This is a genomic window from Nocardioides sp. NPDC006273 (assembly GCF_040613495.1).
Classification (GTDB): Bacteria; Actinomycetota; Actinomycetes; order Propionibacteriales; family Nocardioidaceae; genus Nocardioides.
The window spans coordinates 1-41,226 of the sequence record NZ_JBEXSD010000058.1 but is presented as its reverse complement, the minus strand read 5'-3'; the positions used below and the strand labels follow the sequence as shown (position 1 = coordinate 41,226).

At 68.6% G+C, this 41,226-nt stretch carries 38 protein-coding genes; 21 read left to right on the top strand and 17 right to left on the bottom strand.

Annotation, left to right across the window (positions count from 1 at the left end; translation table 11 throughout):
- The first annotated feature begins 188 nt into the window (after nt 1-188).
- The gene (locus tag ABZZ22_RS21745) at nt 189-1,391 is read left to right on the top strand and encodes an MFS transporter (RefSeq protein ID WP_354935740.1); all 1,203 of its coding nucleotides are present in this window, start codon (nt 189-191) and stop codon (nt 1,389-1,391) included.
- 48 nt (nt 1,392-1,439) lie between these two features.
- On the opposite strand, the gene ggpS is transcribed toward ABZZ22_RS21745, so the two are convergent.
- Nucleotides 1,440-3,695: a glucosylglycerol-phosphate synthase gene (gene ggpS / locus ABZZ22_RS21740; protein WP_354935737.1), complete on the bottom strand. Its 2,256-nt coding sequence runs from the start codon at nt 3,693-3,695 to the stop codon at nt 1,440-1,442.
- A gap of 467 nt (nt 3,696-4,162) precedes the next feature.
- Between ggpS and trpS the strand changes: the two genes are divergently transcribed.
- From trpS to ABZZ22_RS21720, 4 genes are read left to right on the top strand one after another with little or no spacing between them, the layout of a single operon-like run.
- Entirely contained in the window at nt 4,163-5,212 is a 1,050-nt protein-coding gene (gene trpS, locus ABZZ22_RS21735) for a tryptophan--tRNA ligase (protein WP_354935734.1), read from the top strand.
- A gap of 12 nt (nt 5,213-5,224) precedes the next feature.
- A complete protein-coding gene (locus ABZZ22_RS21730; protein WP_354935731.1) occupies nt 5,225-5,749 on the top strand; it encodes a 2'-5' RNA ligase family protein in 525 nt (174 codons plus the stop codon).
- A gap of 49 nt (nt 5,750-5,798) precedes the next feature.
- A complete protein-coding gene (locus ABZZ22_RS21725; RefSeq protein WP_354935728.1) occupies nt 5,799-6,701 on the top strand; it encodes a YihY/virulence factor BrkB family protein in 903 nt (300 codons plus the stop codon).
- The gene (locus ABZZ22_RS21720) at nt 6,682-6,906 is read left to right on the top strand and encodes an SCO4848 family membrane protein (protein ID WP_292653253.1); all 225 of its coding nucleotides are present in this window, start codon (nt 6,682-6,684) and stop codon (nt 6,904-6,906) included. The genes ABZZ22_RS21725 and ABZZ22_RS21720 overlap by 20 nt, the downstream gene beginning before the upstream one ends.
- Before the next feature lie 8 nt (nt 6,907-6,914).
- Here ABZZ22_RS21720 and ABZZ22_RS21715 read toward each other — a convergent pair whose 3' ends face one another.
- On the bottom strand, nt 6,915-7,370 hold the full coding sequence (locus tag ABZZ22_RS21715) for a MarR family transcriptional regulator (protein ID WP_354935725.1): 456 nt from the start codon (nt 7,368-7,370) through the stop codon (nt 6,915-6,917).
- Nucleotides 7,371-7,424: 54 nt separating this feature from the next.
- Between ABZZ22_RS21715 and ABZZ22_RS21710 the strand changes: the two genes are divergently transcribed.
- Both ABZZ22_RS21710 and ABZZ22_RS21705 read left to right on the top strand, forming a co-directional pair.
- Nucleotides 7,425-7,841 carry an organic hydroperoxide resistance protein gene (locus ABZZ22_RS21710; RefSeq protein ID WP_354935722.1) on the top strand — a complete coding sequence of 139 codons (417 nt, stop codon included), beginning with the start codon at nt 7,425-7,427 and terminating at the stop codon, nt 7,839-7,841.
- Nucleotides 7,842-8,297: 456 nt separating this feature from the next.
- Nucleotides 8,298-9,044 carry a hypothetical protein gene (locus ABZZ22_RS21705; protein WP_354935719.1) on the top strand — a complete coding sequence of 249 codons (747 nt, stop codon included), beginning with the start codon at nt 8,298-8,300 and terminating at the stop codon, nt 9,042-9,044.
- Nucleotides 9,045-9,176: 132 nt separating this feature from the next.
- Here the strand turns inward: ABZZ22_RS21705 and ABZZ22_RS21700 are convergent, their stop codons facing one another.
- The 4 genes from ABZZ22_RS21700 to ABZZ22_RS21685 form a co-directional block, all read right to left on the bottom strand.
- Complete coding sequence (locus tag ABZZ22_RS21700; RefSeq protein WP_354935716.1) at nt 9,177-9,917, bottom strand: succinate dehydrogenase/fumarate reductase iron-sulfur subunit; 741 nt, start codon at nt 9,915-9,917, stop codon at nt 9,177-9,179.
- Nucleotides 9,917-11,971, bottom strand: coding sequence for a fumarate reductase/succinate dehydrogenase flavoprotein subunit (locus ABZZ22_RS21695; protein ID WP_354935713.1), 2,055 nt, complete (start codon nt 11,969-11,971; stop codon nt 9,917-9,919). Before ABZZ22_RS21695 ends, ABZZ22_RS21700 begins: the two co-directional genes overlap by 1 nt.
- A gap of 13 nt (nt 11,972-11,984) precedes the next feature.
- A complete protein-coding gene (locus ABZZ22_RS21690) occupies nt 11,985-12,704 on the bottom strand; it encodes a succinate dehydrogenase cytochrome b subunit (RefSeq protein ID WP_354935710.1) in 720 nt (239 codons plus the stop codon).
- Nucleotides 12,705-12,812: 108 nt separating this feature from the next.
- Nucleotides 12,813-13,916, bottom strand: coding sequence for a glycosyltransferase (locus tag ABZZ22_RS21685; protein ID WP_354935707.1), 1,104 nt, complete (start codon nt 13,914-13,916; stop codon nt 12,813-12,815).
- A 135-nt stretch (nt 13,917-14,051) separates the two neighbouring features.
- Between ABZZ22_RS21685 and ABZZ22_RS21680 the strand changes: the two genes are divergently transcribed.
- From ABZZ22_RS21680 to ABZZ22_RS21645, 8 genes are all read left to right on the top strand, one after another.
- Nucleotides 14,052-15,641: a sulfatase-like hydrolase/transferase gene (locus ABZZ22_RS21680; RefSeq protein ID WP_354935704.1), complete on the top strand. Its 1,590-nt coding sequence runs from the start codon at nt 14,052-14,054 to the stop codon at nt 15,639-15,641.
- Between the two features lie 179 nt (nt 15,642-15,820).
- Complete coding sequence (locus ABZZ22_RS21675; protein WP_354935701.1) at nt 15,821-17,596, top strand: methylmalonyl-CoA mutase family protein; 1,776 nt, start codon at nt 15,821-15,823, stop codon at nt 17,594-17,596.
- Nucleotides 17,593-19,803 (top strand): methylmalonyl-CoA mutase, encoded by a 2,211-nt coding sequence (gene scpA, locus ABZZ22_RS21670; protein WP_354935698.1) that lies wholly within the window; start codon nt 17,593-17,595, stop codon nt 19,801-19,803. The genes ABZZ22_RS21675 and scpA overlap by 4 nt, the downstream gene beginning before the upstream one ends.
- Before the next feature lie 52 nt (nt 19,804-19,855).
- The gene (locus ABZZ22_RS21665; RefSeq protein WP_354935695.1) at nt 19,856-21,553 is read left to right on the top strand and encodes a serine/threonine-protein kinase; all 1,698 of its coding nucleotides are present in this window, start codon (nt 19,856-19,858) and stop codon (nt 21,551-21,553) included.
- A 47-nt stretch (nt 21,554-21,600) separates the two neighbouring features.
- The gene (locus ABZZ22_RS21660) at nt 21,601-21,858 is read left to right on the top strand and encodes a hypothetical protein (RefSeq protein ID WP_354935692.1); all 258 of its coding nucleotides are present in this window, start codon (nt 21,601-21,603) and stop codon (nt 21,856-21,858) included.
- Nucleotides 21,855-22,232 carry a PIN domain-containing protein gene (locus tag ABZZ22_RS21655; RefSeq protein WP_354935688.1) on the top strand — a complete coding sequence of 126 codons (378 nt, stop codon included), beginning with the start codon at nt 21,855-21,857 and terminating at the stop codon, nt 22,230-22,232. The genes ABZZ22_RS21660 and ABZZ22_RS21655 overlap by 4 nt, the downstream gene beginning before the upstream one ends.
- Nucleotides 22,233-22,307: 75 nt before the next feature.
- Entirely contained in the window at nt 22,308-23,288 is a 981-nt protein-coding gene (gene meaB, locus ABZZ22_RS21650; RefSeq protein ID WP_354935685.1) for a methylmalonyl Co-A mutase-associated GTPase MeaB, read from the top strand.
- Between the two features lie 12 nt (nt 23,289-23,300).
- Nucleotides 23,301-24,503 (top strand): amidohydrolase, encoded by a 1,203-nt coding sequence (locus ABZZ22_RS21645; RefSeq protein ID WP_354935682.1) that lies wholly within the window; start codon nt 23,301-23,303, stop codon nt 24,501-24,503.
- 74 nt (nt 24,504-24,577) lie between these two features.
- Here the strand turns inward: ABZZ22_RS21645 and ABZZ22_RS21640 are convergent, their stop codons facing one another.
- The 4 genes from ABZZ22_RS21640 to ABZZ22_RS21625 form a co-directional block, all read right to left on the bottom strand.
- The gene (locus ABZZ22_RS21640) at nt 24,578-25,861 is read right to left on the bottom strand and encodes an ABC transporter permease (protein WP_354935680.1); all 1,284 of its coding nucleotides are present in this window, start codon (nt 25,859-25,861) and stop codon (nt 24,578-24,580) included.
- 5 nt (nt 25,862-25,866) lie between these two features.
- Entirely contained in the window at nt 25,867-27,141 is a 1,275-nt protein-coding gene (locus ABZZ22_RS21635) for an ABC transporter permease (protein WP_354935678.1), read from the bottom strand.
- The gene (locus ABZZ22_RS21630) at nt 27,138-28,652 is read right to left on the bottom strand and encodes an ABC transporter ATP-binding protein (protein WP_354935675.1); all 1,515 of its coding nucleotides are present in this window, start codon (nt 28,650-28,652) and stop codon (nt 27,138-27,140) included. The genes ABZZ22_RS21635 and ABZZ22_RS21630 overlap by 4 nt, the downstream gene beginning before the upstream one ends.
- 113 nt (nt 28,653-28,765) lie before the next feature.
- Entirely contained in the window at nt 28,766-29,854 is a 1,089-nt protein-coding gene (locus ABZZ22_RS21625; RefSeq protein WP_354935672.1) for a BMP family ABC transporter substrate-binding protein, read from the bottom strand.
- 180 nt (nt 29,855-30,034) lie between these two features.
- On the opposite strand from ABZZ22_RS21625, the gene ABZZ22_RS21620 reads away from it, so the two are divergent.
- From ABZZ22_RS21620 to ABZZ22_RS21610, 3 genes are all read left to right on the top strand, one after another.
- Nucleotides 30,035-30,448: a cytidine deaminase gene (locus ABZZ22_RS21620; protein WP_354935668.1), complete on the top strand. Its 414-nt coding sequence runs from the start codon at nt 30,035-30,037 to the stop codon at nt 30,446-30,448.
- Nucleotides 30,449-30,524: 76 nt separating this feature from the next.
- On the top strand, nt 30,525-31,808 hold the full coding sequence (locus ABZZ22_RS21615; RefSeq protein ID WP_354935665.1) for a thymidine phosphorylase: 1,284 nt from the start codon (nt 30,525-30,527) through the stop codon (nt 31,806-31,808).
- A 183-nt stretch (nt 31,809-31,991) separates the two neighbouring features.
- Nucleotides 31,992-33,035 (top strand): S66 peptidase family protein, encoded by a 1,044-nt coding sequence (locus tag ABZZ22_RS21610; RefSeq protein WP_354935662.1) that lies wholly within the window; start codon nt 31,992-31,994, stop codon nt 33,033-33,035.
- 4 nt (nt 33,036-33,039) lie between these two features.
- Here the strand turns inward: ABZZ22_RS21610 and ABZZ22_RS21605 are convergent, their stop codons facing one another.
- The gene (locus ABZZ22_RS21605; RefSeq protein WP_354935659.1) at nt 33,040-33,495 is read right to left on the bottom strand and encodes a MaoC family dehydratase; all 456 of its coding nucleotides are present in this window, start codon (nt 33,493-33,495) and stop codon (nt 33,040-33,042) included.
- Between the two features lie 36 nt (nt 33,496-33,531).
- Here ABZZ22_RS21605 and ABZZ22_RS21600 point away from each other — a divergent pair, with 36 nt between their 5' ends.
- Nucleotides 33,532-34,611 carry an adenosine deaminase gene (locus tag ABZZ22_RS21600; RefSeq protein ID WP_354935656.1) on the top strand — a complete coding sequence of 360 codons (1,080 nt, stop codon included), beginning with the start codon at nt 33,532-33,534 and terminating at the stop codon, nt 34,609-34,611.
- On the opposite strand, the gene ABZZ22_RS21595 is transcribed toward ABZZ22_RS21600, so the two are convergent.
- Both ABZZ22_RS21595 and deoC read right to left on the bottom strand, forming a co-directional pair.
- Nucleotides 34,586-35,197 (bottom strand): ATP-binding protein, encoded by a 612-nt coding sequence (locus ABZZ22_RS21595; RefSeq protein ID WP_354935653.1) that lies wholly within the window; start codon nt 35,195-35,197, stop codon nt 34,586-34,588. The two genes, ABZZ22_RS21600 and ABZZ22_RS21595, sit on opposite strands and share 26 nt — an antisense overlap.
- Before the next feature lie 30 nt (nt 35,198-35,227).
- Complete coding sequence (gene deoC, locus ABZZ22_RS21590) at nt 35,228-35,899, bottom strand: deoxyribose-phosphate aldolase (protein ID WP_354935650.1); 672 nt, start codon at nt 35,897-35,899, stop codon at nt 35,228-35,230.
- A 90-nt stretch (nt 35,900-35,989) separates the two neighbouring features.
- Between deoC and ABZZ22_RS21585 the strand changes: the two genes are divergently transcribed.
- Nucleotides 35,990-36,556, top strand: coding sequence for a hypothetical protein (locus tag ABZZ22_RS21585; protein ID WP_354935647.1), 567 nt, complete (start codon nt 35,990-35,992; stop codon nt 36,554-36,556).
- 18 nt (nt 36,557-36,574) lie between these two features.
- Here the strand turns inward: ABZZ22_RS21585 and ABZZ22_RS21580 are convergent, their stop codons facing one another.
- Genes ABZZ22_RS21580 through ABZZ22_RS21570 form a run of 3 tightly spaced genes read right to left on the bottom strand, consistent with a single transcriptional unit; the run spans nt 36,575 to nt 39,561 of the window.
- Nucleotides 36,575-38,227 (bottom strand): phospho-sugar mutase, encoded by a 1,653-nt coding sequence (locus ABZZ22_RS21580; protein WP_354935644.1) that lies wholly within the window; start codon nt 38,225-38,227, stop codon nt 36,575-36,577.
- A 34-nt stretch (nt 38,228-38,261) separates the two neighbouring features.
- Nucleotides 38,262-39,059, bottom strand: coding sequence for a purine-nucleoside phosphorylase (locus ABZZ22_RS21575; protein ID WP_354935641.1), 798 nt, complete (start codon nt 39,057-39,059; stop codon nt 38,262-38,264).
- 49 nt (nt 39,060-39,108) lie between these two features.
- The gene (locus tag ABZZ22_RS21570) at nt 39,109-39,561 is read right to left on the bottom strand and encodes a gamma-glutamylcyclotransferase family protein (RefSeq protein ID WP_179656164.1); all 453 of its coding nucleotides are present in this window, start codon (nt 39,559-39,561) and stop codon (nt 39,109-39,111) included.
- Between the two features lie 73 nt (nt 39,562-39,634).
- Here ABZZ22_RS21570 and lpdA point away from each other — a divergent pair, with 73 nt between their 5' ends.
- Nucleotides 39,635-41,035 (top strand): dihydrolipoyl dehydrogenase, encoded by a 1,401-nt coding sequence (lpdA, locus tag ABZZ22_RS21565; protein ID WP_354935638.1) that lies wholly within the window; start codon nt 39,635-39,637, stop codon nt 41,033-41,035.
- Between the two features lie 91 nt (nt 41,036-41,126).
- Here the strand turns inward: lpdA and ABZZ22_RS21560 are convergent.
- On the bottom strand, nt 41,127-41,226 hold a 100-nt coding region (locus ABZZ22_RS21560; RefSeq protein WP_354935743.1), incomplete at its 5' end, for an integrase core domain-containing protein.

Genomic DNA, 41,226 nt, shown 5'->3' with positions numbered 1-41,226 from the left:
CACCACCGATGGCGGAGACCACACGGAGCCCGATGAGCACCTCGACGTTCGGAGCGAAGCCGGCCAGCAGACTGGTCAGCGCGAAGATCACCAAGTGCCCACTCGGCCGACCGGAGTGACGCCTCGACATGGACGTGGATCACATCGGTTCGAGGAATAGCCCCTGAACCGGCCATGGTTAAACAGTGGTGACCGACCTCGCTCCCGCCCTGGCCGCCGCGAAGCCGGTGACCCCAGCCCGATTCACGATCGCGATGCTCGCGCTGGCGATGGGTGGGTTCGCGATCGGCACGACCGAGTTCGTCACCATGGGCGTCCTGCCCGAGATCGCCGAGGGCGTCGGTGTCGGCACCTCCACGGCCGGCCACCTGATCAGCGCCTACGCGGTCGGGGTGGTGGTCGGCGTACCGATCCTCTCGTTCTTCGTCGCTCACCTTCCGCGCAAGGGGCTGCTGCTGTCGCTGATGGCGGCGTACGCGCTTTTCAACGTGCTCAGCGCCGCCGCCGTCGACTACCAGATGCTTCTGGTCGCTAGGTTCCTCGACGGCCTGCCGCACGGCGCCTACTTCGGCGTCGCCACCATCGTCGCGACATCCATGGCCGCCCCGAAGCACCGAGGCCGAGCGGTCGCCCTGGTCATGCTCGGGCTCTCGGTCGCCAACGTGATCGGTGTCCCGTTCGCGACCTGGCTCGGACAGACCGCCGGCTGGCGAGCACCGTACGCAGCCGCAGCAGGCCTCGCGCTGCTGACTGTGGTCCTGGTGCAGCTCTCGGTGCCCCACTTCCCAGGCGACCCGAACGCGACCGGCCGCAGCGAGGCGACCCGGTTCTTCACGAACAAGCAGGTCTGGCTGACTATGCTCGCCGGCGCGATCGGGTTCGGCGGAATGTTCGCGGCCTACTCCTACATCGCCCCGATCGTCACCGGCACGGCCGGGCTGGCGCCGGGTGCGGTGCCGTGGTTCGTCTTCGCCTTCGGCGTTGGCATGGTCGTCGGCACCTGGGTCGCGGGCGAGCTGGCGCGCTGGTCGGTGCTGGGTTCACTGCTCCTCAGCAGCCTCGGCATGGTGGCGGTGCTGACGCTCTTCTGGCTGGTCGCTCCGGCCGGGTGGTGGCTTGCGCCGGTCGCCTTCCTGACCACGGCGATCGCCTCGGTGCTGGTGATCAACCTGCAGGTGCGCCTGATGGACGTCGCCGACGATGCGGTGACCCTCGGCGCCGCGATGAACCACGCGAGCCTCAACATCGCCAACGCGCTCGGCGCCTTCGCCGGCGGGGTGGCGCTCGACGTCTGGAGTGCCCGCGAGGCTCCGCTGGTCGGCGCCGGCCTGGCCGTCGCCGGCCTGCTGGTGCTGCTGTGGAGCACCCGCATCCACCGGCGCCGAGTGTGAAGAAGTGCCGAGTCGGCGCGTTAGAACGCGCCGACTCGGCGAAATCTTCTAGAGCTCGACCTCGTCACCAGGAGCGGTGGCGGTGGCCGCCTCGACCGCTGCGAGGAACCCGTCGGCCCAGGCCTTGGAGTCGTGGTGGCGAACGGTGTCCCACAGTCCCCGCATCCGGTCCTTGGCCTCAGCGTCGTCCATGTCGACGGCCTGCAGGAAGACCCGGACCATGTCGGAGACGTCGTGGGGGTTGGTCAGCACCGCGCCGCGCAGCTCGGCGGCCGCCCCGGCGAACTCCGAGAGCACCAGCCTGCCGCTCGTGCCGAGGAGGCCGTGGACGGAGACGTACTCCTTCGCGACCAGGTTCAGACCGTCGCGCAGCGGCGTGATCCACATGATGTCGGCGTTGGCGTAGTAGGCCAGCAGCTCCTCGAACGGGATCGGCCGGAAGAAGAAGTGCACCGGCATCCAGCCCATCCGCGAGAACTGGCCGTTGATCCGCCCGACGGCCTGCTCGATCTGGTTCTGCAGCGTCTTGTAGACGGTCATCTCACCGGCCGCAGGCACGCAGACCAGCACCAGGGACAGCTCGCCCAGCAACGACGGGTCCTCGAGCAGCGCCCGTTCGAAGGCCTCGAGCTGCTGGAGCACGCCCTTGGTGTAGTCGAGCCGGGAGACCGCTAGCGCGATCCGCTGCCCCTCGAACTCGCCCTTGACCCGCGCGACCGCGGTCTGCACCGCCGAGGAGGCCAGGGTCTCCTCGATCCGCCCGGTGTCGACGCTGACCGGGTTGGCGCCCAAATGCACCCGACGTCCACCGACGTCGATGACCGACGGCATGACGTCGAGGCCCAGCGCGAAGCCGTACGTCCGGAAGCGGGGAGCACAGTCCTCCGTCTCGATCACCTCGACCGGAGCCACGCCGCGGGCCACGTCGACGAAGTTCTCGACCTGGCGGGGGATGTGGAACGAGATGTAGTCGCACTGCAGCAGCGAGCCGATGATCTCGCGGCGCCACGGCACCACGTTGAACACGTCCGCTCCGGGGAAGTGGGTGTGGTGCAGGAAGGCGATCTTCACGTCCGGCCGCATCTCGCGCAGGTAGGCCGGCACCATCCACAGGTTGTAGTCGTGGATCCAGACGATGCCTCCGTACGCAACTTCGGCCGCCGCCTGCTCGGCGAAGGCCCGGTTCACCCGGCAGTAGACCTTCCAGTCCTCCTCCTTGAACTTCGCGCGCTCCCAGAAGGTGTGCAGCAGCGGCCAGAACGCCTCTTTGGAGAAGCGCTTGTAGAAGACGTCGACGTCCTTCTTCGACAGGGGCAGCCGGGAGGCCACCAGGCCGGGATAGAGCTTGGGGTCGACCACTGTGTGGGTGGCGAACTTCTCGCGCTTGGGGTCGTCGATCGACCAGGCGACCCAGGATCCGGTGCGCTCGGTGAAGAAGGACAACAGCGTAGGGATGATGCCGTTGGGCGACTTCGGTCGCCGGCGCTTGACCTCCCCGTCCTCGATGACCTCGTCATAGGGGAGGCGGTGGTAGACCATGACGAGGTCGGACTTCCCCGGGTCGTCGGCGTCGTTCTCCGGGTCGTACATGTGCTCGTCGTCGAGCAGGTTGAAATGACTGATCGCCTGCAGGATCCCGCCGGTGCCGGGGGCGGTGGCGTGGAACGTACGCTCCTTGCTGCGGGTGGCCTCCAGCAGCAGGTCCTCGGCCTCGCCGACGCAGACCCCCGGGAACCCGATGTCGTACATCGCCAGGTCGTTGAGGGTGTCGCCCGCGACCAGGACGCGGTCCTTGGGGATGCCGAGGTGCTCGACGAGCTTCGTGACGGTGTGTCCCTTGTTGATCCCACCGGGGAGCACGTCGAGGTAGTGGCTGGCGGAGTAGAGCAGGTCGCAACCGATCTGCGCGACCAGCGGCGCGAGGTCGTCGGTGACCGCCTCGGGGTCGCAGAAGTACGAGACCCGGCGGTCCTGGGGCACGTTCTGGCGCACCAGTCCGGGGCGGTCGCCGATCTTCTCGAGCACGGTGAGCTCGCCGGGCCACTTGCTGGCGATCTCCTGCTGGATGGGCTCGACGGCGAGCAGGTCGTGGCCGGTCACGATGGTGGCCCCGACGTCGCAGATGATGAAGTCGGGCGTCGGGATGGTCGGGTCGGCCAGCAGCGGCAGCACCGACTCCAGTCCACGACCGGTGACGAAAGACAGAAGTACGTCCTCGCGGCGGCTCAACGTTTGATACAGCTTGACCTTCGCTTCGGGGTCGCCGGCTAGGAAGGTTCCATCCAGATCGGTCGCAAGCAGCATGCGTGCATTGGCAGCGGACGTGGGGTTCACAAGTCTCCTCGAGGGTCGCCTGGCCTCGAGGCCGATTCGGCAGCTGGCCCGAGGCTGCGGACCCCCTTGGAGGATCCGCGGGTCGACCCACCACGTTAACAGGAGAGGATGTCAGCCCGGGAACGGGGATTTGACGGTCCATCGAATCCTCGTTGAGTAGAGCCTCTCAAGAGGTCCACAAACTCGTAAAAATTGGCTGCATCTGTTCGATAACCCCACCGAGGATCTGTCGTTGATGGGTCATGCGGATCCTGCCCGCGGCCTCCAAGACTGCGGGCGACCATGGTCCTCGACGTTGATCACGGGGGGCGCCGAGGCCCATGGCCGGCACGCAGATCAGTGCCGCGGGCAGGATCCACAGTTCGTACAGTTCGGTCCTCGATACACTTCCTCCCACCATTTCGAGCCTTTCGGCGGGTGGCTGACAGAATGCGCACATGACCGGCAGCACCGCTCCTACGACCAGGCCCAGGGTCCTCTCCGGCATCCAGCCGACCGCGGACTCCTACCACCTCGGCAACTATCTCGGCGCGGTCCGGCAGTGGGTGAGCCTGCAGGAGGAGCACGAGCCGTTCTTCTTCATCGCCGACCTGCACGCGATCACCGTCGAGCAGGACCCGAAGGTGCTCCGGGAGCGTACGCGGCGGGCCGCCGCCCAGCTCCTGGCCGCCGGTGTCGACCCGGAGCGGTCCGCCGTCTTCGTCCAGTCCCACATTCCCGAGCACGCCCAGCTCGGCTGGGTGATGCAGTGCATCACCTCCTTCGGCGAAGCCCGGCGGATGACCCAGTTCAAGGACAAGTCCGCCAAGGGCGGTGAAGGCTCCGCCTCAGTCGGCCTCTTCTCCTACCCCATGCTGATGGCCGCCGACATCCTGCTCTACCGCCCGGCGTACGTCCCTGTCGGTGAGGACCAGCGCCAGCACCTCGAGCTGACCCGAGACCTCGCGCAGCGGTTCAACAGCCGCTACAAGAAGACGTTCCGGCTTCCCGAGCCCTACATCCTCAAAGAGGTCGCGAAGATCTACGACCTCCAGGACCCGGCGATCAAGATGTCCAAGTCGGCCTCGAGCCCGAACGGCCTGATCGACATGCTCGACGACCCGAAGGCCTCGGCGAAGAAGATCCGCTCCGCGGTCACCGACTCGGAGATGGAGATCCGCTTCGACGAGGAGGCCAAGCCGGGTGTCTCCAACCTGCTCCGGATCTACTCCGCGCTGACCGGCTCCGACATCGAGACCCTGGTCGGCAAGTACGCCGGCAAGGGCTACGGCGACCTCAAGAAGGATCTCGCCGAGGTCGTCGTCGACTACGTCACGCCGTTCCGGGAGAAGACGCATCAGATCCTCGAGGACCGGGCCTATCTCGACGGCATCCTGGAGCAGGGTGCGGAGAAGGCGGGCGTGGTCGCCCGCAAGACTCTGGCCGACGTCTACGAGCGGGTTGGTCTTGTGGCCCCCGCTCTGCCCCACGACCGGCCCCTCGGCTAGTAAGGTCGGCGCATGCGCACCATCGGTGTTGCCATCGCTATCCCGGAGCCATGGGCAAGCCAGCTCCAGGACTACCGGACGTCTCTCGGGGACGCCACGGCGACCATGATCCCGACGCACATCACGCTCGTGCCACCGACGGAGATCCACGACGATCTCCTGCCGGACGTCGAGAGCCACCTCGAGTCCGCGGCCTCGCGGGTCGCGCCGTTCGGAGTGCACCTGCGCGGCACCGGCACCTTCCGGCCGGTCTCGCCGGTGGTGTTCGTCGCCGTGGTGCAGGGCATCTCGGGTTGTGAGCAGCTGGCCAACACCGTCCGGCAGGGGCCGCTCGATCAGAAGCTCACGTTTCCCTATCACCCGCATGTCACGATCGCTCACGACCTTCCCGACGCTAGCCTCGACAAGGCTTTCGGTGAGCTGGCCGACTTCGAGTGCGAGTGGACGGTCGAGGAGTTCCACCTCTACGTGCACGACGACACGGATGGCTGGCGCCCGACTCGGGAGTTCGCACTGAGAGCAGCACTTACCGGCTGAGGCGGGCCACTTCCGCCCACGATCAACGGATGGGACCTCGGGGGTACTCATGGAGAAGATCAAGGCGAAGATCGCCGAGCTGCGCGAGCGCTTCCCGGCGCTGGACCGGGTGCTGCGTACGCAGGAGCACTACGGGGAGGTCGGCGCGGCCCAGCAGGCCGGGGCCATGACCTACTTCGGCTTCCTGTCGACCTTTCCGATCCTCGCGCTCGCGTTCTTCGCCGTGGGTCAGATCGCGAAGGTGTACGCCGGCGCCGAGAGCGACCTGATCGATGCGATCGACCAGGTGCTGCCCGGGCTGGTCGGCGACGCCCCGGGGCAGCTGAAGATCGCCGACATCGAGAGCGCTGCCGGCACCGTCGGGATCATCGGTGTCATCGGTCTGCTCTACGCCGGTCTCGGCTTCGTCGACGGCCTGCGCAAGGCGCTCGAGGCGGTCTTCGTGGTGCCCGACGAGGAGCAGCCGGGCTTCCTGGCCGCCAAGGCCCGTGACCTGGTCGCGCTGGTCGTGCTGGGCCTGATCCTGCTGGTCGCGGTCGCGGCCACCGGCCTGATCCGTACCTTCTCGGTCAACGTCTTGGAATGGATCGGCCTCGATGAGGGCTTCGGCTGGCTGATCGTGCTGCTCACCCTGGTCCTCGGTCTGGCGGCCAACACCCTGCTCTTCTTCTCGATGTTCCACCTCGCGCCGCAGAAGGACACCCCGAAGCGAGCCCTGTGGGCGGGGGCGCTGCTCGGCGCGATCGGCTTCGAGATCCTCAAGCAGGCCTCGACCATCCTGCTGACGGCCACCCAGGGGCAGCCGGCCTTCCAGGCCTTCGGCATCGCCCTCATCCTCGTCGTCTGGATCCACTACACCTCGATGGTGATCCTCTACGCCGCCTGCTACGCCTACGTAGGGGCGGCTCCCGCCGACGTGAGAGAGTCGGACCATGAAGCTCGAGAAGACTGACGGCGCGCTCCTCCTGGTGATCGGGATCTGGACGATCGCGATCTGGACCAACTTCGGCCGCAACCTCGTCAAGACCGCCAAGGACCCGGAGCAGACCCGTCCCAAGCCCTACTACATCGCTCACGCGGTGCTCGTGGCGGTCGACGTCCTCCTCGGTGGCCTGCTGATCAAACTGGGCGTGCAGCGGCTGCTGACCAAGGGATAGATCTGTCCTCAGGCGGACTCGGACGTGTCGAGCTGGTCGACCAGCTCGGTGAGTTGGTCGCGCAGTGCGAGCGCCTCGTCGCGGGTGATCCCCATCGACGCGCCGAGCTGCTGGGGGACGCCGGCGACCTGCTCCTCCAGGGCCCGGCCGTCCTCGGTCAGGCTGACCAGCACGCGGCGCTCGTCACCAGGGTCGCGTTCGCGCCGCACCAGACCGGCGGCCTCGAGGCGCTTGAGCAGCGGCGTCAGGGTGCCGGAGTCGAGCCGCAGGCGCTGGCCGAGGGAGGTGACCGAGAGCGGCTCCTCGGTCTCCCAGAGCACCAGCATCACCAGATACTGCGGATAGGTCAGGCCGGTCCCCTTGAGCAGCGTCACGTAGCGCTTCGTGACGGCTCGGGTCGCTGCGTACAGAGGAAAGCAGAGCTGCAGGTCGAGTGCGAGCTGCGGATAGGTACGTCCGGACACATCGATCAGTCTACTCCCTTGCGCTATTGAGTTGCGCACAATATAGTTGTGCACATGACACCGATCTACACAGCGACCGCAGTCAGCACCGGCGACGCCCGCAACGGCCATGTCCAGTCCACCGACGGCCTCATCGACGCCGACGTCCGTATCCCCAAGGAGATGGGCGGCGCCGGCGGCGCCACCAACCCCGAGCAGCTCTTCGCTGCTGGGTATGCAGCCTGCTTCCACTCCGCGCTCAAGCTGGTCGCCGGCAAGGCCAAGGTCGACATGACCGACTCCGAGGTCGTCGCCGACGTGAGCATCGGCGACAACGGTCAAGGCGGCTTCGGCCTCGCTGTCCAGCTCGAGGTGACCATCCCCGGCGCCGACGCCGCGACCGCCCAGCAGCTAGCCGAGCAGGCCCACCAGGTCTGCCCCTACTCCAACGCCACCCGCGGCAACATCGAGGTCAAGCTCACCGTCTCCTGAGCACTGCGGATACGACGGGACGTTCTTGTCCATTACCGGCTGGTAGGACGACAAGAACGTCCCGTCGTATCTGTTCTCCCGGGCGGGTTATCCACAGGGGCCTGGTTTGCGGGTGCGACACCGTCGTGTTCGGCTCATCATCTCGCTATGACAACTCGGCACCCTCAGTTTCGGCCGGCGTCTCATGGGGACCGTGGGCTTGGGCTCGTCGCGCCGGTGCGTGCGGACCCGAGAGGGAAGAGTGGGCCGACGCCTCGGCAGGTGCGGGGGAGTGGCTGGCGGCGAACCGGACCCGGGCTGTACGTACCTACCTCGGTCGACCCTGATCTGCCGCAGCAACGTGTGCTGGAGGCTGCGACCGAAGTCCCAGGAGGTCACATCACTGGATGGGCGGTCTTCGCCTGGGCCGGAGCGCGCTGGTTCGACGGGCTCGACGAAAGAGGTAACACGAGACCGGTGCCGATCGTCATCACCAATCATCGCTACCGAGCCCGGCCGGGCATCCAGTTCACGGCGGAGCGACTGTCGCTGAGGGAGTGGGTCGTCCTCGACGGCGTCAACGGGACCCATCCGCTACGGTCGGCGGCGTACGAGGCGCGCCACGCTCCGTCCCTACTGCGTGCGGTGGTCGCTCTCGACATGGCGCTGCAGACGGACAGCGTGTCGATCGCCGAACTGATCGACCACGCCAGCACGCTGAATGGCTGGTACGGAGTGGAACGGCTCCGTCAGGCCATCGGGCTCGCCGACGAGAACAGCTGGTCGCCGATGGAGCCCGAGATGCGGCTTCACTGGCAGCTCGACCTCGGGCTGCCGCATCCGTTGTGCAACCACCCGATATTCGACCTCGCCGGCAACCACATCGGGACGCCGGACCTGCTCGATGTCGAAGCCGGGGTCGTCGGTGAGTACGACGGTGGCCTCCATCTCGCCGGTGAGCGGCGAGCCAGCGACATCCAGCGCGAGAGTCTCTTCCGCAGGGCTGGGCTGGAGTACGTCACCATGACATCGATCGACCGGCGAGATCCGACCCAGTTTCTGCGGCGTACGACGGAAGCGCGGGAGCGAGCGCTGCGCCTTCGTCCGGAGCGCCGATGGACCGTGGACCCGCCGGCATGGTGGACCCCGACGGTCACGGTGAACCAGCGCCGATCCCTGACGGCTGCCCAGCGAGAGCGCTTCCTGAAGAACCGCGTCGCCTGAGAGGGATACGACGGGACGTTCTTGTCGTCCTACCCATCAGTAACCGACAAGTACGTCCCGTCGTATCCGCCAAATTGCGAAAGGGCCGCCCTCCCTGGTGGGAGAGCGGCCCTTTCGGGTGGATCCAGAGCGTCAGCCGAGCATCATCGAGTTGCGCAGGTCCTTGTTGAGCTGCGAGATCACGTCGAGCGGGATCTCCTTGGGGCAGGCGGAGGCGCACTCGCCGATGTTGGTGCAGCCACCGAAGCCCTCGGCGTCGTGCTGGCCGACCATGGTCTGCACGCGGGAGTAGCGCTCCGGCTGGCCCTGCGGAAGCTCACCGAGGTGGGTGATCTTCGCGCCGAGGAACAGCGCGGCGGAGCCGTTGGGGCAGGCGGCGACGCAGGCGCCGCAGCCGATGCAGGTGGCCGTGTTGAACGCCCGCATGGCCTTGTCGCGCGGTGCCGGCACCGAGTTGGCCTCGGGGGCCGAGCCGGTGTTGGCCGAGATGTAGCCGCCGTTCTGGATGATCCGGTCGAACGCGGAGCGGTCGACGATCAGGTCCTTGACGATCGGGAACGACGAGGCGCGCCACGGCTCGATGGTGATCGTGTCGCCGTCCTTGAACGAGCGCATGTGCAGCTGGCAGGTCGTGGTGACCTCCGGGCCGTGCGCCTCGCCGTTGATCATCAGCGAGCACGTGCCGCAGATGCCCTCGCGACAGTCGGAGTCGAACGCGACCGGCTCCTCGTCGTTGTGCAGGAGCTGCTCGTTGAGCAGGTCGAGCATCTCGAGGAAGGACATGTCCTGCGAGACGCCGTCCAGTGCGTACGTCTTGAGCGCACCCTTGTCGGATGCGTTGGCCTGCCGCCAGATCTTGAGCGTCAGCTTCATTACTTGTACGACCTCTGCTTCATCTCGATGGCGGTGTAGATCAGGTCTTCCTTGTGGAGGATCGGGGCGCCGTCCTCGCCGCCGAACTCCCAGGCCGCGACGTAGGCGAACTCGTCGTCGTGACGCAGGGCCTCGCCCTCCTCGGTCTGCGACTCGCCACGGAAGTGGCCACCGCAGGACTCGCGGCGGTTGAGCGCGTCGATGCACATGAGCTCACCGAGCTCGATGAAGTCCGCGACGCGGTTGGCCTTCTCGAGGTCCTGGTTGAGCGACTCGGCGGAGCCGAGGACCTTGACGTTGGTCCAGAACTCCTTCTTGAGCTCCCGGATCAGGCCGATGGCCGTCTTGAGGCCCTCCTCGCGGCGGTCCATCCCGCAGTATTCCCACATGATCTGGCCGAGCTCCTTGTGGATGGACTCCACGGAGCGTTCGCCGTTGATGCTCATCAGCTTCTCGACCCGGGACGTGACCCCGTCGAGAGCCTCGACCACGGCCGGGTGGGACTCGTCGATTTTGTCGAACGGCCCGTCGGCGAGGTAGTCGGTGATGGTGTTCGGCAGCACGAAGTAGCCGTCGGCGAGGCCCTGCATCAGCGCGGAGGCGCCAAGGCGGTTCGCGCCGTGGTCGGAGAAGTTCGCCTCGCCGGTGCAGAACAGGCCGGTGATGCTGGTCTGCAGCTCGTAGTCGACCCACAGGCCGCCCATGACGTAGTGCACGGCGGGGTAGATCCGCATCGGGCGCTCGTACGGGTCCTCGCCGGTGATCCGCGCGTACATGTCGAGGAGGTTGTCGTACTTCTCCTCGATCTTGTCGCGACCGAGGCGCTCGATCGCGGCACCGAGATCGAGGTAGACGCCGCGGCGGAACTTCTTCACCGAGCCGTCGGGCTGGGTCTCCTCGACCTCCGGTCCGACACCGCGACCCTCGTCGCACATGTACTTCGCCGAACGCGAGGCGATGTCACGGGGGACCAGGTTGCCGAACGCCGGGTAGATCCGCTCCAGGAAGTAGTCGCGGTCCTCCTCGGGGATGTCGCGCGGGTCCTTGGTGCAGTCCTCGGCGTTCTTCGGAACCCAGATACGGCCGTCGTTACGCAGCGACTCCGACATCAGGGTCAGCTTCGACTGGTGTGCGCCGGTGACGGGGATGCAGGTCGGGTGGATCTGCGTGTAGCAGGGGTTGGCCATGTAGGCGCCCTTGCGGTGCGCACGCCACGCAGCCATGACGTTCGACCCCATCGCGTTGGTCGAGAGGTAGAAGACGTTGCCGTAGCCGCCGGTGGCCAGCACGACCGCGTCGGCCAGGTGGGTCTCGATCTCGCCGGTGACCATGTTGCGGGCCACGATGCCGCGGGCACGGTCGTCGACGATGATCACGTCGAGCATCTCGTGGCGGGTGAACTGCTCGACGGTGCCGGCAGCAACCTGGCGCTCCATGGCCTGGTAGGCACCGAGCAGCAGCTGCTGGCCGGTCTGGCCGCGCGCATAGAACGTACGCGAGACCTGGACGCCACCGAAGGAGCGGTTGTCCAGCAGGCCGCCGTACTCACGGGCGAAGGGGACGCCCTGCGCCACGCACTGGTCGATGATGTTGGTCGAGACCTCGGCGAGGCGGTAGACGTTCGACTCGCGCGAGCGGTAGTCGCCGCCCTTGACCGTGTCGTAGAAGAGCCGGTAGTCGGAGTCGCCGTCGGACTTGTAGTTCTTCGAGGCGTTGATGCCGCCCTGTGCGGCGATCGAGTGGGCACGACGCGGGGAGTCCTGGTAGCAGAAGGACTTCACGTTGTAGCCGGCCTCGCCGAGGGTGGCAGCAGCGGCGCCGCCGGCGAGTCCGGTGCCGACGATGATGACGTCGAGCTTGCGCCGGTTGGCCGGGTTGACGAGACGGTTCTCGAACTTGCGGGTCGTCCAACGATCCGCGATCGGCCCGGTGGGCGTCTTCGGGTCGACGAGCTTCTCGCCGAGCACGTAGTAGCCAGCGGCGTCGTCGGATTTCTGGACCGGTGCCTCGTTGGTCGGGGTGAGGCCGGGCAGGTAGTGGGTTCCAGCAGCCATGTGTCAGATGTCCTTACGAGATGACGCCGAAGACGGTGAACAGGGGGACCAGCGAGAAGCCGCCGGCGATCACGATCGCGACGACCCAGCCGGCGACGCGGGCCCTGGCACGCGACTCAGCGGTGTTGGTGAACCCGAGCGTCTGGATGGCGCTGAAGGTGCCGTGGTGCAGGTGGAAGCCGAGCGCGAGCATCGCGAGCAGGTAGATGAGGACCATCCACCACAGCTCGGGCTGGAACGCCCCGGTCAGCAGTCGGTACGGGTTCTCGGTGATCTCCGCGCCCTGTCCGCCCTCGCCCACGTTGATCTTCACGATGGTGAACTGGAGCAGGTGCCAGACGACGAAGAGGAGCAGGGCCACGCCGCCCCAGCGCATGGTGCGCGAGGAGAGCGACGAAGCCTTGTTCTTCTTCACCGCGTACTTCACCGGCCGCTGCGCGTGGGCACGCTTCCAGAGCGCCACCGCCGCAGCGACGTGAGCCACCAGCGAGGCCAGCAGCACCACGCGAATGATCCAGAGGAGGCCGCCGTACGGCAGCATCGGCTCCCCGAACGTACGCAGGTGCTCGGCATACTCGTTGTAGGCCAGCTCGCCGCTGAAGGCTTTGAGGTTGCCGTACATGTGCGTGAGCACAAACAGGATGAAGACGATGCCGCTGGCCGCCATAAGGAGCTTCAGGGCGATCGTCGAGCGCGTCGACCGCGCGCCTTTGATCAGAGTCGTGGTTGCCACGGCACGCACGCTACTACTCCCGCTACCCGAACTTGTACGCAGGGAGTATGTGACATTTCAGTCTCTGCTGGGGCGGGGGAAGTTACTGGCGAGTATCGCCACGTTGAGTTAGGTAAGCCTAACAGGCGGACGGACATTCGTCGCCGCGGTGGCGTGAGATCGTGAGGAGCGGGCCGCGTCGAGCGAGACCACGCGGGTCAGCAGCTCGTCGACGGCGTCGGTCCAGGGGCGCGTCGCGACCAGCTCACGACCACGGTCGCCGAGCAGACGTCGACGGGGGTCGGAGACCACCGAGGCGACCGCGTCGGCGAGCTCGCGGCTGCGGGCCGGGTCGTAGAGCACGCCGGTCTCCAGGTGCTGGACGATCTCTGCGGCCGCGCCGGCGCGCGGGGCGACCACCGGGATGGCGCTGGCCGCGGCCTCACGCAGGATGTGGCCGCAGCCCTCCTCCTCGCCCGGGTGGACGAGCACGTCGAGCGAGGCGAGCGCGATGGCCATGTCGCCGGTGCCCAGAGGTCCGGTCAGCTTGGCCTGCGGGATCCGCTGATCGAGCCAACCGCGCTGCGGCCCGTCGCCGATGATCACCAGGCGGATACCGGGCACGGTGGTCAGCTCGGCGAGGCGGCGTACGCCGTGGTTCTTGGCCAGGTTGCCTGCGTAGCCGACCACGACCAGCGGGGTGGGGCGGGACTTCGCCTTGGACCAGCGGCGGTGCAGCCAGTCGTCGCGCAGGCTGGGGGAGAAGGCGGCCGTGTCGACCCCGGGCTCCCAGATCTCGGCACGTACGTCGAACGCGGCGAGCACACGGCGTAGCCACTCGCTTGTGACGAAGATCTCGTCGGCGTACGCGGCGATCGAGGTGCTCCAGGTGAGCGCCGCCTTGGGGGAGACGGGCGAGTGCTGGACGACCAGCGTGGTCGCGTCGGCCGCGCTGGGCGACGAGAGTGCCTTGCGGCCCAGGCGCTCTGGGTCGAAGCTGACCACGACGTCCGGCTCGAAGGACTCCAGTGCGTCGCGTACCTGACGGCCCGTCTTGGCGATCGGCGAGACCCGGACGACACGGCTGTTGCGATAGACCGGCAGGCCTGGGCCGGGCGCGATGAAGCGCACCTCGTGGCCCGACTCGATCATGTGGTCGGCGATGGCCTTCACCGTGGTCGTGACACCATCGATGGTTGGAAAGAAGCTCTCGGTGACCAGTGCCATCTTCATGTCACCAGCGTCCTGCTCCGGGGTGGCGGGAGCGCGACACGTGCGTTGATCTGGGATGAATCATCGGCGTAGTGGCAGGCTTTGCGCGTGGCCGGTCGGGCCCAGCGACGACGACCAGGGTGATGAGGACTATCAGTGGCGGTATCCAGACGGGTCCGGACATTTTCGGCTGCGCTCGCGGTTGCCGGGATCGTGGGGATCACGGGCTGCGGTGAGGAGCCGACGCAGAAGCCGTCCGCCGAGCGGGTCGCAGGGCAGGGCTCGACCAAGACCCCGGCCTTCGAGATGCCGGTCGAGAAGCCCAACCTGTTGATGATCACGGTCGACGACCTCTCCTCCCTCGACATGGACTACCTGCCGAGCGTGCGGCGGCTGGTCGGCGAGAGCGGGGTGACCTTCACCGACGCGGTCGCGCCGACACCGATCTGCGTACCGGCCCGAGCCTCCCTGCTCTCGGGGCAGTACGCCCACAACCACGGCGCCCACACCATCCACGGTCCCGACGGCGGCTACCCGTCCTTCGACGACTCCGAGACCCTGGCCACCTCGCTGCAGGATGCGGGCTACACGACGCTGTTCACCGGGAAGTACCTCAACGAGTACGGCGAGGACGGGAGCCGGCGCGACGTACCCCCGGGGTGGGACGAGTGGCGCGCGACCGTCGACCCGTCGACCTACAACTACCTGGGCGCGAAGTTCAACGTCAACGGACGCCTGGTCAGGCCGAAGGGCTACTCGACCACCGTCATCACCCAGCAGGCGCAGGCCGCGCTGAAGGACGCCAAGAAGAGAGCTGCCCGATCGGGGGCCGACCCGGACGGCCAGGCGAAACCGTGGTTCCAGTGGGTCAACTACGTCGCGCCGCACGTCGGCGGTCCGACGGAGAAGGGCGACCCCAAGCAGCGCTTCCCGGGCACGAAGGGCGCGATCGGTGTTCCCGTCCCGGACGAGCAGGACCGAGACGTGTACGCCGACAAGCCGATCCCGCCGCAGCCCAACCTGTTCCCGGAGGACCGTCGGGAGTTCCCCAAGGGCTCGCCGTCGCGGAAGCGACCGACCCAGATCGAGAAGGACGCCTACCGGATCTCCCATCAGCGGCGGATCGAGTCGGCGCGCAGCCTGGACCGCAACATCGCCTCTCTCCTCGAGGGGCTGAAGACGAGCGGTGAGCTGGCGCGGACGCTGGTCGTCTTCACCTCCGACAACGGGTTCTCGACCGGCTACCACAACTTCAACGGCAAGCTCTGGTACTACCAGGAGACCCTCGGGATCCCGGTCCTGATGAGCGGGCCCGGGGTGCCCAAGGGGCGTGAGGTGGGGACGCCGCTCACGAATCCCGACATCGCCACGACCCTGCTCGCGGCGGCCGGTGCCGACGACCCGCACGAGCCCGACGGCATCGACATCCTCCCGTGGCTGAGTGCGCCCGAGCAGACCCGCGTCATCCCGATCGAGGCGTGGCCGACCTCCGACGGGACCTCGCGGCTCTGGTCCGGCGTGCGTGTGGGCCGGTGGACCTATGTCGAGCTCAGTACCGGCGGCGTCGAGCTCTACGACCGCGTGGCCGACCCCTACGAGATGAACAACCTCGCCGATGACTCGGCACACGCCAAGACGCTCTCGCGCCTCGCGGACCTGACCGAGAAGTATCGCGACTGCTCCGGAGACAGCTGCCCCAAGAAGATGTACGCGGCCGACCGCCCGCTCGATCTCGCCGGGCTCTGAAGGTCGCAACGTCGGACTACCCCGCCACTGCGCCTCTGGCGTGCCTTGCTCTCCTGGGCTCACCGGGGAAGGGCGCGGGCGGGCACGTGACCTGTCTCGATCAATGCCGCATCTCAGTTAGCGGTTGTAAACCTCACACTTTGTGGTCACCGCCACTCCGTCCGCCTAAGGTTCGACCCATGAACGACGCCGTTCGCGACGACTCGTTGCGCCTCGCCCAGCCGGCAGACGCCCATTCCCAGGAAGAGTGGGAGGCGGCGACCGCTGCTGTCCTCCGCAAGAGCGGTCGGCTGACGTCCGACGACGCCGACTCCCTCGTCTGGGACAAGCTGACCCGCACCTCGCTCGACGGACTCCGGATCGCCCCGCTCGGGCTGCCGGACACGTCCTTCGCCGACGTGGCCCGTCCCGCCCGCCCCGGCCCCTGGGACATCCGCTCCCTCGTCTCCGGCCTTTCGGGGATGGACGCGAAGGCGGCCAACGAGGCCGCCCTGGTCGACCTGGACGGTGGGGTCTCCTCGCTGTGGGTCGCCGCCGACGAGACCACCGACCTCGCCGTGCTACTCGACAAGGTGCTCCTCGACCTGGCGCCGATCGTGCTCGACGCGCCGATCGGTGCGGTCAAGGTCGCACAGGGCCTGCTCGCGCTGATCGCCGAGCGCGGCACCGGCCTGCACGCGGCGACCAACCTGGGTGCCGACCCGATGGGCGCGCTGCTGCGCGACCTGCCGCTGGCGCCCGACGAGGCCTTCGCCGAGCTGGTCGACCTCGCTCGCCTGGCCGAGGGGATCGGGGTGCGCGCGATCGTGGTCGACGCCACGGCCGCCCATGACATCGGCGCCTCCGACGTCCAGGAGCTCGGCTGGTCGATCGCGGTGGGCGTCGCCTACCTGCGCGCGCTGACCGAGGCGGGGTTCTCGCCCGCCGTGGCGGCTGCGCTGATCGAGTTCCGCTACGCCGCGACGGACGAGCAGTTCCCCACGATCGCCAAGCTTCGGGCCGCCCGCCAGCTCTGGTCCCGCGTGCTCGAGCTCTCCGGGTGCGAGGGCGTGGAGATGCGCATCCACGCGGTGAGCTCGCGGCCGATGCTGTCGAAGTACGACCCCTACGTGAACATGCTGCGCGGCACCGTCGCCGCCTTCGCCGCCGGTGTCGGCGGGGCCGACGCGGTGACCGTGCTGCCCTTCGACTCCGCCAACGGCGTACCGGACGGGTTCGGGCGCCGGATCGCCCGCAACGTGTCCCACCTGCTGATCGACGAGTCCCACGTCGCGGCCGTCGCGGACCCGGCCGGCGGCTCCTTCGCCGTCGAGAAGCTGACCGCCGATATGGCCGCCGCGGGCTGGGAGGCGTTCATCGAACTCGAGGACGAGTGGGAGCACGGCCACGACTTCTCGCCCTTCCGGGACCGGGTCGCCGCGGTCGCGGCCCAACGGGAGAAGGCGATCGCGCGGCGCAAGCGGCCGATCACCGGGCTCACGGAGTTCCCCAACCTCGCCGAGACGCTCCCCGAACGGCCCGCAGACCCGCTGAACGAGCGGGCCGTGCGCTACGGCGCCTCCTTCGAGGCTCTGCGTGACACCCCGGCCACCGGCAAGGTCTTCCTCGCCACCATCGGCACGGTCGCCCAGCACACCGCCCGGGCGACCTTCGCGACCAACCTGCTCGCCGCCGGCGGCATCGGCGTCGAGGTCGCGGGCGCGACCAGCGACACCGAGGAGCTCGCCGGGAAGTACCGCTCGGCCGGCGCGCCGCCGGTCGTCTGCCTGGCCGGGTCGGACAAGACGTACGCCGCATGGGGAGCGGACGCGATCGAAGCCCTCCGCGAGGCGGGTGCCACGCACGTGATCATCGCCGGGAAGCCTGACGCCGTCGACGCCGAGGTGGACGACGCCGCCTCGATGGGCGTCGACGCACTCGCCTTCCTGACCGCTACGAGGGAGAAGCTCTCATGACCATCCCCGACTCTTTCAAGGGCCTTCCGCTCGGGGGCGACACTGCCGGCGAGCTGCCCTGGCCGAGCGGCTTCGGCGGCTCGACCGGCAGGACGCCGTGGCTGAGCCCCGAGGGCATCGAGATCCAGCCGGCGTACGGCCCTGCGGATCTCGAAGGCCTCGACGCGCTCGACACCTTCCCCGGGCTGAGCCCGTTCCTGCGCGGGCCGTATCCGACGATGTACACGACGCAGCCGTGGACGATCCGGCAGTACGCCGGCTTCTCGACCGCGGAGGAGTCCAACGCGTTCTACCGGCGCAACCTGGCCGCGGGCCAGAAGGGCCTCTCGGTCGCCTTCGACCTCGCCACCCACCGTGGCTACGACTCCGACCACCCGCGGGTGCGCGGCGACGTCGGCATGGCGGGCGTGGCGATCGACTCGATCTACGACACGCGCACGCTCTTCGACGGCATCCCGCTCGACGAGATGTCCGTCTCGATGACGATGAACGGTGCGGTGCTGCCGGTGCTGGCGCTCTACATCGCCGCCGCCGAGGAGCAGGGGGTGAAGCCGGAGCAATTGGCCGGGACCATCCAGAACGACATCCTCAAGGAGTTCATGGTCCGCAACACCTACATCTACCCGCCGGCGGCGTCGATGCGGATCATCGGCGACATCTTCTCCTACACCGCCGCGAAGATGCCTCGGTTCAACTCGATCTCGATCTCCGGCTATCACATGCAGGAGGCCGGAGCGACGGCTGACCTCGAGCTCGCCTACACGCTGGCCGACGGGGTCGAGTATCTGCGGACCGGTCTCGCTGCCGGGCTCGGCGTCGACGCCTTCGCGCCTCGGCTGAGCTTCTTCTGGGCGATCGGGATGAACTTCTTCATGGAGATCGCCAAGATGCGCGCGGCTCGGGCGCTCTGGTCCCGACTCGTGAGCCAGTTCGACCCGTCGAACCCGAAGTCGCTGTCGCTGCGGACCCACTCCCAGACGAGTGGCTGGTCGCTGACCGCCCAGGACGTCTTCAACAACGTCGGCCGCACCGCGATCGAGGCGATGGCCGCGACCCAGGGCCACACCCAGTCGCTGCACACGAACGCGCTGGACGAGGCGATCGCGCTGCCGACCGACTTCTCCGCCCGCATCGCCCGCAACACCCAGCTGCTGCTGCAGCAGGAGTCCGGCACCACCGAGATCATCGACCCGTGGGGCGGCTCCTACTACGTCGAGAAGCTCACCCACGACCTCGCCGAGCGGGCCTGGGCCCACATCCAGGAGGCCGAGGCGGCCGGCGGGATGGCCAAGGCGATCGAGCAGGGCATCCCGAAGATGCGCATCGAGGAGGCCGCGGCTCGCACCCAGGCGCGCCTCGACTCCGGTGCTCAGAAGCTGATCGGCGTCAACACCTTCCGGCTTCCTTCCGAGGACAAGCTCGACGTGCTCAGGGTCGACAACGACCAGGTCTACAAGCAGCAGCTCGCCAAGCTTGAGCGGCTCCGCGCGGAGCGAGACGACGAGGACGTACGCCGCACCCTGGAGGCCATCACGAACGCCGCCGGTTCGACGAGCGAGCCCACCGGGGTCTCGACAGGCTCGACCCCCGGGCTTGACAGCAACCTGCTCAAGCTGGCCGTCGACGCGGCTCGTGCCAAGGCGACCGTCGGGGAGATCTCCGACGCGATGGAGAAGGCGTGGGGACGCCACCAGGCCGTCATCCGTACCATCTCCGGTGTGTATCGGGACGAGGCGACGACGTCGGGTGACTCGAAGGTCACCGAGGTATTGGCGGCGACCAAGGAGTTCGAGGAGGCCGAGGGTCGCCGCCCGCGGATCCTGGTCGCGAAGATGGGCCAGGACGGCCACGACCGTGGCCAGAAGGTCGTGGTCACGGCCTTCGCCGACCTCGGCTTCGACGTCGACGTAGGCCCGCTGTTCTCCACGCCCGAGGAGGTCGCGCAGCAGGCGGTCGACGCCGACGTACACATCGTCGGTGTCTCGTCGCTGGCTGCCGGTCACCTCGCGCTGCTCCCCGCGCTGAAGGCGGCGCTGGAGGAGCAGGGACGCCCGGACATCATGATCGTCATCGGCGGGGTCATCCCGCCCGACGACGTGGCCACGCTCGAGCAGATGGGTGCGGCCGCGGTCTTCCTCCCGGGCACCGTGATCGCCGACTCCGCCATCGATCTCCTCGGACGCCTGCGGGAGCAGCTCGATCACTGACCGTCGCGAATATGTCCACGCCTGGGGCGTCGGGCTCGTCTAGCCTCAAGGTGTGACGGACCTACGCCCCGGGCGGGCATACGGGGACGGGCTGATGAGGGTCGGGGCCTACGAGATCCTCAGCAGGCTCGGTGAGGGCGGCATGGGCGTCGTCCACTTGGCTCGCCACGAGGAGACCGGCGAGCGGGTGGCGCTGAAGGTGCTGCGCACCCATGTCGTGGGGGACGAGGAGACTCGCGCCCGGCTGGAGCGCGAGGTCCGGTCGCTGGGGCAGGTGAACAGCCCCTGGGTCGCCGAGATCCTCGACGCCGACCCTTATGGGGACCATCCCTACGTCGCCACCCGCTACGTGCCGGGGCCGACCCTCCACGACCGGATCAAGGACGACGGGCCCGTCCGTGGCGAGGACCGGTTCTGGCTGGCGCGCTGCCTGGCCGCAGGGGTCGCGGCGTGTCACGACGCCGACGTGCTGCACCGTGACGTGAAGCCGTCCAACGTCGTGATGGAGGGGCGTACGCCGGTGCTCATCGACTTCGGGCTGGCCCGGGTCGCCGACGATCCCAAGATCACGCTGACCGGCTGGCTGGTCGGCACGCCGGGTTATCTGGCGCCGGAGATCCTGGAAGGGGTGCCGGCGACGGCCGCCAGCGACGTGCACTCGTGGGCGGCCACCACGGCCTATGCGCTGCTGGGCAGGCCCCCGTTCGGCACCGGACCGTCGATGGCGGTCCTGGATCGCGTACGCCGCGGCCAGCACGATCTCGACGGAGTCGACGGGTCGATGCGCGAGGTCCTGGCGGCGGCGCTGGCGACCGATCCCGCGGACCGACCCGGTCTCGAGGAGCTGCGCGAGTGGCTGATGGAGCCTGAGGTGGCGTGGACCGGTTGCGGTGGTGCCGCGGCGGTCACCAAGGTGCTGCCGCTGACGATGCCGCTGGCCGCCGCGCCGGTGGCCGCCGTGCAGCCGAAGCCGACGCTGGTCGACCCGGCCGCCGCCGGTGATGCCCTGACCGAGGTGGAGGAGGTGCCGCCGACCGCGGTGACCGCCTCGGATGCGTCTGCTGAGCCCGTCGTCGTGCGCCGGTTCGATCCGCAGTCACCGCCACCGGCGCCGCACCCCGAGTCCAGGTGGAGCCCGCCCAGCAAGCACAAGAACCTCAGACGCTGGCCGGGTCCGAGGCACTTCCTGGTCCTGGTCGTGCTCGCCGCGATCCTTGCCGGGGTCGTGGCTGCGTACCCGGTCCCGGGGGTCACCCTGCTCTGCGTCGGGGTCTGGCTGGTGCGGGCCACATCCCTGGCCGCCGACCAGCTGTCGAAGCGCCGCGAGGCGCGCGGGCGCAAGTGGTACGACGGGATGTGGGCGCTCGTCCGCTCGCCGTGGGACCTGGTGCGCGCCATCCCCGGAACCGTGGTTCTGACTGTGTTGACCGGGGTGATCGCGGCCGCCGTCGCGGTGGCTGGTTACGTCCTCGGGCTGCCACCGACGGCCGCGCTCTACGCCGCCGCGATGACCTTCATGTCCGCTGCCTGGCTCGCCTCGCAGCGGGTCCGCGACACCATCGGCCCGATCGTCCGCGTCGCGTCCTCGCCACCGCAGCGCTGGGTCGTCGCCGTCATCGCCCTGGCGATCCTCGCCGCGGCCGCCGCCTGGTACGCGCTGCAGATGGGGGTTTCCTGGGTGCCCCTGGATGACGGTCGAGCGGGTCAGTTGCCCGGTGCCGTCCGCGAAGTCCTGGGACGGCCTCGCTGACAGCCACAGTGGTGTACCACCCATACTTTCAGTGGTACACTTCGTGTATGCCCACTTCTCGTCCGCGTCATCAGGTGACCGAAACCGATGAACTGGCTGCTGCCCTCGAGGCAGCGGAACGTCGTTGGCCCGGGAAGTCCCGCAGCGCACTGATCGCGGCCCTTGCCGAGGAGGGGGCGAAGGCCCTCGAACGAGAGGAGGCCGATCAGCTCGCTGAACGGCGTCGCGTGGTCGAAGCCAACGCTGGGGGCTTCGGGTTCGGTGAGGGCTACCTCGACGAGCTGCGCGAGGACTGGCCGGCTTGATCGTCCTCGATGCGAGCGTGCTGATCGCCTATCTCGACGAGTCTGATGTCCATCACGTCCAAGCGCTGAAGGTGCTCTCGACGACGGAACGTTACCGGATCCATACCTTGACTCTCGCCGAGGTGCTGGTTCGGCCGACCCGGGAGGGGCGGGCCGTGGAACTTATCGACAAGGTCACCGCGATCGGGATCCGTGAGTTGGAGCGGGTGCCCGACGAAGCGCGTCAGTTGGCCGACATGCGAGTATCCACGCCGCTCAAGATGCCGGACTGCTGTGTCCTCATGGCCGCCACCGCGCACGCGGCGTCGCTGGCGAGCTTCGACGAGCGGCTTCGCGACGTCGCGCGAAGCCGTGGGCTTCACGTCCTGCCGTGACGTACTGGTGCCCGCCAGGCTCTGCTGGTCGAGTCGGGCCGCCCAGGGCTCGACGAATTGGCTAAGGTGCTGGCCATGCCAGGGCCCGACGTACAAGACCTTCTCGACGGCATCAGCGACGGCAAGCGGGCGGCGGTGTCACGGGCGATCACCTTGGTGGAGTCGACCAAGCCGCAGCACCGCGACATCGCGCGCGAGCTGCTCACCAAGCTCCCGGCGGGCGACACCGTGCGGGTCGGGATCTCCGGCGTTCCGGGGGTCGGCAAGTCGACCTTCATCGAGGCGCTCGGCAGCCGGCTGACCGCCAACGGCCTCAAGGTCGGGGTGCTGGCGGTCGACCCGTCCTCGGTACGCACCGGCGGCTCCGTCCTCGGCGACAAGACGCGCATGCAGCGACTCTCGGTGGACCCCAACGCCTTCATCCGGCCCTCGCCGTCCGCCGGGACGCTCGGCGGGGTCGCCCGGGCGACCGTGCAGGCGATGGCGGTGCTGGAGGCTGCCGGGTACGACGTGGTGCTGGTCGAGACGGTCGGCGTCGGTCAGTCCGAGGTGACGGTCGCGGGGATGGTGGACACGTTCCTGTTCCTCACCATCGCGCGCACCGGCGACCAGCTGCAGGGCATCAAGAAGGGCATCCTGGAGATCGCCGACGTGATCGCGGTCAACAAGGCGGACCCCGACGACCCCAACCGTGCCCAGGAGGCGCGTGCGGCCGCGCGCGAGCTCGCCGGTGCGCTCCGGCTGGTGCGCTCGCGCGAGGAGTGGGCGCCCCCGGTGGTCACCGCCTCGGCGCTGCACGACGACGGGGTCGACTCGGTCTGGGAGCAGGTGCTGGCGCACCGCGACCACCTCGGCGATGACGGCCTGCGCACCAAGCGCGCCGAGCAGCAGCTCGACTTCACCTGGGCGCTCGTCCGCGACGAGCTCGACCAGCGGCTCAAGCACTCCGAAGGCGTCAAGGCGATCCGCGACCAGGTGCGTGCCGAGGTGCTCTCCGGAGATCTTCCGGCGACCGTCGCTGCCGACCGGATCCTCGCCGCCTACGACAACGATTAGTCTGGCTGAACCATGCTGGAGCCTGCTGCCTTCCTCGCCGAGCGAGTCGATGCCTACGACGCCGAGCTGATCGACCTGCGCCGCGACATCCACGCGCACCCGGAGCTCTCCTGGCAGGAGCATCGCACCACCGAGCTGATCGTCGAGCGGCTGGAGAAGGCCGGCTGGCAGGTCGAGCGACCGTCCACGACCGGGCTGGTCGCCGACCTGGGCGGGGACGGGGCGGCCTCGAGGGTCGTCGCGCTGCGCGGCGACATGGACGCTCTGCCCGTCGACGACGTCACCACCGACGTCTGGACGAGCACCGTCCCCGGGGTCGCCCACGCCTGTGGCCACGACGTGCACACCACGGCCCTGCTCGGTGCCGGTCTGGCGTTGGCCGACCTGCACCGGAAGTCACCGCTGCCAGGGGGCGTACGCCTGCTGTTCCAGCCCGCCGAGGAGGTCATGCCCGGTGGCGCGCTGCACCTGATGAGCCTGGGTGCGCTCGACGACGTGGAGCGGATCTTCGCGCTGCACTGCGACCCGACCGTGGACGTCGGGCGCGTCGGGCTTCGTTCCGGTTCGCTGACCAGCGCGTCCGACGTGATCGACGTGCATCTCAGCGGCACCGGCGGCCACACCTCGCGCCCGCACCTGACCGGTGACCTGGTCTTCGCGCTCGCCAAGGTGACCACCGAGCTGCCGGTGATCCTGAGCCGGCGGATGGATCCCCGAGCTGGCATCAGCGTGGTGTGGGGCAAGGTCGCGGCCGGCCTGGCCCACAACGTGATCCCCGCCCACGGCACTGTCGGGGGGACGGTCCGGATCCTCGACAGCGACGCCTGGAGCGAGGTCGAGCACGTGGTGCGCGAGGTCGTCGCGGAGATCATCGCGCCCTACGGCGTGACGGCTGCGGTCGACTACACCCGAGGCGTCCCGCCGGTGAGCAACGACGAGGAGTCCCACCAGATCCTCGTCGACACGGTCCGTGACGTCCTCGGTGAGCGGGGCGGGGTCGTCACCGCGCAGAGCCTCGGTGGCGAGGACTTCGGCTGGTATCAGGAGCAGGTTCCGGGCTCGATGTTCCGCCTCGGCGTACGAACCCCCGGCGGCCCCACCTACGACCTCCACCAGGGCGACCTGCGCATCGACGAGCGCGCGGTCGGCGTCGGCGCCAAGGTCCTGGCCGCCGCCGCCCATCGCGCCCTCGCCCTCACCCCGACGAATCGGTAGAAATGGCGAGCCGAGAAATCACCTGTGGGCGACGAAACGGCAGTTTCGTCGCCCACAAGTGCAGTTTCGGCTGGTCAGCCTTTTCGATAAGGCACGCCGTCGGCGGCTGGTGCACGTGAGTGCCCGACCAGGCCGGCGACGGCGAAGATCGTGACCACGTAGGGCAGCATCAGCATGAACTGCGACGGCACCGGCGAGCCGATGACGGAGAGCACCGACTCGACGTTGGTGGCGAAGCCGAACAGCAGCGCAGCGAGGGTGGCCTTGATCGGGTCCCACTTGCCGAAGATGACCGCAGCCAAGGCGATATAGCCCGCACCGCCGGTCATCTCACGACCGAAGGACGGCACCGAGACGAGCGTGTACGTCGCCCCGCCGATGCCGACGATCGCGCCGGCCAGCAGCACCGTCCGATAGCGAGTGGCGATCACGTCGATGCCGACGGTGTCGGCGGCCTTCGGGTGCTCGCCGACCGCGCGCACCCGCAGGCCCCACTTGGAACGGTAGAGCGCCCAGGAGACGAGGAAGACCGCCGCGTACATCACGTAGACCAGCACGGTCTGGCGGAAGAAGATCGGCCCGAGGACCGGGATGCCGGACAGCAGCGGGATCTCCAGGCGCGGGAAGTGCGGAGGGTTGTTGAGCGCGCCGGCGTTCTCCGAGAGGACCTGGGAGAACATGAAGCTGGTGAACCCGATCACCAGCACGTTGAGGACGACGCCGACGATGACCTGCTCCACCCAGTAGGTGATCGCGAACAGGCCGAGCAGCAGCGCGACGAGCATGCCGGCGACCATCGCCGCGACCAGTCCCGCCCACGCCGAGCCGGTGAGCGAGGCGGTGATCGCCGCGCCGAAGGCGCCGAAGAGCAGCTGCCCGTCGATGGCGATGTTGACGACGCCCGCACGCTCACCGAGTACGCCGCCCAGAGCACCGAACACCAGCGGCACCGCGAGCGCGAGCGCACCGGCGAGCAGACCGACCATGGGAAGCGTCTTGCCCGCGACCGCCCAGGCCAGGAAGCCGCTCACCGCGAACACGGCGAAGGCAGCGACCACCACCAGGGGCGTCTTGAGCCTGGAGTAGGACCGCCAGGCAGCGAACGCCGTGCAGAGCAGGCATAGCAGCACAGCGGCCCAGACGATGCCGTTGGCAGGGAGCGAGACGTCCGGGATGGCGAACCAGTCGCCTTCCCGGCTCCACCGGAAGGTGGAGTCACCCTCGCGAGGGCCCACCAGGACGAGGAGGGCCACCAGGATCGTGAACACGCCCATGACGATCGGCGGCTTCCAGAGGCCGGGGATGCGTTCGGCGACGCCCGTGGCGTCGGCCTGGACCGGAAGATCGACAGCAGACACAGCGCTCAGGCCTCCTTCGTGGGGAGTCGGAAGATCGCCTTCACCAGTGGTGGCGCGGCGAGGAACAGCACGATCAGCGACTGCACCACCAAGACGATGTCGACCGGGATGCCTTCGGAGGCCTGCATGAAGAAGCCGCCCGACTTGAAGGCGCCGAAGAGGATTCCGGCGGCCAGGATGCCGAACGGACGCGACCGACCCAGCAGCGCGACGGTGATCGCGTCGAACCCGATCCCGGCATCGAGCCCGCCGGTCGCGCCGTCGGTCACCGAGCCGAGCACCTGGTTGACGCCCGCCATGCCGACCAGAGCGCCGGAGATCATGAAGGCGCTGGCGTAGGCGACGCCGACGTTGATGCCGGCCGCCTTCGCCGCCGCGGGGTTCTCACCAACGGCGCGGAACCGGTAGCCGAGCGAGGATCGGTTGAGGATCCACCAGACCAGGAACGTCGCCGCCACTGCGAGCAGGAACCCTGCGTGCAGGTTGAACTGCGGCCCGAGCAGGTCCGGCAGGATCGCCGACTCCGGCATCGGTGCGGACTTCGGGTTGGCCGAGCCAGGTGCCTGCAGCAGCGATTCGCGGGTCAGCGCGTAGAAGACCAGGTAGTAGCCGACGTAGTTGAGCATGATCGTGACGATCACCTCGTGGGCGCCGGTCAGCGCCTTCAGGATTCCCGCGATCCCGCCCCACAGAGCGGCGACCAGCGCGCCGGCGAGGATCGCCAGCGGCAGGTGCACGATCATCGGCAGGTCGAGCTTGACCGCGACGAACGCGGCGGCGGCGCCACCGAGCAGCATCTGGCCGCGGCCACCGATGTTGAAGAGTCCGGCGCGGAAGGTCAGACCGATGCCGAGCCCGGCCAGGGTCAGCGGCGCAGCGAACTTCAGCGTCTCGGTGATCGGCTTGATCTGCTGGGCGAACGTACCGGCCAGATCATTGAAGACCGCGCCTCGCCACAGCGAGACGTAGGCCCCCGAGATGGCCTCCCACGCGTAGAAGAACGTGTCGGAGGGGCGGGCGAAGAAGTAGGAGAGCCCGTAGCGGACGTCCTCGTCGGTGAAGAGGATCATCAGCGACCCGAAGAACATCGCCAGCACCACCGAGAGCACCGCGACGAGCGCGTTGCCCGTGGTGATCTCTCGCAGCGCCAGGTGCCAACGGCTCGCCTCGGGCACCCGGTCGGCGTCGGAGGCCGAGTCCTTCGTGCCCTCACCGACGCGATCGTCCGAGGTCGCCTCGGCAGACTCGGCCGGCTCGTTCTCCGGCCCCTTCTCGCTCACGAAATGCTCCCTTCAGGAGACTCGCCGGCCATCATCAGACCGAGGGTGTCGCGGGAGGTGTCGGCGGGGACGATGCCCACGACCCGCCCGCGGTAGAGGACCATGATCCGGTCGGCGAGAGCGGCGATCTCGTCGAGCTCGGAGGAAACGACGAGCACGGGGACACCCGAGTCCCGTGCCGCCACGATCTGCTTGTGGATGAACTCGATCGAACCGACGTCGACGCCGCGAGTCGGCTGAGAGGCGACGAGAAGCCGCAGGTCGCGGGAGAGCTCGCGCGCGACGACGACCTTCTGCTGGTTGCCGCCGGAGAGCTGTCCGGCCAGGGTCGAGACCCCGGGGGCGCGTACGTCGTACTCCGCCAGCTTCTCCTTGGCGAAGGTGTCGAGCTTCTTGAGGTTCAGCGAACCGCGGGAGACGAAGGGCTTGTCATAGCTGCGGTTGAGCATGAGGTTCTCGGCGATGGTGAAGTTGCTGACCAAGCCGTCGACCTGGCGGTCCTCGGGGATGAACCCGATGCCCGCCTCGAGTGCCTTGCGCACCGAGCGGCCCACGATCTCGCGACCGTCGAGGTTGATCGAGCCCTCGACGTGAGGAGACAGGCCGACGATCGCCTCGGTGAGCTCGGTCTGGCCGTTGCCCTGGACGCCGGCCACCGCGAGGATCTCACCGGCGTCGATGTGGAAGCTGATGCCGTCGACGTGGACGTGGCCGTCCTCGTCGGCGACGACGAGGTCGGAGACGACCAGCGCGCGCTTGCCCGGCTGGGCCGGTTCCTTGTGCACCTTGAGCTCGACCGGACGGCCGACCATCAGGGACGCGAGCTCGGCGTTGGAGGCCTCGGGGGAGGCCTCGCCGACCACCGTGCCGCGGCGGATGACCGTGATCCGGTCGGCCACCTCGCGCACCTCGCGGAGCTTGTGGGTGATGAACACGATGCCGGTGCCGGACTCCTTGAGTTGGCGCATGATCGCCATCAGCTCGTCGGTCTCCTGCGGAGTCAGTACGGCGGTCGGCTCGTCGAAGACGAGCACCTCGGCGTCACGGGAGAGCGCCTTGATGATCTCGACGCGCTGCTGCACACCGACCGGGAGGTCCTCGACGAGTGCGTCGGGGTCCACCTGGAACCCGAAGCGCTCGGAGATGTCCCGGACCAGCTTGCGGGCGGCGTCGAGGTCGAGCTTGCCCGCGAAACCGGTCGCCTCGTGACCGAGCATGACGTTCTCGGCCACCGTGAAGACGGGGATCAGCATGAAGTGCTGGTGCACCATGCCGATCCCGGCGGCCATCGCGTCGCCGGGGCCCTTGAAGCGCTGCGGCACGTCATCGATGAGGATCTCGCCCTCGTCGGCCTGGTAGAGGCCGTAGAGCACGTTCATCAGCGTGGACTTGCCCGCGCCGTTCTCGCCGAGGAGGCAGTGGATCTCACCTGGCTCGACGGTCAGTGAGATGTGGTCGTTGGCGACCAGGGAGCCGAAGCGCTTGGTGATGTCGCGAAGCGCGAGTCTCATGGCACGGATCATTCCTTGCAGGGATGGAGAAGTTCCAGAGGTACGTGGCGAGGGGGCCGGGTTCGCCGGCCCCCTCGTCGTGGTGGCCCCGCCGAGCGGTGCCACCGGGTGGCTTACTTGGCCAGGTAGGAGTTGACCTTGATCGAGCCGTCCTTGATGCCGGCGGTGACTTCCTCGATCTCGGCCGGAAGGGTCTCGGAGACCTTCGACTCGAAGTTGTGGAACGGCGCCAGGCCGACCCCGTCGTTCTCGAGGGTGCCGACGTAAGGCGTCGCGTCGAACTCGTCCTCACCGGCGGCCAGGACGACGTCCGTGGTGGACGTCTTCATGTTCTTCAGGATCGAGGTGAGCACGACGTCCTGGGTCTTCGGGTCGGTCTCGTAGAAGTCGGCGTCGACACCGATCAGGGCGACCTCCTTGCCGGAGTCCTCGATCGCGGTGAGCGCGCCCTGGTAGATCGGGCCACCGACCGGAAGGATCACGTCGGCGTCCTGCTGAATGATCTGGCGGGCGGTGTTGGTGGCCTTCTCGTTCGCGACGAACTCGCCGGTGAAGGAGCCCTTCTCGCCGCCCTCGTAGCCGACGACCTTGACGTCCTTGTTCTTCGTCTTCGCGTAGTACTCCACGCCCTGCTTGAAGCCGTCCATGAAGATGGTCACGGTCGGGAAGGGCTGGCCGCCGTAGGTGCCCACGACACCGGTCTTGGTGTAGTCGGCGGCGACGTAGCCGGCCAGGAAGGCGGCCTGAGCCGTGTCGTACAGGATCGGCTTGATGTTCTCGGCGTCGGTCTTGCCGTCGAAGTCGGCGTCGGCCGCATCGTCGATCAGGACGTACTCGGTCTCCGGGTTGGCCTTGGCGGACTCGATGGTCGCAGCGGACAGCGCGAACCCGACGGTCACGATGGTGTCGCAGCCCTGGCCGACGAGGCTCTCCAGGTTGGAGGTGTAGTCGTTGGGGCTGTTGGACTCGACGTCCTTGAACTTCGAGCCCAGCTCGTCGGCGGCTTCCTTCACGCCCTCGTAGCTGAGCTGGTTGAACGACTTGTCGTCGAAGCCGCCTTCGTCGGAGACGATGCAGGGCAGGTAGTCGCTGTTCCCCTCCCCGGCGCGCTCGGTCGGCGCCTCTCCGCACGCGCCGAGCGCGGCAGCGGTCATGACCGCGGCGAAACCGCCGGCGGCGGCCTTCTTGATGTTCTTCTTCACTGGTGCCTCCAGGTCGTTGCTCCGCGAAAAGCGTCGCAAAGGACATTCATGGTCCGAACGCTCTCCCCTATGACCGAGCAATTCCAGGGAATACGCGAACGGTTACCAACTTTTGATCTCGACGAAGCCTAAGCCTCCTGCGTTGCATTCGGTTATCTGGACAGGCTCTAAGGTCGGACCATGACCGAGAAACAGACGTACGCCGCAGACGGCTTTGACTGGGAAGGCCTGCGTGCGCACGCCGTCGACGCCGCAAAACATGCGTACGCGCCCTACTCCAGCTACCCCGTCGGGGTCGCCGGCTACGCAGACGACGGGCGCCTGCTGCAAGGGTGCAACGTGGAGAACGCTGGCTACGGCGTCACCCTGTGTGCCGAGTGCGGGCTCGTCTCGTCCCTGCACATGACCGGCGGCGGCCGGCTCACCCATGTCGTCTGTGTCAACGGCTCCGGGGAGGTCATCATGCCGTGCGGCCGTTGCCGCCAGCTGCTGTGGGAGAACGGCGGCCCGGAGCTGCTGCTGATGACCGTCTCGGGTGTGAAGCCGATGTCCGAGGTCCTCCCCGACGCCTTCGGTCCCGAGGACCTCGCGTAACCACCTCTCCGGGCGATCGTCGGCCTGACGCGTCGCCCGGTGGGAACCTGCGGGTCTCTCGCCTTACGCTGTCCGCATGGCGGAACATGATGCGGTCGAGGTGATCCTCGCCAAGCGCGACGGTGGCGAGCTGAGCGACTCGCAGATCGACTGGATGATCAAGGCCTACACGGCCGGGGACGTGGCCGAGGAGCAGATGTCGGCCCTCAACATGGCGATCCTGCTCAACGGGATGTCCCGGCGCGAGATCGCGCGGTGGACGGCGGCGATGATCGCCTCGGGGGAGCGGATGTCGTTCTCCTCCCTGGATCGCCCGACCGCCGACAAGCACTCCACGGGCGGCGTGGGCGACAAGATCACGCTGCCGCTGGCGCCGCTCGTCGCCGCGTGCGGCGTCGCGGTGCCGCAGCTGTCCGGTCGCGGCCTCGGCCACACCGGTGGCACGCTCGACAAGCTCGAGTCGATCCCCGGGTGGCGGGCCTCGCTGTCCAACGAGGAGATGATGGCCCAGCTCGGCTCGGTCGGCGCGGTGATCTGCGCGGCCGGTGAAGGGCTCGCTCCGGCCGACCGCAAGCTCTACGCGCTGCGCGACGTGACCGGCACGGTCGAGGCGATCCCACTGATCGCCTCCTCGATCATGTCCAAGAAGATCGCCGAGGGCACCGGTGCGTTGGTGCTCGACGTCAAGGTCGGTGCCGGGGCATTCATGAAGACGCTGCCGGCCGCGCAGGAGCTCGCGCGCACCATGGTCGACCTCGGCACCGATGCCGGCGTCAACACGGTTGCGCTCGTGACCGACATGGCCACGCCGCTCGGCCTGACCGCGGGCAACGCGATCGAGGTCGCGGAGTCCGTCGAGGTCCTCGCCGGCGGCGGCCCTGCCGACGTCGTCGAGCTCACCGTCGCGCTGGCCCGGGAGATGCTCGCCGCAGCCGGTGTCTCCGGTCCGGACCCGGCCGACCTGCTCGCCTCCGGCAAGGCCATGGACGCCTGGCGGGCGATGATCTCTGCCCAGGGCGGCGATCCGTCGGCGCCGCTGCCGGTCGCACGTGAGACCCACGTCGTCACCGCACCGACCTCCGGTGTGCTGACCCGGCTCGACGCGATGGCCGTCGGGCTCGCCGCGTGGCGGCTTGGCGCCGGGCGGGCGCGCAAGGAGGACCAGGTCCAGGCCGGGGCCGGGGTCACCTGGCACGCTCGCCCGGGCGACCCGGTTGCTGCTGGCGCGCCGCTCTTCACGCTTCACACCGACACGCCTGAGCGCTTCGACCGGGCGCTCGCGGCGCTCGAGGGTGGCTACGAGATCGGGGACGGGGCGGCGTACGAGGCGACGCCGTTGATCCTCGACCGCATCGGCTGATCCGCCGACCGCCGACCGCCGATCGAGCGTGTTCGGCCCGGCTCGGCGAGCTGTAACACGTCGTTCGTAGGACTACTCGCCCTTTATAACGACCGGATAGTCCTACGAACAGCGTGTTACCCCTCGGCCGAGGGGGGGGATAACCGTTCGCTTCCCACTCCGCCGGACCGCCAGACTTCACCCATGAAGATCGTCAAGCCACCCAAGGCCGTCGCGGGCGACAAGGTCGCCGTGCTCTCACCCTCGTTCGCCGCGCCCGGGGTGGCGCCGGCGATCCACGAGCAGGCGATGTCGCGGTTGGCCGAGGTGACCGGGTTGGTGCCGGTCGAGTATCCGGCGACCCGGAAGCTGGGTGCGACGGCGCAGGAGCGCGCGGCGGATCTGAACGCCGCGTTCGCCGACCCGGAGATCCGGGCGGTGCTGGCGACCATCGGTGGCGAGGACCAGATCACCGTGATCTCGCATCTCGACGCCGACCTCCTGAGAGCCGACCCGAAGCCGTTCCTGGGCTACAGCGACAACACCAACCTGCTCAACTGGCTGTGGACCAACGGCGTGGCCGCGTTCCACGGCGGGTCGACCCAGGTCCACCTCGGCCCCGGTCCGGGGCTCGACCCGATCCACGAGGCCTCGCTCAAGGCCGCGCTCCTCACCGGCGAAACCCTGGAGATCACCGAGCCGGGCGAGTCCGAGGACATCGGGCACGACTGGCAGGACCCGCGTGCGCTGACCGAATACGGTGAGCGTGAGGCGACCGAGCCCTGGACGTGGGCGGGTCCGGAACGGAAGATCACCGGCCCCACCTGGGGCGGCTGCATCGAGATCATGCAGTGGGTGCTGACCGCCGGACGCTTCCCGGTCGACCCGGGGATGCTGGCGGGCGGCGTACTCCTTCTGGAGACTTCCGAGGAGCTCATCCCGGCTCGCGAGTTCGGCTGGATCACCCGCGCGCTGGGTGAGCGAGGGCTGCTCGAGGCGGTCGACGCGGTCATCGTCGCGCGCCCGCCGACGTCGGACTTCGAGCGCCGACCCAGCGCCGAGGAGCGCGCCGCCAAGCGGGCCGAGCAGCGTGACGCGGCGATCGAGACGGTCGCCCGCTACAACTCCGACGCGGTGGTCGTCGTCGGCCCGCCGTTCGGGCACACCCGGCCGCAGTGGATCGTGCCGTACGGCGGCGAGATGACTGTCGACGGCACGACCCAGCGACTGTGGGCCGACTACTCCTGAGGCGTCAGGACTCCAGCAGGAGCACGACCGACTCCGCGACGCATGCGGGCTTGTCGGCGCCTTCGATCTCGATGACGGTCTTGACGACGAGCTGGAGGCCGGTGGGGAGCTCGGTGACCTCACCGAAGGCGACGGCCGCGCGGACGCGGGAGCCGACCAGGACCGGGGTGGGGAACCGGACCTTGTTGAGGCCGTAGTTGAGCTTCGCGCCCGGCGTCTCCAGCGAGTAGACGCTCAGCCCGAGGTAGGGGAGGAGGGACAGGGTGAGGTAGCCGTGAGCGATGGTGCCCCCGAACGGGCCCTCCTTGGCCCGTGACTCGTCCACGTGGATCCACTGGTGGTCGCCGGTGGCGTCGGCGAACGCGTTGACGCGGTCCTGGTCGACCTGGAGCCATTCGCCGGTGCCGATCTCGGTGCCGGCAGCTGCGGAGACTTCTTCGAGAGAGGTGAATGTGCGCACAGCCCGGAATCTAGCCTGATGCGGAACAATGGGCCCATGAAACCGTCCGACATGCAGATCAAGGCCGCCCCGAAGGTGCTGCTCCACGACCACCTCGACGGCGGTCTACGCCCCTCCACGATCATCGAGCTCGCCGCCGAGGTGGGACACCAGCTCCCGGAGGGCACCCAGAACGACCCGGTCGCGCTGGAGGAGTGGTTCGTCACCAGCGCCGACTCCGGGTCGTTGGAGCGCTACCTCGACACCTTCGCGCACACGCTGGCGGTGCTGCAGACGCTGCCCGCCCTGACCAGGGTGGCCCGCGAGTGCGTCGAGGACCTGGCCGAGGACGGGGTCGTCTATGCCGAGGTTCGCTGGGCGCCGGAGCTCCACGTGGCCACCGGCCACGAGCTGGACGAGGTCGTCTCGGCCGTCCAGGCCGGGTTCGACGAGGGGATGGCGGCGGTCGCGACCACAGGCCGGAAGATCGTCGTACGCCAGCTGCTCACCGCCATGCGCCAGGCCGCTCGTGCCGCCGAGATCGCCGAGCTGGCGGTGACCTGGCGCGACCGCGGAGTGGCCGGGTTCGACATCGCCGGTCCGGAGAAGGGCTTCCCACCGAGCCGGTTCCTGGCGGCGTTCGAGCAGCTGGCCGCCGACAACATGCGCTTCACCATCCACGCCGGCGAGGGCTTCGGGCTGCCATCGATCTGGGAGGCCGTCCACCCGTGCGGGTGCGACCGACTCGGTCACGGGGTACGGATCGTCGATGACATCACCGTCGAGGAGGGCGAGGCGCCGCGGCTCGGCAGGCTCGCTGCGTACGTTCGGGACCGGCGGATCCCGCTCGAGCTCTGCCCGCGCTCCAACGTGCAGACCGGGGCCGCCAAGTCGATCGCCGAGCACCCGATCGGGCTCCTCTACGACCTCGGGTTCCGGGTCACCATCAACACCGACAACCGGCTGATGTCACGCACCTCGATGACCTCGGAGATGACCGGCATCGTCGAGGCCTTCGGCTGGGGCCTTCCCGAGCTCCAGCGGCTGACGACCAACGCGATGAAGTCCGCGTTCATCCCCTACGACGAGCGGGTCGACCTGATCCACGAGATCAAGGACGCGTACGCAGCCCTATGAGTCGCTTGATGGCGACGTAGCCGTGCTTCGGATAGACCGCGGTGCAGCCCTTGGCGACCGCGTCCGCGACCACCTGCGGCTGCGCGCGCATCAGCGCCAGGCCCCGCTTGACCAACACGTTCGGGGGTTTGCGGTGTTCGCGGAGATCGCGGGTGAGGCGGCGCCAGAAGGTCACCGTCGGGGACTGGGTGACGCAGTAGGCGGCAGCCAGCAGCCCCGCGGTGCGGCAGTCGGCCACGATGTCCTGGGCGAAGATGCCCTCGGCGAGGAAGAACGGTTCGTCGCCGAGGGCCAGGGTCTGCCAGCCGGTGCGGCCGTCGTGGGCGATGTCGTAGACCGGCACGTCCGCGGCGCCCGTCTCGCAGAGATGGGCGATCGTCTTCAACGCGTCGTCGGGGAGCCAGGAGTCGGGGTGGTCCCAGTCGACCAGGCCCGCGTTGGGGCCCTCGGTGATCCGGGGGAGCGAGGGGTCGGGGCCGTCCTTGTAGAAATCGTCCAACCGGAGGACCGGCAGGCCCAGCCGTTCGGCTAGACGGGACTTTCCGGCGCCGGAAGGGCCGGCGAGGACGATGACCTGAGCACGCACCGGGGCATTCTCCCCTGTCGCCGGCCGAAGTCAGTAGCCGGCGGCCGACCCCGGCGCCCCGGCGAGCAGCGCGCGCGAGCCCGAGACCCCGAGCCTGGACGCTCCGGCGTCGATCATCTGCTCGGCCTGCTCCATGGTGCGCACCCCGCCCGAGGCCTTGACCCCGACGTCGGGGCCGACGGTCTTGCGCATCAGCTCCACCGCGTGGACGCTGGCGCCGCCGGCGGGGTGGAAGCCGGTGGAGGTCTTCACGAAGTCGGCGCCCGCGCGCACGGCTGCCTGGCACACGCCCACGATCTCGTCGTCCTCGAGTGCCGCGGACTCGATGATCACCTTGAGCACGGTGGGGGCGGGAACGGCTGCGCGGACCGCGGCGATGTCGGCCTCGACATCGGTGTAGCGCTTCTCCTTCGCGGCCCCGACGTCGATGACCATGTCGACCTCGTCGGCGCCGGCCTCGACCGCCGTAGCCGCCTCGGCGGCCTTGATCGAGGAGGTGTGCTTGCCGCTGGGGAAGCCGCACACGACGGCGATCTTGAGCTCGGCCGGAGCGTTGACAGGGAGCATCGACGGCGAGACGCACACCGAATAGGTGCCGAGCTCGGCGGCCTCCAGGATCAGCGCCTCGACGTCGGCGCGGGTCGCCTCGGGCTTGAGGAGAGTGTGGTCGATCAGCTTCGCGATGTCAGAGGCGTTAGGCACTGGTTCAGCATACGAGGGCTGACGACGTGGGGATCAATAGGCGCCTGGCCGGCGCATTCCTATTGGTCCCCACGTCGTAAGGTGTGCGCCGTGAATGACGATCAGCCCGAGGAGTGGTTCCGCAACTCCAGCAGCACCGTATGGGGTCTCCTCTCGATGGGGGCCGCGCTTGCGGTGATCGTGCTCGACGCGGTCACCGGCTGGCACCTCGAGACGACGGTTGGCGGACTGCTCTTCGCGCTGGTGGCATACGCCGCGTTCATCCGCACGAAGGTCGGGGTCAGCGAGGGCGACTTCGTCCTGCACCACCTCTACTCGACCGTGCGTTTCCCGATGGCCGCGCTGGAGCGCGTCTCGGTCGGCCGCACCCTCGGCGCCTACGCGGGCGGCCGCACCTACGTCAGTGGTGCCGTGGGCCGTCCGCTGCGCGAGGCGGTCAAGAAGAAGCGGGACCACATGCCGCTGACCAACCACGCCGACTTCATCGAGGAGCGGCTCAACTCGCTGGCCCAGGACGCGCGCGACCGGCGCCGGGTCAAGCAGGACTCCGACGAGCAGTTCGCCCTCGCCGAGGACGTACGCCGCAGCTGGGACTGGCCGCTGATCGCCGTCACCGCCGCGGTGGCCGTCGTCTTCGTGGTCCTTCTCGTCCTCTGACCCCTACCAGCGGTTGAGCTAGAGACCGAGGGCGGCGCGGATGTCGACCTTGAGCGCCCCGAGCGCGATCTCGGCGCCGGCGTGCGCCTCCGCCAGCGCAGAGGCGTCGGCGACGGGCTGCACGACCTCGAGGTAGCACTTGATCTTGGGCTCGGTGCCGCTGGGCCGCACGATCACCCGGGACCCGCCGGCCAGCTGGTAGCGGATCCCGTCGGTCGGCGGCAGACCGCCCTCGCCGAGGGCCAGATCGTCCATCTGCAGCACCGCTGAACCGGCGAGCGCGGTGACGGGGCGGTCGCGGAGTCGCTGCATCCCGGCGGCGATCTGCGCCGGGTCCTCGAGCCGGATGGAGAGCTGTGAGGTCGCGTGCAGGCCGTGCGCGACCGCGAGCTCGTCGAGCAGGTCGGCCAGGTCGCGCCCCTCCGCCTTCAGCGAAGCCGCGAGCTCGCACAGGAGGAGCAGCGCCGAGATGCCGTCCTTGTCGCGGACGTGCTCGGGGTCGACGCAGTAGCCCAACGCCTCCTCGTAGCCGAAGGCGAGGCCGGGCGCGCGCGAGATCCACTTGAAGCCGGTGAGCGTCTCGGCGTAGGTCTGCCCGGCGGCCTCCGCGATCTTCCCGAGCAGGGAGGAGGAGACGATCGAGGCGGCGTACGTCCCGGTGACGCCCTTGCGGATCAGGTGGGTCGCCAGCAGCGCGCCGACCTCGTCACCGGTCAGCATCCGCCACTTCTTGCCGGCCACCGGGATCGCGGCAGCGCAGCGGTCGGCGTCCGGGTCGTTGGCGATGACCAGGTCGACGCCCTTCTTGCTCGCCAGCGCGATCGCCCGGTCCATCGCGCCGGGCTCCTCGGGGTTGGGGAAGGCGACGGTCGGGAACTCGGGGTCGGGCCGCTCCTGCTCCTTGACGACGTTGGGTGCGGGGAAGCCGGCGAACTTCATCGCCAGCTGCACCAGGTCGCCGCCGACACCGTGCAGCGGCGTGTAGACGGTCGTGAGGTCGCGAGCACCGCCCTCGTCGAGCAGCCCGACGACCGTGTCGAGATAGCTGTCGACCAGGTCCTCGCTGATCGTGCGCCCGGGGGCGCCCCGGGTGACCGAGCTGATCTTGTCGACCGCCGCGATCCGCTTCGCGATCTCGGCATCCGCCGGGGACACGATCTGCGAGCCGTCGCCGAGGTAGACCTTGTAGCCGTTGTCCTGCGGCGGGTTGTGGCTGGCCGTCACCATCACCCCGGCGCTCGCGTCGAGAGCCTTGACGGCGTACGCCAGGACCGGGGTCGGCAGCGAACGCGGCATCACCAGCGCGTGGAGACCCGCTCCGGTCATCACCTCGGCGGTGTCGAGGGCGAAGACGTCGGAGTTGTGCCGGGCGTCGTAGCCGATCACCACCGGCCCCTGCGCGCCGGTGGCGAGCAGGTAGCGGGCCAGTCCTGCGGCGGCCTTGATGACGACCACCCGGTTCATCCGGTTGGGCCCGGCCCCGAGCGCTCCTCGGAGCCCGGCGGTGCCGAACTGGAGCGTGCCGGAGAACCTGTCGGCCAGCTCGGCGACGGCGCCCGGGTCTGTGGAGGTCAGCAGGCTCTCGAGCTCGGCTCGGGTCTGCTCGTCGGGGTCGCCGGCGAGCCATTCCCGTGCCTGGACCACGAGCGCGGACTGGTCGGTGGGGATCATGGATCCGACCCTAGGTCATCATCTGCCCGGAGGCTCAGATCTTGGGCACCAGGTCGCTGAGGAGCGCGCCCATCCGGGTGGCGGCGTTGCGACCGGCCTCCAGGACCTCGGCGTGGTCCAGCGGCTGGTCGGAGATGCCGGCGGCGAGGTTGGTGACGAGCGAGATCCCGAGGATCTCCATGCCGGCCTCACGGGCCGCGATCGCCTCGAGAGTGGTCGACATGCCGACCAGGTCACCGCCGAGGATCCCGGCCATCTTCACCTCGGCCGGGGTCTCGTAGTGGGGGCCGGTGAACTGGACGTACACGCCCTCGTCCAGGGAGGAGTCGACCTGCTTGGCCAGGCCACGTAGACGGGCCGAGTAGAGGTCGGTGAGGTCGACGAAGTTCGCGCCGACCAGCGGCGAGGACGCGGTGAGGTTGATGTGGTCCTTGATCAGGACCGGAGTGCCGGGGGACCACGACGGGTTGAGGCCGCCGCAGCCGTTGGTGAGGACCATCGTCGAGCAGCCCGCGGCCGCGGCGGTGCGGACCGGGTGCACGACCGCGGCGACGCCCTTGCCCTCGTAGAAGTGGGTGCGGCTGAGGAAGAGGAGCAGGTTGCGGCCGTTGGCCGCCCGGATGGAGCGGATCTTGCCGCTGTGACCGGCGACGGCGGCGGCGCTGAAGCCGGGCAGGTCGGTGGTCGAGATCTCGGTGTAGTCCTCGCCGAGCGCGTCGGCGGCGGGCAGCCAGCCCGAGCCCAGCACCAGCGCGATGTCGTGCTTCTCGACGCCGGTCTTCTCAGCGAGCGCGGCGGCGGCTTCCTTGGCGAGTTCGTAAGGCGTGGTCACTCGCTGAGTTTAGACCTGGTCTCGACGAGCTCGACCACCGCCAGGAGCCTCAATCGTTGGACCGGCAGGGCCTCGTACGCAGCGCGTGCACGTAGTCGTCCGGCGCCCCGGCCGCCTCGGCGGCATCGGCCAGCGCGCCCAGGTAGCGGGCATCCGGGATCCCACCCTCGTACGTGTCGAGCACATAGGCCTCGCAGAGCAGGTCCTCGGCGAGGGCGGAGATCCGCACCTTGGCCTTGAAGTAGAGGCCGATGTCGGCCAGCTCCCACTTCTCCAGCGCCTCCATGTCCTGGTCGACGACGTCGTAGACGGCGACGAAGACCTGCTCGAACGGATCCTGGACGATGGTGACCATCGGTCCCTCGCCCATGGCGTTGTCCTCGCCGCCGAAGGTGAGCCGCCACCCGCTGAGCCAGCCGGTGGTCCGCAGCGGTGAATGGGGGCAGCGCTCGCTCATCAGCGCAGGGTCGAGGTTGACGCCATAGGCCGCGTAGAGAGTCACGGAACACGAGGTTACCGCTCAGTCGCTGGTCCGACTGGGATCTGTGTGTTATCCGCGGTCTACCCTTGGATGCGTGACCCACTTTGATGTTCTCGTCCTCGGCGCTGGCCCCGGTGGCTACGTCGCCGCCATCCGTGCCGCTCAGCTCGGCAAGTCCGTCGCCGTCGTCGAGAAGCAGTACTGGGGTGGTGTCTGCCTCAACGTCGGCTGCATCCCCTCCAAGGCGCTGCTCCGCAACGCTGAGATCGCGCACATCATCACGCACGAGAAGAAGACCTTCGGCATCTCCGGCGACGCCACGATGGACTTCTCCACGACCTGGAAGCGCAGCCGCAGCGTGGCCGACGCGAGCGCCAAGGGCGTCCACTACCTGATGAAGAAGAACAAGATCACCGAGATCGACGGCTGGGGCACGCTCGCCGGGCCGAAGTCGATCGATGTCGAGGGCAACGACGGTGCGAAGACCTCCTACACCTTCGACAACCTCATCATCGGCACCGGCGCGACCGTCCGCTCGGTCCCGGGTGTCGTGCCCAACGGGCAGAACATCGTGACCTACGAGGAGCAGATCCTCACCGAGGAGCTGCCGAGCTCGATCATCATCGGCGGCTCGGGCGCGATCGGCGTCGAGTTCGCCTACGTGCTGAAGAACTTCGGTGTGGACGTCACGATCGTCGAGTTCCTCGACCGGATGGTGCCGACCGAGGACGCCGACGTGTCCAAGGAGCTGCTGCGTCAGTACAAGAAGCTCGGCGTCAACGTGATGCTCTCGACCGCGGTCAAGGGCGCCGAGGACACCGGCTCCGGCGTGAAGGTCACGGTGGCCCCGGCCGCCGGCGGCGAGGAGCAGGTGATCGAGGCCGACAAGTTCCTGGCGGCCTTCGGGTTCGCGCCGCGGGTCGAGGGCTTCGGCCTCGAGAAGACCGGCGTCGAGCTCACCGACCGGGGCGCGATCGCGATCGACGCCCGTGGCCGCACCAACGTCGAGGGCATCTACGCCATCGGTGACTGCACCGGCAAGCTGATGCTCGCCCACACCGCCGAGGCGATGGGTGTCGTCGCCGCGGAGACCATCGCGGACGCCGAGACCATGGAGATCAACTTCGACATGATCCCGCGGGCGACGTTCTGCCAGCCGCAGATCGCGTCGTTCGGCTACTCCGAGGCGCAGGCCAAGGAGAAGGGCTTCGACGTCAAGACCTCCTCCTTCCCGTTCTCCGCCAACGGCAAGGCCCGTGGCATGGCCGAGGGTGTCGGCTTCGTGAAGATCGTCGCCGACGCCGAGCACAACGAGATCCTCGGCGCTCACATGATCGGCCCCGAGGTCACCGAGCTGCTGCCCGCGCTGACTCTCGCCCAGCAGTGGGACCTGACCGCCGACGAGGTCGCGCGCAACGTCTTCGCCCACCCGACGCTCTCGGAGGCGATGAAGGAAGCCATCGAGGGCATCGCGGGTCACATGATCAACCTCTGATCCGGTCGATTCGACGCAAGAGGCCCGGGGCCCGCGCACATCGCGTGGCTCCGGGCCTCTTCGCGTCTGCCGGCCAGTCCGTGTGGGTCGGCTAGTTGTGATGCCCAGCCAGGTTGTTCAACCTGGTGATGGGTGCGGCCTTCCCGATTGCTGAGTGGGGTCGGTGATGGTTGTACTCGTGGACCCATCCT

Excerpts from the sequence above, each read along its gene's own strand:
- ABZZ22_RS21660 (WP_354935692.1), top strand. The coding sequence starts at position 21,601 with ATGCCCACTTCTCGTCCGCGTCATCAGGTGACCGAAACCGATGAACTG.
- ABZZ22_RS21695 (WP_354935713.1), bottom strand. The coding sequence starts at position 11,971 with ATGGCTGCTGGAACCCACTACCTGCCCGGCCTCACCCCGACCAACGAG.
- ABZZ22_RS21645 (WP_354935682.1), top strand. The coding sequence starts at position 23,301 with ATGCTGGAGCCTGCTGCCTTCCTCGCCGAGCGAGTCGATGCCTACGAC.
- ABZZ22_RS21730 (WP_354935731.1), top strand. The coding sequence starts at position 5,225 with ATGCGCACCATCGGTGTTGCCATCGCTATCCCGGAGCCATGGGCAAGC.
- ABZZ22_RS21620 (WP_354935668.1), top strand. The coding sequence starts at position 30,035 with ATGACCGAGAAACAGACGTACGCCGCAGACGGCTTTGACTGGGAAGGC.
- ggpS (WP_354935737.1), bottom strand. The coding sequence starts at position 3,695 with ATGCTGCTTGCGACCGATCTGGATGGAACCTTCCTAGCCGGCGACCCC.
- ABZZ22_RS21600 (WP_354935656.1), top strand. The coding sequence starts at position 33,532 with ATGAAACCGTCCGACATGCAGATCAAGGCCGCCCCGAAGGTGCTGCTC.
- ABZZ22_RS21685 (WP_354935707.1), bottom strand. The coding sequence starts at position 13,916 with ATGAAGATGGCACTGGTCACCGAGAGCTTCTTTCCAACCATCGATGGT.
- ABZZ22_RS21610 (WP_354935662.1), top strand. The coding sequence starts at position 31,992 with ATGAAGATCGTCAAGCCACCCAAGGCCGTCGCGGGCGACAAGGTCGCC.
- scpA (WP_354935698.1), top strand. The coding sequence starts at position 17,593 with ATGACCATCCCCGACTCTTTCAAGGGCCTTCCGCTCGGGGGCGACACT.
- trpS (WP_354935734.1), top strand. The coding sequence starts at position 4,163 with ATGACCGGCAGCACCGCTCCTACGACCAGGCCCAGGGTCCTCTCCGGC.
- ABZZ22_RS21615 (WP_354935665.1), top strand. The coding sequence starts at position 30,525 with ATGGCGGAACATGATGCGGTCGAGGTGATCCTCGCCAAGCGCGACGGT.
- ABZZ22_RS21710 (WP_354935722.1), top strand. The coding sequence starts at position 7,425 with ATGACACCGATCTACACAGCGACCGCAGTCAGCACCGGCGACGCCCGC.
- ABZZ22_RS21720 (WP_292653253.1), top strand. The coding sequence starts at position 6,682 with ATGAAGCTCGAGAAGACTGACGGCGCGCTCCTCCTGGTGATCGGGATC.
- meaB (WP_354935685.1), top strand. The coding sequence starts at position 22,308 with ATGCCAGGGCCCGACGTACAAGACCTTCTCGACGGCATCAGCGACGGC.
- ABZZ22_RS21630 (WP_354935675.1), bottom strand. The coding sequence starts at position 28,652 with ATGAGACTCGCGCTTCGCGACATCACCAAGCGCTTCGGCTCCCTGGTC.
- ABZZ22_RS21700 (WP_354935716.1), bottom strand. The coding sequence starts at position 9,917 with ATGAAGCTGACGCTCAAGATCTGGCGGCAGGCCAACGCATCCGACAAG.
- ABZZ22_RS21675 (WP_354935701.1), top strand. The coding sequence starts at position 15,821 with ATGAACGACGCCGTTCGCGACGACTCGTTGCGCCTCGCCCAGCCGGCA.
- ABZZ22_RS21725 (WP_354935728.1), top strand. The coding sequence starts at position 5,799 with ATGGAGAAGATCAAGGCGAAGATCGCCGAGCTGCGCGAGCGCTTCCCG.
- ABZZ22_RS21580 (WP_354935644.1), bottom strand. The coding sequence starts at position 38,227 with ATGATCCCCACCGACCAGTCCGCGCTCGTGGTCCAGGCACGGGAATGG.